Consider the following 57,671-nt stretch of genomic DNA (forward strand, 5'->3'; position numbering starts at 1 on the left):
GACAGCGAGTCCGAAGGACAGGACCGCACCGGTCTCGCGCTGCCCGGCCACCAGGACGACCTGGTGCGGGCGGTGGCGGCGGCCAACCCGCGCACCGTGGTCGTCGTCAACGCCGGCGGCCCGGTGGAGATGGGATGGCGGGAGGAGGTCGCGGCGGTGCTCCTGACGTGGTTCCCCGGGCAGGAAGGAGGAACGGGCATCGCGGACGTGCTGCTCGGGCGCGCCGAGCCCGGCGGGCGGCTGCCGACCACCTGGGGCGCGGTGCTCGACGACGCACCCGTCACCGGGACACGGCCCGAGAACGGCGTGCTCGGCTACACCGAGGGGCTCCACATCGGCTACCGCGCCTGGCTGCGCGAGGGGCGCGAGCCCGCGTACTGGTTCGGGCACGGCCTGGGCTACACGACCTGGGCGTACGAGGAGATGGCCGTCTCCGGCGCAGTGTCCGGCGAGGTCTCCGGCGCGGCGTCCGGCGAGGTCTCCGGCGCGGCGTCCGGCGACGGGTCCGACGGCTCCTTCACGGTCGTCGTCCGGGTCCGCAACACGGGAGGGCGGCGCGGCCGCGAGGTGGTCCAGGTGTATCTCGCGCGGCCCGGCTCGTCGGTGGAGCGTCCGCACCGGTGGCTCGCCGGGTACGCCGCGGTCGAAGCGGGCCCGGGGGAGCCGGTCACCGCGCGGGTACGGGTGCCGGCGCGGGCGCTGCGGCACTGGTCCGCCGCGGACCGCGGCTGGCGGGTGGAGCCGGGGGCGTACCGGGTGCTGGTGGGACCGTCGGCGGGAGAACTGCCGCTGGCCGGCACCGTCGAGGCCCGGCGGCCCCGTACCGTACGCCCCTGACCTGGGAGACCGGCGTCGGAGAGCGCTCCCGCGGGGACACGGCCCGGCGGTAGGGTGCGGGCATGACCAGAAAGGCGCCCACTCTTGAGGACGTGGCCCGGGAAGCGGGGGTCTCCCGCGCGACCGTCTCCCGGGTCGTCAACGGCATCCGCAACGTGGACCCCGCCATCCGCGAAGCGGTGCGGGAGGCGATCGCGCGGACCGGGTACGCCCCGAACCGCGCCGCCCGGTCGTTGGTGACCCGGCGCGCGGAGACCATCGCCCTGGTGGTCTCCGGCGCGGGCGACGACTCGGAGAGCGAACAGAACGCGTTCGCGGCCCGGGCGCTCGCGGACCCCTTCTTCGGGCGGGTGGTCAGCGGCGTCGTCGGTTTCCTGCGTCCGCGCTCCATGTACCCGGTGCTGATGTTCGCCGAGACCGAGGCGGCCAGGCAGCAGGTACTGGCGTACCTGCGGCAGGGCAGCGCGGACGGCGCGCTGGTCTTCTCCACCCACGCCGAGGACCCGCTGCCGGCGCTGCTCGCGGCCGAGAGCCTGCCCTGCGTCCTGTTCGCCCGCCCGGCGCTGCCCGCCCCCCTCACCTACGTCGACGTCGATCACCGGCAGGGCGGACGGCTGGCAGCCGAGCACCTGCTGGCGCGCGGCTGCCGACGGGCCGCCACGGTGACGGGCCCGCTGGACCTGCCCGCGGCCCAGGACCGCCTCTCCGGTTTCCAGGACGCGATGGCCCGCCACGGCCATCCCTACGTCCCGATAGCCGAGGGGGGCTTCACCTTCGACAGCGGGGCGTCGGCCATGACCCGGCTGCTGGCCGAACACCCGGGGATCGACGGGGTGTTCGCGGCCAACGACCTGATGGCGCAGGGCGTCTGCCAGGTGCTGCGCGAAAGCGGGAAACGCGTACCGGAGGACGTGGCGGTGGTCGGCTTCGACGACTCCAGCGCGGCCGTCGCCTGCCGGCCGCCGCTGACCACCGTCCGGCAGCCGATGGAGGAGATGGCGGCCACGATGGCGCGCCTGCTCCAGGAGCAGATCGAGGGAGAGCTGACCGAGCCCACCTCGGTGATCTTCGAGCCGGAGCTCGTGCGCCGCGCGTCGGCGTAGGCACGGGAACCGGAGCGGCACGTGCCCGGCCCCTCCCGCCGGGGAGGGCGGAAGGGGCCGGGCGGTTCGGGCGGGGAAGCCGACGTTCGTACGGGGAAGTCCGGGCGGGAACTTCATGCCGGAAGTCCCTGCGGGAAGGTGCCGGTCAGGGCAGTCGGTGGTCCGCGTTCAGCACGGCACCGCGTTCGGGGCGGTACAGGTCGAAGCCCCGTGTGTCGCACTGCAGGCCGCCGACGATGCAGTGGTCGACCAGAGCCTTGAGGGTGCGCTCCTCCCACGCGTTGAAGAAGTCGTAGTGGAAGGAGTAGCCCCGGCCACTGGCCAGGCGGACCTGGGACATGTCGCCGTTGACCGGCCACGCCATCTTGAACTCGATCATCGGCAGGGCGACGGGGTGGGAGGCCGGGCACATGTTGTCGTTGGTGCCGGGCTTGACGACCGGGTAGGCCATGTGGCTCTTGTGGTCGGGGGTGTCGAGGTACTTCCCGTCCCAGCAACTGGGGGCCTGCATGCGCAGGTTGAGCTGTACGTCGGGCCGGTTCGGACAGCTCGCGGGGATGTCGGTGTTGAAGAAGCTGTCACCGCATTCCCAGCCCTCGACGAAGCCCTTGTGGGCCCGGAACTCCTGGGCGCTCTGCATCGGGTTGCCGACGACGAACCGCAGACCCTTGGGGAAGGGGCGGACGCTGCGGTAGTCGGTGACGCCGGCCTTGTAGTAGATGACTTGCGGGCCGACGGGCAGGATCTTCTGGTCACCCTTGTACAGCGAGGGCATCCAGTACGCGGAGGCGTCCGCCGGCGCCTTGCAGGTGGTGTTTCCTCCGTAGAGCGAGCCGGTGGTGCTGGCGGCGTTGGTGGAGGTGTTGCCCATGAAGGTGTGGTCGTGGGACTTGCCGAACTGGCCCGGGTAGACGATCGGGTCGTCCGGCGCGGTGTGGGTGACGGCGCAGCCGGCCTGGAACTCGTGATGGTAGGCCGGGGGCGGGGTGGCCGTGGACGGTGTCACACCGGTGACCTGGGGGACGGCCGGGATGTAGCCGTCTCCGTCGGCGTCGTCGCCCGAGGCCTGGGTGGACACGGCCATCGTGTGCCCGGCGTGGTTGCCGGCCGGGGAGGTACTTCCGGGATCGGCCGCGGTGGCGACCGTGCCGACGCCGAGGACGGATGCGACGAGAGCGCTGCCGAGAAGGAGCGCGGGGAGTCGTTTCGAACGCCATCTCATGGAGGGCCTCCAGCCCGTGGGGTGGGAGTGGGGACCCGGCAGGGGGCTGAGCACCGCCCCCTGCCGGGGGCGTGGCGCGTCAGCTGTAGACGCCGAACTCGTGGAGCGAGTAGCCCCAGCCCGTCCCGCGGGCCGTCAGGTGGAGACGGACGTGGCGGGCGGTCGCCGCGACATCGATGGTGTCGATGTCGCCGTTGCCGGTGGTGGTGGTATGGACCGTGCGCCAGGTGGTGCCGTCGTCGGACACCTGGACCTCGTAGGACTTGGCGTAGGCCGGGTCCCAGACGAGCTGGAGCTTACGGACGGGGGTGGGGGCGCCGAGGTCGACGCGGATCCACTGCGGGTCGCTCCAGTCGCTGGCCCAGCGGGTGTCGGTCTTCCCGTCGGTGGCGTTCGAGGCGGGGCACGGGCAGTCGCCGTAGGACGCCTGCGCGCTGGACGCGGTGGTCGGCTTGTTCAGCGCCACGTTGGTCCCGGAGACCGGCGGGGCGACGACCTTGACCGACTTGGTCTCGATGCCGGCGTTCCCGCGCCCGTCCTCAGCCTGGATGTAGACCTTCCACACGCCGAGCTTCTCGGGTGCGGTGACCGCGAAGGTGCCCGCGCCGGTCGACCTGAACTGCGCCGGGACGAGCCGCTTGTCGCCGTTGGCGTAGTTGCCGCTGAGGAAGATCTTGTTCGTCACCGCGTCGCCCTCGGGGTCGCGGATGTCGGCGCGGACGGTGAACTCCTGGCCGGCGGGGGCGGACCCGGCAGGCGTGACGGTCATGCCGCTGACCACCGGCGGCAGGTTGTCGCCGGCGTTGGAGCCGGTGAAAGCCTTCTTGACCGAGTAGTACGACAGCCGCTTGAGTCCGTCGGGGATCAGGTTGAACCAGACCCCGCCGAAGTCGTGCTCCAGGCCGTAGTGGAAGAGGGTCGCACCCAACGCCACGCCGCGGTGGCCGGTCGTGCACTCCCAGGCCTTGGTGTAGCCGTCGCGCTTCTGCACGTCGGTGGGCTCGTCCGGGACGCCGTTGGCGTCGTCCGGGACCTCCCACTCGCCGGCCGGTCCGGTCTCGGTGATGATGTAGGGCTTGGTGTAGCCGCCCTCCACCCAGTCCTGCTGGACGCCGCAGATGTCGCCGTAGGCGTTCATCGAGTACAGGTCGAGGTCGGGGGCGTTGCGCTTGTAGTACGGCCAGGCGCCCGTCCAGGCGTCGGTCGAGGTGACGGGGTGATCGGCGTCGATCGAGTGGATCTTCTTCGCGACGTCGTTGACGAAGGTGGTGTACGCGTTGCGCTGGGCCTCCAACTCCGCGCCGCTGTAACAGTTCTGGAGTCCGAGCACCGACTCGTTGCCGACGTTCCACATGAGGGTCGCGGGGTGGCTCTTGTAGGTCTCGACCCATTTGGCGATCTCGGTGAGCATGGTGTTCTTGTACGTGGTGTCGGTGACGTAGTTGGCGCAGCCGCCGCTGCCGGGTCCGCCGCCGGGCTGGAGCCAGAAGCCGTTCATGACGCGCAGGCCGTTCGCGGCGGCCGCGTCGAGGAGGGGTTTGGAGCTCGCGTCCGTGCCCCAGGTGCGGACGGTGTTGACGCCCATCGACTTCAGGTCGGGCATGTACTTCGGGGCGTCCGCCATGGAGGGGCCCCAGGTCAGTCCCTTGACGGTGTAGGGCTGTCCGCCGACGGTGAGCTGCCACGCGCCCTGCGTGCCGGTCACCTTGACCGCGCCGCCGGGCGGGGGCTGCGTCGTGCCGTCGGAGCCGTAGACCTGGAACTCCCACAGGGAGTAGCCGTAGCCGCCGGGGCGGACGGTGCCGAGCATCCGGACGTAGCGGCCGGCGCCGGTGAGGGCGAGGTCGTCGGTGCCGCCGTCGCCGTCGGTCACCTTCTTCAGGGTGGTCCAGTCGGTGCCGTTGTCCGACGCCTGGATCTCGTACCCCTTGCCGTAGGCGCCCTCCCAGGTGAGCACGGCCCGGCTGAGGTTCGCCTTCTTGCCCAGGTCGACCTGGATCCACTGCGGGTCGGACCACTGGCTGGCCCAGCGGGTGCCGGTGAGGTTGCCGTCGAAGGCCTGTCCGGCGGAGAACCCGTCGCCTTCCTTGGAGGAGGCGGTGGCGGGCTTGCCCTGGGAGAGCAGGGTGTCGGCGGCCGCTTCGGCCGCTTCGGCGGCTTCGGCCGCTGCGGCGGCCGGCGCTGTCGCGACCGCGAGCGACGGAGCGAGCAGGGCGCCGAGGGTGAGGAGCAGAGTCGCGGCCCGGGGGCGGCCCGACATGAGGGCGGGGGGTCTGAACACGTGGGCTCCTGGCGGAGTTGGGGGCGAGGTGGCACCGGCATCCCGTGGCCAGTGCCGGGAGAACTGTCTCGGAGAGCGCTCTCCGAGCGTGTCGCGCGAGCGTGTTCCTGTCAACGTTCGCGACACATTCCTTACTGATTAACCGCGTTGTGTTATGTGGCGCACGCGTGATGCCCGCCCGGGACCCGGCCTCCACGAGGGAAGGCCGGGTCCCGGGCGGGTGGGCGGGGCGGGCCGGCCGTCACGCGGGCCGGCCCGTCAGGGTCCGCAAGCGGCCGTCAGGAGCCGCAAGCGGCCGCCGGTCAGGGGAAGGAGACCACCGTGGAGGGGACGGTCGAGCTGCCGGAGGGGGCGGTGGAGGCTCCGGTGTTGTTGATCACGTGGTTGTAGTGCCCCATGCCGCCGAGCGAGACCACCAGCAGGCTGTGGAACTTCACGCCCGGCTTGACCGGTGCCTTGAAGCCGTGGTCCTGGACGATCGACGGATCGACGTTGTAGTTGCAGTAGCTGCCCATCCCCCAGCCCTCGTGGACGTCGACCGAGTCGTCGACCCGGTAGGCCGCGTAGCCCTTGGTGCTGCCGTTCTGGATGGCGGCCTGGTTGGGCGCGTCGTACGCCTTCTCGTTCTGGTAGAAGATGGTCCTGCCGCGCTCGCCGTACCACTCCACGTCGTACTTGTTGAAGTGCTCGACGAAGAGTCCGGTGGCCAGCACGTCGTCGCCGTTGACGCGGACGCCGTAGTCGGCCCGGTTGGTCTCCCAGCCCACGCCGTCGCCGTGGTCGGCGCGCCAGACCCAGGTGTGGTCGATGATCGCGTCGTCACTGTTGACCACCATGCTGGTGGTGGCCTTGCCGGGGCCGGCTCCGCCGATCCGGATGTAGACGTCCTGGACCGTCGTCGGGTTGGCGGAGTGGTCGGCGGACGAGCCCTGCGGGCCGATCTCCAGCAGCGTCGGGGAGTTGACGGGCCCGGCGTCGATGAGGAACCCGGCGAGCTTCACGCCGTCGACGTCGGCGACCTTCATCGCGGTCACGCCGTTGTCGGGAATGATCGTGGCGAGCCCGAGGCCCAGCACGACCGTGTCCGCCCGGTTCACGTTGATGGTCTGGTCGACGTGGTAGATGCCCGGCGTGAAGAGCAGGTGCAGGCCCTGGGCGAGGGCGGCGTTGATGGTGGCGGCGGTGGCGCCCGGCTTGACGACGTAGAACTTGCTCAGCGCCAGCGAGCTGCCCTGCGGGGTGCCGTTCGCCCAGGTGGTGCCGCGCGCGTTGGTGCGCTTGGCGGGGACGAACACCTTGTACTCACTGCCGTCGAGGTAGAGGAACGGCTTCTCGCGGGAGATCGGGGTGGTGTTCAGAGTGGTGTAGCGGGGCTCGGGGAAGCTGTTCGCCGGGGCGCCCTCGACACCGGAGAAGGTCTGGTTCCACACGGAGTTGGACCAGCCGCCGATCGAGCTGTCCCGGGTGTACCACTGCTGCTGCGAGTAGTTGCCGATCTGGCCGTCGACCTTGGTGTCGGCGATGTAGCCGCCGCTGGCCCAGCCGTACCCGTTCGGCGCGAGATTCAGTCCGCCCTTGACGTGCATGCGGCGGAAGGAGGCTGCCTGGGAGACCGCCCAGCGGTTGGTGCCGTTGGCCGGGTTCAGCGCCAGGTTCTCGGCCGAGCGCCAGAAGTTCTGCGTCGCGTTGCCGTTGAACCAGCCGGCGTCCACGGTCACGTCGCCGTTGAAGGTCGTGTCGTCGGGCGACAGGCCCAGGCCCGCGATCGAGGTGTAGAAGCCGATCTGCGCGTTGATGTTGTTGTACGTGCCGGGCTTGAACAGGAAGGCGTGGCGGTCGGTGCCGAACTGCGCCGACTCCTGCTTCTTGAACACCTCGTCCAGCTTGCCCTGGATGTTGGGCGTCGACGGGTCGAAGACGTGCACGTTGGGGCCGAGGTCGCCGCCGCCGGGAAGCTGCGGGCCGTCCCCGCCGCTACCGGCGGTGCCGTACACCTGGAACTCCCAGAGCGAGTAGCCGTAGCCGGTGGCGCGGGCCGTGCCGTACATGCGGACGTAGCGGGCGGTGCCGGAGACGCTCAGCGTCTCGGTGCCGCCGGGGCCCGTGGTGGTCGAGTGCGCCGTGGACCAGTTCTTGGCGTCGGCGGAGAACTCGATGCGGTACGCCTTCGCGTACGCGGCCTCCCAGCGCAGGACGATCTGGCTCACGCTCGCCGGCGCGCCCAGGTCGACCTGGATCCACTGGGGGTCGGCGGCGGCGCTCGACCAGCGGGTGCCGTTGTCGCCGTCGACCGCCGCGCTCGCCGGCGTGCCGTAGTGCTCCTGGCTGGAAGCCGTCACCGGCTTGCCCTGCGAGAGCAGCGCGGGCGCGGCCTGGGCGGTGGTCTGGGGGACGAACAGCAGGAGGGTGGCGACGAGCGCGGTGACCACGGCGCCGGCGACGCCCTGGCGTGCGGAAACAGGGGGTCTGAGGGGCGGCGGGGCCGCGTGGGCAGGGACAGGACGCATGAGCTGTGCTCCTCGGTCGAGGGGGGAAGTCTCTTGGAGAGCGCTCTCCAAGCAGGAGATGCTTGTCCGCTCACGCTGCTGTGGTCAAGGGGTGTGCACCGGTTATTTCCGTACCGGCTCCTTCGACGCGGCGGCCAGTGTGCGCGTCTCCATCGTGGCCCGCCAGCCCGCCCGTTCGACGGGGGCCTCACCTTCCGCCGCCTGCTCGTGCAGGCGGCCGCCGCGTGCGAAGAAGTCCGCGAGCGGCAGCGTCGCCGCGCCGACGGTGACGGCGTCGGGTCCGAGCCGCCCCAGTTCGATGGTGACCCGCTCGGCCGGGTGGCGCAGTGCGTACGCCTTCGCGTGACGGCGTACGTCGTCCAGGATGTACGGCGCCAGCTGGAGCCCCGCCCAGCCGCAGAGGAGCACGCGCTCGGGGCCGTAGAGGTTGATCAGGTCGGAGATTCCGGCGCCCAGGTACTCCGCCGTCTCGTCCAGCACGTTCAGGGCCACCGGGTCGGCCGGGCCCTCCTCGGGGTGGGCGGCGGCGAGCAGGGCGGTGACCGCCGTCTCCTCGTCGGTGTCGGCGGGCAGCGTCGCGCCCGCCTCCTGCCAGCGCTGCACCAGCGCCTCGGCGCCGGCGTACGCCTCCAGGCAGCCGAGCGCGCCGCAGCGGCACTGCCGGCCGCGTACGCGCAGGGTGGTGTGACCCCATTCGGCGGCGCTGCCGCGCGCTCCGCCGAAGACGGCGCCGTCGGTGACGAGGCACGCGCCGACACCGGAGCCGAACAGCACGATCGCCGCGTCCCGTACGCCCCGGCCGCCGCCGAACCACATCTCGGCCTGGCCGAGGGTCTTGGCGCCGTTCTCGATGAAGAACCGCGTACCGGGCGGCAGGACGGCGCAGTCGCGCAGCAGGGACTCCAGTGGTACCGCGTCCCAGCCGATGGTCTGGCCGTACACCACGGCGCCGGTGCCGGCGTCGTCGGACCCGCGGTCGACGATGCCGGGGATGCCGACACCGACGCCGAGCAGCAGGTCCGCGGTGATGCCCGCCTCGTTCATCACTTCCCGGACGCCTTCGCTGATGTGCCGGACGACCGACGTGACGTCGTAGCCGTTGCGCCGCAACGGCCGGTCGCAGCGGGCCAGTTCGGCCAGGGCCAGGTCGAACAGCTCGACGCGCACCCGGGTCTCGCCCACGTCGACACCGATCAGGCAGGCGCCGGAGGGCGCCACCCGCAGCAGGGTGCGCGGGCGCCCCCCGTCGGAGTCGACCGTACCGGCCTCCTCGACGAGTCCCTCGGCGACCAGCTCCGCGACGATGGTGCTGATGGAGCCCGAACTGAGTGAGGTGGCGCCGCCGAGGGCCTGCCGGCTCATCGGGCCGTCGAAATACAGTCGTTGCAATACCGCCTTCCGGCTACTTCGACGCAGGTCACGGACGGTTCGTCTGCTCGGCATGGCCATATGGCTCCCTTCCTCCGTGCAACATACCGTCGCTTCAAGTCTTGACGCGACCCTCTCTCGGGACTTAACTCACGTTCTAAATTAAGCCGTGAGGTTGTTCAGGGGCTGAACACCACCCAGGCCACACCCATCTCCGAAGGGCCGTCTCCGCCATGCGCAGAATCCGAGCCGCGGCAGCCATAGCCATCGTCACCTCCCTCGCGACCGCCGCCACCGGGTGCGGGGGAGGGGAGGGCGGGACAGGCAGCGACGCCTCGCCCAAGACGCTGACCTACTGGGCGACGAACCAGGGCGCCAACATCGAGGCCGACAAGAAGATCCTCACTCCCGAGCTGAAGAAGTTCGAGAAGGAGACCGGCATCAAGGTCAAGCTGGAGGTGGTCCCTTGGGCCAACCTGCTCGACCGCATCCTGGCCGCCACCACCTCGGGTCAGGGCCCGGACGTGCTGAACATCGGCAACACCTGGTCCGCCTCCCTCCAGGCCACCGGCGCGCTGATGCCGTGGGACGAGGCCGCCTTCGAGAAGATCGGCGGACGGGACCGCTTCGCCGAGGCCGCGGTCGCCTCCGCGGGCGCCGAGGGCCAGGACCCGGCGGCCGTGCCGCTGTACTCGATGTCGTACGCCCTCTACTACAACAAGAAGATGTTCGAGGAAGCCGGCGTCGAGAAGCCGCCGGCCACCTGGGACGAGATGGTCGAGACGGGCAAGAAGCTGTCCAAGGACGGCAAGTGGGCGCTCGGCGCCGAGGGCTCGAACCTGTCCAGCAACATCCACCAGGTCTTCGCGCTCAGCCAGCAGCACGGCGGGAACTTCTTCGACGCCTCCGGCAAGCCGGACTTCACCTCGGACGCCAACGTCGCGGCCGTGAAGCAGTACGTCGACCTCATGGGCAAGAACAAGATCATCGCCCCGGGCAACGCCGAGTACGCCCAGAACCAGTCCCTCCAGGACTTCGCCAGGGGCAAGACGGCCATGGTGCTGTGGCAGTCCGCCGCCAGCACGTTCAAGGCCCACGGCATGAAGGACGAGGACTGGGGCGTCGCCCCGGCGCCGGTCCAGTCCGGCACCCCGGGCCAGGGCCGCCAGGTCAACTCCATGGTCTCCGGCATCAACATCGCCGTCTTCAAGAACACCAAGAACCTCGACGGCGCCACGGAGTTCGTGAAGTTCATGACCAGCCACGAGGAGCAGAAGATCCTCAACGGGACGTACGGGTCCATCCCGTCGGTCAAGTCCGCCCAGCAGGACGGCGCCTTCGACACCCCCGACGGCACCGTGCTGCGCGAGACGCTCACCAAGAGCGCCGCTCCGCTGCCGCAGGTCGCCAACGAGTCCCAGTTCGAGACCGCGGTCGGCACGGCCGTCAAGGGCCTCTTCGCCGACGCCGCCAACGGGCGCCCGGTGACCACCGAATCCGTCAAGGCCGCCCTGTCCAAGGCCCAGCAGCAGATGCCGAAGTAGGTGCCACTGTGACACCCGCCGCCACCGCCGCCCACCGGCAGGCACAGGCGCCGGCGGGCCGCTCGACCGAGCGGCCCGCCACCGGGAAGGACCGGCCGCGCCGGCCGCGCCTCCCCGGACGGCTCCGCCGCGCCGGCCTGCCCTACCTGCTCCTCCTGCCCGCCGTGCTCGTGGAACTCCTCGTCCACCTGGTGCCCATGGTCATGGGCATCATGATGAGCTTCAAGGAACTCACCCAGTTCACCATCCGGGACTGGTCCGTCGCGCCGTGGAACGGGCTCGCCAACTTCTCCGCGACCGTCGACTTCGACGCACCCGTGGGCGAGGCCCTGCTCGACTCGTTCCTGGTGACCTGTGCGTTCACCGTGCTCTCCGTCGGCCTGTGCTGGCTGATCGGCACCGCCGCCGCGATCTTCCTCCAGGACACCTTCCGCGGCCGCGGCCTGCTGCGCACCCTCTTCCTGGTGCCGTACGCGCTGCCGGCCTACGCCGCCGTCATCACCTGGGCGTTCATGTTCCAGCGGGACAACGGTCTGGTGAACCACGTCCTGCACGACCAGCTCGGCATCACCGACGGCTCCTCCTTCTGGCTGATCGGCGACAACAGCTTCATCGCGCTGCTCGTCGTCTCCGTCTGGAAGGGCTGGCCGTTCGCCTTCCTGATCATCATGGCCGGCCTGCAGAACATCCCCAGGGAGCTGTACGAGGCCGCCGCCCTGGACGGCGCGGGCGTCTGGCAGCAGATCCGCAAGATCACGCTGCCCTCGCTGCGGCCGGTCAACCAGGTCCTCGTGCTCGTCCTGTTCCTGTGGACGTTCAACGACTTCAACACGCCGTTCGTGCTGTTCGGCAAGTCGGCCCCCGAAGCCGCCAACCTCATCTCCATCCACATCTACCAGTCGTCGTTCGTCACCTGGAACTTCGGCACCGGATCGGCCATGTCCGCCCTGCTGCTGCTGTTCCTGCTGGCGGTGACCGGCGCCTACCTCCTGGTCACCTCGCGCGGAAGGAAGCAGGCCGATGTCTAGCGCGACGGCGGGGGCCCCCGCCGCGGCGGCGCCCCGCCGCTCACCGACCGCGCCCCCGCGGTCCTTCCTGTGGACCCGCAGGATCTTCCTCACCGTGCTGACCACCTTCGTGGCGGTGCCCGTCTACGTCATGATCAGCAGCTCGCTGAAGCCGCTCCAGGACGTCGCGGGCGAGTTCCGCTGGTTCCCCAGCGAGCTCACCATCCGCCCGTACATCGACATCTGGTCCACCGTCCCGCTGGCGGACTACTTCGTGAACTCGCTGATCGTGGCCAGTGCGGCGACCGTCTGCTCGGTGATCATCGCGATCTTCGCGGCGTACGCCGTCAGCCGCTACCGCTTCCGCGGCAAGCGGCTGTTCACCGTCACGGTGCTCTCGACGCAGATGCTCCCCGGCATCCTCTTCCTGCTGCCGCTGTTCCTCATCTACGTCAACATCGGCAACGCCACCGGGATCGCCCTCTTCGGCTCGCGCGGCGGCCTCATCCTCACCTACCTCACCTTCTCCCTGCCGTTCTCCATCTGGATGCTGATCGGCTACCTGGACTCGGTCCCCCGCGACCTCGACGAGGCCGCGATGGTCGACGGCTGCGGTCCCCTCGGCGCGCTGTTCCGGGTGATCGTGCCCGCGGCCGTCCCGGGCATCATCGCCGTGGCGGTCTACTCCTTCATGACCGCCTGGAGCGAGGTGCTGTTCGCCTCCGTCATGACCAACGAGACGACCCGCACCCTCTCCATCGGCCTCCAGGGCTACGCCACCCAGAACGACGTCTACTGGAACCAGGTCATGGCGGCCTCCCTCGTCGTCAGCGCCCCCGTCGTCGTCGGCTTCCTCTTCCTCCAGCGCTACCTGGTCTCCGGGCTCACCGCCGGAGCCGTCAAGTGATCCGCCCCGAAAGGACTTCCGTGACCCAGCTCAACGACCCCGCGACCCTCGCCGCCCTCCCCGGGGACTTCGCGTGGGGGGTGGCCACCTCGGCGTACCAGATCGAAGGAGCCGTGGCGGAGGGAGGCCGCGCCCCGTCGATCTGGGACACCTTCTCGCACACCCCGGGCAAGATCGACAACAACGACCACGGTGACGTCGCCTGCGACCACTACCACCGCTGGCGCGAGGACGTCGCGCTCATGAAGGAACTGGGTGTCGACTCCTACCGGCTCTCGGTCGCCTGGCCGCGGATCGTGCCCGGCGGCGACGGGGCGGTCAACCAGGAGGGCCTCGACTTCTACTCCCGGCTCGTCGACGCCCTGCTGGAAGCGGGCATCACCCCGAACGTCACGCTCTACCACTGGGATCTGCCGCAGGCCCTCCAGGACCGCGGCGGCTGGCCCGAGCGCCGGACCGCCGAGCACTTCGCCGCGTACGCCTCCGTGGTCGCGGGCGCCCTCGGTGACCGCGTGAAGCTGTGGGCCACCCTCAACGAGCCGCTCTGCTCGGCCTGGATCGGCCACCTCGAAGGCAAGATGGCGCCGGGAGCCACCGACATCACCGCCGCCGTCCGCGCCTCGTACCACCTGCTGCTGGGCCACGGTCTCGCCACCCAGGCGGTACGCGCCGCCGTGCCCGGCGCCGAGATCGGCATCGTCAACAACCTCTCCACCGTCGAACCCGCCTCGCGGTCCGAGGCCGACGTCGCCGCCGCCCGCCGCATGGACGGCCACACCAACCGCTGGTGGCTCGACCCGGTCCACGGCCGGGGCTTCCCCGCCGACATGACCGAGGTGTACGGCGTGGACCTCCCCGAACGCGCCGGCGACCTCGCCACCATCGCGCAGCCGCTGGACTGGCTGGGCCTGAACTACTACTTCCCGGCCGTGGTGACCGACGACCCGCACGGCCCGTACCCCTTCGCACGCCAGATCCGCCGCCCCGGCGTACCGCGCACGGGCATGGACTGGGAGATCGACGCGGGCGGCATCGAGACCCTGCTGATGCGTCTCACCGACGACTACGGCGCACGCAAGCTCTACGTCACGGAGAACGGCTCCGCCTACCCCGACGCGGTCCTCGCCGACGGCACGGTCGACGACCGCGAGCGCACCCAGTACCTCCAGGAGCACCTGGCCGCCTGCGCTCGCGCCGCGCGGCGGGGCGCGCCGCTGGCCGGCTACTACGCCTGGTCGCTGCTGGACAACTTCGAGTGGGCGTACGGCTACGACAAGCGCTTCGGCCTGGTCCACGTCGACTACAAGACCCAGCGCCGCACCATCAAGGGCAGCGGTCACCACTACGCCGGCATCATCCGCGAGCACCGCGCGCGCGGCGCCCGCGCGGCCTGACGGACCGGGACCGGGAACCGCCCGGGGCGGGGGCCGAGGCCCCCGCCCCGGGCGGTCGTGAACCGAACCGCTCCCGGTCAGCGCCGAGCGCCCCGGGCGGACCACCCGGAGCCCACACCGGCCACATGCAGGGCGAGGAGGGCGAGTCCGAGGAGCATGAGACTCGTCGGGCCGAAGACCGCGGCTGTCGACGCCTCGGTCGCGTGAATGATGAGGGCGATGACGAACACCACCGCCGCCGCGAATGCCAGCATGTTCTTCTCCCACCACTGGACGGCGAACCACGCGTCATCCCGGTGACTGCGCCGTTGTCAGCCCTATTCCCTGCCCTGCGCCGGTCATTCCTCGCCGGCGCCGCAGCGGGCGCGGCGCAACGGCCCCGGCGACGGTCGCCGCCGCTCCGGCCGGCGCCGCCACGGCGGCGACGAGCACGGTGCTCGCGAAGCCGAAGGCCCCGGAGAGGGCGCCGAAGGCGAACGGGGCGACGGTGGCGCCCGTGCAGAGGCCGACCCGGACGGTGTGCCCCGCGTTCTCGGCCCGGCCGGGGACCAGCCGCAAGGTGGTGGCCAGCAGCAGCCCCGTCCAGCCCCAGCCCGCGGAGAACGCCAGGGCCGCGCCGACCACGGGCCTGACGCGCGAGGAGCAGACCACCCTGCACGACCTGCTCCGCAGAGCCGTCGTTCCCCGCTGACCCCGTCGTTCCCCGTCGCCCCCGCCGACCCCGCCGACCCCGCCGTCTCCGCCGAGCGATGCGCCGGCCGCGCCGCCGGCCGGCGCTCACCTCACCTCGCCGGATTCAGATGCGGCAGCACCTTGTCCGGCGTCAGGGGCAGCTCCCGCAGCCGCGCCCCCGTGGCGTGGTGGACGGCGTTGGCGACGGCCGCCGCCGTGCCGACCACACCGATCTCGCCGATGCCCTTGCCGCCCACCGGGTTGAGGTGCGGATCGTCCTCGTCGATCCAGTGCGCCTCGATCGCCGGCACGTCCGCGCAGGCGGGCACGTGGTACGAGGCCAGGTCCTTCTCCGTGTACTCCCCGAAGGCGGCGTCCATGGTGCTTCCCTCCGTCAGCGCCATGCCCAGGCCCATGGTCATGCCCCCGATGAACTGGGAGCGCGCGGTACGGGGGTTGAGGATGCGGCCGGCGGCGTAGACGCCGAGGAGGCGGCGTACGCGGATCTCTCCCGTCACGGTGTCGACCTGCACCTCGGCGAAGTGGGCGCCGAACGCGTGCCGCGCGTACGGCGATTCCCTCCCCACCTCCTCCTCGGTGTCCGCGGCGGTGCTCACGCCCTCGGCCGGCAGACCGCCGGAGTGGTCACCGAGGCGCTCGGCCAGAGCCGTGCATGCCTTGTGCACGGACCAGCCCCACGACGCCGTGCCCGACGAGCCTCCCGCGAGCGGCGCCGCCGGCAGATCGCTGCTGCCGATGTCGACGCGCACCGACTCCAGGGGCGCGGCCAGCACATCGGCGGCGATCTGCGCGAGCACGGTGCGGGCCCCGGTGCCGATGTCGGTGGCGTTGACCCGGATCAGATAGGTGCCGTCGGGGGCGGCGTGCGCGGTGGCGGAGGACGGACTGACCATGACCGGATAGGTGCTCGCGGCCACCCCGGTGCCCAGGAGCAGGTCCCCTTCGCGGCGGACGCCCGGACGCGGGTCGCGCCGCTCCCAGCCGAAGCGCCGGGCCCCCTCCCGCAGGCACTCGGCCAGGTGCCGGCTGCTGAAGGGCCTGCCGCTGTCGGGTTCGGTGTCCGGCTCGTTGCGCAGCCGCAGTTCCACCGGGTCCACCCCGGCGGCGACGGCGAGCTCGTCCATCGCCGACTCCAGGGCGTACATCCCGGAGGCCTCGCCCGGAGCGCGCATCCACGAGGGGGTCGGCACGTCCAGCTCGACGACCCGGTGGCCGGTGCGACTGTGGGGCGAGGTGTACATGGTGCGGGCCGGAACGGCCGCCTGCTCCACGAACTCGTTGACCGTGGAGGTGTGCGTGACCACCTCGTGGGCCAGCGCGGTGATCACGCCGTCGGCCCGGGCGCCCAGCCGGACGCGCTGCACGGTCGGCGCGCGGTGGCCGACGACCGCGGCGAGCTGGCGCCGGGGGAGCGCCAGCTTGACGGGGCGCCCGGTGTGGAGCGCGGCCATGGCGGCCAGCACCGGCTGGGGGCGGGGGGTGCCCTTGGAACCGAACCCGCCGCCCACGTGCTCGGAAACGACCGTGACGTCGTTCTTCTCCAGCCCGAAGAGCCGGGCCAGAGCGTCCTGGACCGCTCTGGAGCCCTGGGCCGAGTCGTGCACGGTCAGATGCCCGTCGTCCCACCGGGCGGTGGCCGCGTGCGGCTCCATGGGGTGGTTGTGCAGCGCGGTCAGGGTGTAGGTGGCGTCGGTCCGCACCGCCGCGGCGGCGAACGCCGTGTCGAAGTCGCCGCGTTCCCGGACGGCGGGGTGACCGCCGTTCGCCTGCTCCGGTGTGTAGAGGCCAGGGTGGTCCGCGGTCAGCCGTACGTCGTGCTCCTCGCGCGCGTACTCGATGCGCAGCGCGTCGGCGGCGGCCCTGGCGTTCTCCGGGGTGTCGGCGACCACCAGGGCGACGTACCAGCCGCGGTGCGGGACGCGGGTGTTCTGCAGGAGCGCGAGGGTGGGGTCGTCCGGTTCTCCGAGGCGGGGCGCGTTCTCGTGGGTGAGGACGGCGAGCACCCCGGGCAGGGCCAGCGCCTCGTCGGCGTGCACGGCGGTGACCCGGCCGCGGGCGACGGTGGCGGGCACCGGCCAGGCGTGGGCGCAGCCCGGCGGGGTGTGCTCGGCCGCGTAGCGGGCGGCGCCGGTGACCTTGTCCCGGGCCTCCCGGCGGACGGCGGGGGTGCCCAGGGGGGACGGTGCGTGCGTCATGACGGGACCTCACGTCCTCGGGTACGGGGAGGCGAGCCCGGCCAGCACGCTGATGGTGAGGTTGCGGGCGAGCGGCACCTTGAAGCCGTTGTCGCGCAGCGGTTCGGCCGCGGCGAGTTCGGCGTCGGCCGCCCGGGCGTACGTGTCCTCGGTGGCGGGCGCTCCCCGCAGCACCTCTTCGGCCGCGCGGGCCCGCCAGGGCCGGTGGGCGAGCCCGCCGAAGGCCAGGGCGGCGTCGCGGACGACGCCGCCCTCGACCCGCAGCACGGCGGCGACGGAGGCCAGGGCGAAGGCGAAGGAGGCGCGGTCGCGGGCCTTGCGGTAGCCGCAGCGGGACCCGGGCAGGGCCGGCGGCAGGGTCACGCCGGTGATCAGTTCGCCCGTACGGATGACGGTGTCCTGATCGGGGCGGTCGCCCGGCAGGCGGTGGAGGTCGACGACGGCCAGGGTGCGGGCGCCCCGCGGGCCGCGCAGATGGACGGTGGCGTCGAGGGCGGCCAGCGCGACCGCCATGTCCGAGGGGTGCGTGGCGATGCAGTGCGCGGAGTGGCCGAGGACCGCGAGGTCGCGGTGGAGCCCTTCGCGGGCCGGGCACCCGGTGCCCGGGACGCGCTTGTTGCAGGGGGTCGAGGTGTCCTGGAAGTACGGGCAGCGGGTGCGCTGGAGCAGGTTTCCGCCGGTGGTCGCGGTGTTGCGCAGCTGCCCCGAGGCACCGGAGAGCAGGGCCTGCGACAGGGCGGGGTAGCGCGTACGCACGGTGGGGTGGGCGGCCAGATCGCTGTTGCGTACGGTCGCGCCGATGTGCAGGGAACCGTCGGGCGTCTCGTCGATCCCGTCCAGTGGCAGACGGCTGACGTCGATGAGGAGGTCCGGGGCCGCGACCCCGAGTTTCATCAGGTCGACGAGGTTGGTGCCGCCGCCGAGGTACTGCGCCTCCGGATGGGCGGCGAAGGCGTCGACCGCGTCGTCGGCGGTCTCGGCGCGGAAGTACGCGAACGGCTTCACGGCGCCACCTCCGCGATCGCGTCCACGATGTTCGGGTAGGCGCCGCACCGGCAGATGTTGCCGCTCATGCGTTCCCGGATCTCGTGCGGGGTGAGGGCGGCGGGGCCGTCCGGGGCGTGTCCGGGGGGCGTGGCGTACGAGGGGTGCCCCTCGGCGGCTTCGGCCAGGACCCCGACGGCCGAACAGATCTGGCCCGGGGTGCAGTAGCCGCACTGCAGGGCGTCCCGCGCGACGAACGCCTCCTGGACTCCTGGACCGGATGGAGCCGGTCGCCGTCGGCGAGTCCTTCCACGGTGGTGAGGTGCGCGCCGTTGTGGGCGGCGGCGAGCAGCAGGCAGCTGTTGGCGCGCCGGCCGTCGACGAGCACGGTGCACGCACCGCACTGGCCGTGGTCGCAGCCTTTCTTCGCCCCGGTGAGGTCCAGATGCTCGCGAAGGGCGTCCAGGACGGTGGTCCTGTGGTCGAGCGACAGGGTGTGCGGGGTCCCGTTGACGTGCAGGGTGAGGACAGAGCTGTGCGCGTTCTCCTGCTGACTGGTGGGCTCCACTCCGTCGCGCCTCTCAGGTCCGAAGGTGTCACTTCTCCCCTTCCTACCAAAAGATGGCGGTTTGTGCGGTCCGGTTCAGCCGTCCCGGGGCGGGTACCGGGGTGGGACGCGAACCCGAGCAAGGAGGCCGGTGTGGCCATTGCGAAATACTCTCTCGTGGCCGTGGACTGTCCCGATCCCGAGGCGCTGGCAGGCTTCTACGCCGCGGTGCTCGGTGGTGACGTGAAGCGGGACGACGAGGACTGGTACGTCCTGCACGTGCCCGGCGGAAGCCGTATCGCCTTCCAGCGCGCGTCGGATTTCCGGCCGCCGAACTGGCCGCGTGGGGACGACAACTCGCAGCAGATGCACTTCGACTTCGACGTGCCGGACATCGAGGCGGCGCAGGAACAGGTGCTCGCTCTCGGTGCCGCCCCGCTCGACCTGGACGACGACGGCGGGCGGCGGGGCTTTCGGGTGTACGCCGATCCGGCGGGTCACCCGTTCTGCCTCTGCCGCGCGTGAGGCACCCGGCGGCCGCGACGCCGCCCGACGTGAGGAGGATCCATGAGTGACCGGCGGACGCAGGACCAGGAAGAGGCCGGTACGGCCGTGCCGAGAGATCTGCCCGATCAGCAGGCGCAAGACGGCGAGGACCCGGTGGACGAAGCCGGCGACGGCGCGCAGGAGGAGCGCGCCCCCGACGCCGGACAGGATTCCGCCCCGGACGAGCCGACCGGCTGAACGGGCGCGAGCGAGTGGGTGTACCGGGACATTGCGGGTCATCCCGGATTGCGGGTACGGGATGACCGGCGCAAGGTGGGAGCCAGTTCGGTCACCTCTGACCTCTGTGGAAGGAACACTGTCGTGAGCAAGGCGAAGGCGAAGGCGAAGCAGCTCAAGGGCAAGATGAAGGAAACCGTCGGCAAGACCTCCGACGACCGGAGCATGGAGGCGGAAGGCCGCGGCGGGCAGGTGAGCGGCAAGGCCCAGGAAACGGTCGAGAAGGCCGGCGAGCGGGTCAAGAGGTCGGGCCACAAGTAATCCGGGTGCCGGAAACGGGCCGCGCGGTCTCGGCCGCGCGGCCCGTCGGTCTGTTCCGGGGAGTCCGGAGAGGCTCCGGGAAGCCGGGGGACGTATCGGAGAAGGAGGAACGGCGACGTGGAGTGCGCGGCCGTCTTCGACGTCGACGGGACGCTCGTCGACACCAACCATCTGCATGTGACGTCCTGGTGGGAGGCGTTCCGCCAGGCCGGGCACGACGTCGTGATGCACGACGTCCACCGGGCCGTCGGCCTGGCGGGCCACGACCTCGTCGCCCGTCTGCTCGGAGACGGACGCGACACCGGCCAGGACGCGGCCATCAGCGCCGCCCACAAGACGCTGTACGGGACGTACGCCGACCGGCTGCCCGCCCTGCCGCAGGCCGGCCGGCTGCTGCGGACCCTCGCCGGGCAGGGCTGGAGCGTCGTCCTCGCCACGTCGGCGGGGGGCGCGGAACTCGACGCCCTGCGCCGTGCCATCGACGCCGACGACGCCATCACCGCCACCGCGAGCGCCGACGACGTCGACGCGGGCAAGCCGGCCCCCGACCCGGTCGAGCGGGCCCTGGAACTGGCCGGGGTGCCCGCGGACCGTGCGGTCTTCGTCGGCGACACGGTGTGGGACATGGAGGCCGCCACCCGGGCGGGCGTGCTCGCCGTGGGGCTGCGGTGCGGGGGCATCCCGCAGGCGGACCTCGAGGAGGCCGGCGCCGCGGCCGTCTACCAGGACCCCGCGGACCTGCTGGCCCGCCTCGGCGAGAGCCCCGTCGGCCGGCTGAAGGAGCGGTTCGGTGACGCTCGTCCGGGAAGGCGTGCCGTGACGTAGACGCGGATCCCGGAGGTGGCAGTGGCAGAGAGTGATCACCGATCGCATACCGGTGGTGTCGCGCTCGGCCGTACGTGGCGGTGGCTGTTCCGGGAGGCGTCGGCGGTCTGGCGTTCGGCCCGCCGGGCCTGTGCGGGTCCCGGCCCGGAGCGCGACGTGGTCGTCCAGTCCCTGAAGGCCGCGGGCGCCGCGGCCCTGGCGTGGGCACTGACCGGCTGGTGGTGGAACGCGCCGATGGCGCTGATGGCGCCGTGGACGGCGGTCGTACTGGTGCAGAGCACCGTCTACCGTTCCCTGCGCTCCGGAGTGCAGCAGCTCGTCGTGATCGCCCTGGGCACCGTGCTGGCGGCGGGAGCCGCCAACCTGACGGGGGACACCATGACCGCCATGGTCCTGGTCCTGCCGGTCGCGGTGCTGCTCGGCAACTACGGGCGCTTCGGCGAGCAGGGCCTGTACGCACCGACGACGGCGGTGTTCGTACTGGCCTACGGGTCCTACTCCGGCCTCGACATCCTGCACCGGCTCCTCGAGTCGGCCGTCGGCGCGGCCATCGGCATCGCGGTGAACGCGCTGATCCTTCCCCCCGTACACCTGCGCAGCGTCCGGGACTCCCTGCGCAGGCTCCCTTCGGAGAGCTCCGAGCTGCTGCACACCGTCGCCGACGGCCTGCGGGAGGGATACGGCCGTCAGGAGGCCGAGTCCTGGCACGACCGCGCGCGCCGCGTGACCGCGATCCTGGCGGAGCTGCACGACGCGCGTCTGTGGACCCGCGAGAGCTACCGCCTCAACCCGGGCAGCCGGCTGCGGCGCACCGGCCCGGCCCTGCCCCCGCCCGAGTGGGACTACGCCTGGGAACGGATCGCCGACCCGCTGGTGGCGCTCACGCGCAGCCTCGTCAGTACGGTCAGCGACGAGCCCATGCTGAGGCCGCCGCCCGATTCCGTCCTGGCGCACCTGTCGGATCTCCTGCGGGCGGCGGGCGACGTGTGCGCGGCCGACCGGGACGCGTTCGAAGGGCGGGGCCGGGACGCGGGGGAGGAACGCGCGCTCGCGCTCGAATCGGCCTGGGCCGCGCACGGGCGGCTGAAGCAGCAGCTGCTGGACCAGGACAGCGAGACGGCCACGTCGGTCGGGGGCCTGGTCGCGGAGTCCCAGCAACTTCTCTACGAACTCGCTCCACTGGAGCGGAACGCGCGCGCACGGTCTGCGCGGAGCGGCCGGGGCAAAGGATGAAACGCGGAGGGTAAAACGGCGCGTTCCGGGCACCCGATGGCCAAAGCCCTCATCCCAAGCCCTCAACCCAGACCAGGGGGTGCGTCGTGGTACTGAGTGACGTCCTCCAGTCGCGGGGGCAGACCCGTCGGCTGACCCTGTGCGGCGCCGAGGACATCGTGGGTCGCTGCCGCGACTTCAGCCGGGAGGCCCTGTCCGACTGGCAGTGGATTCCCGCCGGGGACGAAGAGGAGCAGGCGGTCGTCGACGACGTCCTTCTGCTCGTGTCCGAGGTGGTCACCAACGCCTGCCTGCACGCCGGCGGGCCCAGGGAGTTCGTACTGCACTGCACGGCCGACCGGCTGCGCATCGAGGTCACCGACGGCAGCCCCGTCCATCCGAGGCCCCGGCCGCCGGGCGTGTCCGCGCCCGGCGGGCACGGTCTGACCGTGCTGCGGCGTCTCGCCCGGAGCTGGGGCTCTCTCCCCCGGGGAAGCGGCAAGACGGTGTGGGCGGAGGTGGCGGCGCCGGGCGGCGCCCGGCGGCCGGGGCCTTAGCGGGCCGCCCGTCCGGGGCCTTGGCGGGCCGCCCGTCGTCCTCCGCGAGGAGGGCCTCGCGCAGGGTGCTCAGGATGCGTGTCAGCAGCCGGGACACCTGCATCTGGGAGATGCCCATCCGCTCGCCGATCTCCCGCTGTGTCAGTTCCTCGACGAACCGCATGGTGAGGATCGTCCGGTCCCGCTCGGCGAGGGTGGCCACCAGTGGTTTCAGGGCCACCATGCACTCGACGGTGTCGTACGCCCGGACTTCCTCGCCCAGGCAGCACTGCGCGAAACTCGTGGGCGTCTCGTCGTCGAACGCCACGTCGAGGGAACGGGCGTTGTAGCCGTTCGCCGCCCGTCGGCCCTCCTGCACCTGCTCCTGGCTCACGCCCAGGTGGACGGCGAGCTCGGCGGCTGTGGGCTCGCGGCCCAGGTCCTGCTCCAGGATGTCGCAGGCCCGGGCGATGTCGATGCGGAGCTCCTGCAGCCGGCGCGGCACCCGGACGTCCCAGCTGTTGTCCCGGAAGAAACGCTTGATCTCGCCCTCGATCGTCGGCAGCGCGAAAGAGGGGAACTCCACCTCGCGCCCGACGTCGAAACGGTTGATGGCCTTGATCAGACCGATGGTGCCCACCTGGACGACGTCCTCCATGGGCTGGTTCCGGTTGCGAAACCGCGACGCGGCGTACCTCACCAGGCTGAGGTTGATCTCGACCAGGGTGTTGCGGACGTACGCGTACTCCGGTGTCCCCTCCTTCAGCGACGCCAGCCGCTCGAACAGGGAGTCGGACAGGGTGCGCGCGTCCGGTGTGCGGAGGGTGCGCGGATCCGGGATGTCGGGGAAGTCGGCCAGTCCCGGTGGACGGGACCCGGGCGCGGCGGGGGCGGTGTCTCGAGTGCGCAGGCGACTGGACATGAGGCTCCTTCGACGCGCTGGGGGAACCGTCGTACGAGCTTCCTGCCCGATATCTTACCCAAGAGGGCGTTTTGTCGCCTTGTTGCATGAATCATCGGTAACGGTGGCCGTACCGGTACCGACGTCGTGGGGCTAGCTCGCCTTGCCGCCCGCGAGCGGCGGTGTCCGCTCGCCGCTCCCCTTGCGTACGCCGTCCAGGAACTCCCGGATCGCGTCGATGGACGTCCGCGACGGCTGCCAGCCGAGTTCCCGGTGAGCCCGGGACGCGTCGAGCACCGGCAGTCGGAGCACCGCGTCGAACAGGTGTGGTGACGCCGGGGCGAGGTGCGCGCTCCAGGCCGCCGCGAGCGCGGTGCGCACCACGCGTACGGGCACCCGGACCACGCGCGCCCCCAGCAGTTCGCCCAGCACCCGCGCGTCGATGACCGGGTCGGCGGCCAGATTGAACGCCCCGTCCACTTCGCGCACCACGGCCTGCCGGTACGCCTGTGCGGCGTCGTCGGTGTGCAGGGTCTGCAGGACGAGTCCTTCCAGATCGGGGACCCAGGGGAGCAGGTCCGGCCGTACCAGGGGACCGGGCAGGAAGCGGCCCGCGAAGATGCGCCGCTGTTCGCTCGCCGACGCCTCCTTGAACAGGAACGCGGGACGCATGCGTACGACGCGGACGTGCGGGTGCTCGTGCTCGAAGGTGTCCAGCACCCGTTCGAGGTAGGACTTCTCGCGGCAGTAGGCGGCATCCGGCCAGCCGTGGGTCGGCCAGGACTCGTCGACTCCCGGGGCCTCCTTCGGGCCGGGCGCGTACGCGCCGACCGACGAGGCGTGCACGAGCGCGGGCACTCCGGCGGTCACCACCGCGTCGAAGACCCTGAGTGAGCCGAGGACGTTGGTCTGCCAGGTGAGCACCGGGTCGTGGGTGGGCTGGAAGCGCCAGGCGAGGTGGACGACGGCGTCGGCACCGGCGAAGTGCCCGACGAGCCGGTCACCGGCCTCTTTCTGCCCCAGGTCCACGGCGGCCCATTCCGTGCGGGGGACCGTCAGCTCGGGAACCCTGCGGGCGAGGCCCAGGACGGAGGCGACCTGCGGATCCTCCGCGAGGGCCCGCACCACACTGGTGCCGACATTGCCGGTGGCGCCCGTGACGACCACCCGTAGCCCTGTTCTCACAGTCATGAGGCACTCCGTGACTTCACTCGTCGTGTTGCTCCACCACCGGGCAGACGCCCTTCGGGTCCCCAGAACGGAACAGGTGAAACGGGCGCCGCGCGGCCGGGAGCGGGGTCGTCGGACAGGGGCCGTCGGGCGCGGTGTCGCCGGACGGGTGACGCCGGGGGAGTGCCGCCGGCGGCTGTCACCGGACGAGGAAGGTGACCGCGGCACACGCCCCGCTCGCCGCGCCGGCGGCCAGGACGGCCGCTGCCGCACAACGCGTCCTGAGCCGGCGGTAGCGCTCGGTGTACTCGCCGCGCAGCGCGGTGGCCCGGTCCGCGATCCGCACCAGCATGGCCCGGGAGGCGGCCAGCCGCTCGGCCGTGTAGACGCGTTCCACGTCCTCGCGCTGTGCGGTGGTCAGCCACGGCAGCTGCTCGGTGAAGAGGCCCGCCTGGCGGCGCGCTTCCGTCACCTCGGCGCTCCACAGGAGGTAGCCCTCCAGCTGGGCCAGACCGCGGTCGCTGTCCCCCTCGGGTTCCATGGGCCCCTCCTTCCTTCTCGGTCTTCGTGCTCCCGGGCGGCGGGCTCACCCCCGCTGGACTCCCGGCGGCTCCGGCTCCGGCACCGGAGCTCCGGCCTGCGGCGGCCCGCCGTACGCCTGCCCGGCAGCAAACCAGTGGCCCTGCGCGCGGGGCGAGCCAGGAGGCGGGTACGCCCTCGAATTCACTCGGTAGGCCCCTCGGCGGCCGGCGTGCCGGAACCCGCCGAGGGCGGCGCGGTCTCCTCGTCGCCGTCGCCCGTGTCGCCCGCTTCACGGCGGAACCAGCCCTCGCTCTCCGGGTCGAACATGACGAACGCGTCCACCGGCCGGGCCGCGGGCCTCACCGTCACCACGTTCGCGGGCCGGAACCCGGGCCACGGGTTCCCCCTCCGCTCGACGGCGCCCTCCAGGGCGACCGGCGGGAGCAGCGGGTTGCCGCACGCGCAGCGCACCCGCGGCACGCCGCGGTCGTCGACGAGGACGGCCGTGCCGGCCTGCAGTACGGCCTGGTACCTGGTGGAAGCGCCGCTGCGGTAGCCGTGGTCGGTGACCCGGGTGTCCACCCGCAGCCGTACGGGCGTCAGCGACCGCAGATACGCCGGTACGCCGGTGCGTCCGATGCCCAGGACGGTGGCGAACACCTTGTTCTTGTTCTGTTCGGCCGTGAGCGTGGTGATCTGCTTCTCCACGTCGCAACTGGAGACCTTCCGGGCCCCGCCGTACAGGCCGGGGTCCGACCCCTCCCTGGCGGGGGTGGCGTCGGAGTGGGGCGCCGCCACGAGCGCCGCCACGCCCGGTGACATCGCCCCGGGATCCCCGCGTGCCGCCGACTCGGTGTACGGATCCGGCCCGGGTGAGTCCGCGCTCTCCAGGAAGACCTCGCCGCCCGTGACCGGTCCGCCGTCCGGGCGGGCGAGGGCGACGGTCACCACCACCGCGGCCACCAGGACGGTGGCGAGGGCCGAGACCCGGGGCACGGACCGCCACCAGGGACGCCGGGGTTCACGGGGCCCGTCCGCACCGGCCCCGCCCCGGGAGCCGGAGGGAGGTCCTGCGGGGCGGCCTGACGGCGGTGGTTGAGCATTCACGGGCTGCTCTTCCCAACGTAGGGATCAGTCCAGGTTCCTGGCGTTCTTGGCGCTCTTTCTTTCTTGCGCTTTTCTTTCGCTTTGCGTGCTTATTGTGTGCCCCGTGTCCGTACGGCCCGCAAGCTGACGCGGTCGGCCCTCTCCGGCGGCGGACCGCCGGACCCGTGGATAGCGTGACAGCGTGAGCCAGCAGGAGTTCAGCGACCGGGGCCGCGCGCCGCGCGCCGCACGCATCTGGGGTGACGCCCTCGTGGCGGTGCTCGCCGGCCTGGCGGCCATGGCCGCCACGGCGGCTCTCGGACTGTGGGCCGCGGGGGCGGCCGACCTGCCCGGAGGCGCGTTCCCGCGCGTCGTCGCGGCCGTCGTGGTGATGGCGGCCGGCGGCTCCGTCGGGATCTCCGGAGGCGCGGGCGCGATCGCCGAGACGAGGGCGGGCCTGTCGGTGCTGCCCCTTTCGGTGACCCTCGCCGGGGCGCTGGTGATCGCCGTCGGCTTCCTGCGGCCGCTGCGGCACCGGGCCGTCGCCGGTGTCCGCGAACTCGCCGGGCGGGCCGCCTGTCTGGCGGTCCTGTGGGCGCTTGTGCTCATCGTCCTCTCGCTCCTCGCGCGGCACACGTTCCGCATCCCGCTGGAGGACCCGACGGGCGGCCTCTTCGACGGCCTGCTGGAAGAGGCGTCGCCCGAGGTCGGGTTCCGGGCCGACCTTCCCGTCACCCTTCTCTTCGGACTGCTGTGGCTGGCGGGTCTCCTCGCCGTGGCTCTCCTGGTGTCCCGCGGGGCTCCGCTCCCCGCCCGCCTGGTGCGGTTCCAGGAACCGGTGCGCCCGGCGGCCTTCGCCATGGTGGCGCTGCTGCTCTCCTGCGCCGTGCTGGGGCTGGTCGTCGCACTCGTCGTCGCGGTGACGCGCGATCACCCCGCGGAGACGTTCGCCGTGATCCTGCTCGGGCTGCCGAACCTCGCCTGGATCGCCTTCACGGTGGGACTCGGCGCGTCCTGGGAGGGGAAGGTGGACGGCCCCTTCGGGCTGCCGATGCCGCAGGTGCTGGACCAGGTGCTCCGTACGCCGGACCTCTCCACCCTCGATCTCCGTGCGCTCACCGAGCAGGGCGGGCGGGCCTGGTGGCTGCTGGTCGTCGTCGCCGTGGTTGTGGTGGTGGCCGCCGCGTTCCTCATGGCGGTCCGCTCACCCGCCCGGACGCGGCTGTGGCAGCACGCCGTCCACATGGCCGTCGCGCTCACCCTCACCGTGCTGGCGGTCTGCCTGACCGCCGGGATCTCCGCCCATTACGGCCTGTCGCTGCTGGGAATCGGAGACCTCTTCCCGGAGATCGGCGGCGGCCTCGGCCTCGACGGAGAGGTCTCGCTGCGGCCGCGGCTGTGGACGGCACTCGGCCTCGCCGTGCTCTGGGGGCTGGCGGCGGGTTTCCTCGGCGGTCTGCTCGCCGCGCGGGTGCACCGGCGGGGCGAGGTGCCGCCACCGGCCTCCTGAGACCCGTCACCGGCCGGTGGGCGTGCCCCAGGACTGCCCCCTGGCCGGGCATGCTTTCGTCCGGGCACCCTTGGCCCCCGGCCGTGCACGGCCGGGGGCCAAGGACGGGGCCGCGCAGTGCCGGCCCGTCGTGCCGGCGCCGGGGCTCAGTGCCCGCGGCCGCGGGCGCGGCCGGTCGAGCCGCGGTGCATGGCCGCCATGGCCAGGCCGAGCAGCAGTGCCACGCAGCCGACGATCACGTTGTTGACGACGCTGCGCGTGGTGTCGACGTTGCCTGACACGACCCATGGAGAGACGATCGTCCATACGCCGATGGCACAGGCGGCCCAGGCCATGGCGTGGGTCCGCTCGTACGCCGAGCCGAACCCGCCCAGACATACGGCGTAGGCGATACCGGTGATCAGGTTGCACACGGCCAGGGTGGTGAGGCCGTTGAATCCGGCTATCCACGGCGAGGCGGCGAGGTACAGACCCGTGAGCAGGGCCAGCGTCTCCATCGCCTGGGCGCGGGGGGTGGTGGTGGCGCGCTCGAACCGGGAGCGCATTTCGGCCAGGTCGGGGTGTTGTTCGATGCTGGTGTGAGTGGTCATGACAGGCTGCCTCCCGCAGAAGCCTTATCTGCCCTTTACGTTACATATAACGCCGAATAGCTCATTCTGGTCAACGGGTCGGCGGAACGGGAATCGCGCCGACGGGAGCCCCGACTGGCGGCTGGTGGTGGCCCGCAAGGGATGAGGGCGAAGGGGCGGTGGTGAGGGAGGCCGGGCGCGGGAGGCCGGTTCGGTAACCCCTGGGCGGCCGGCCGGGATCCGCCTGCTGGACCCGTTCGGCGAAGCCGGACCCGGACCGGTCAACGCCGTACCTGGCGCGCACGTGGTTGATGGTGGCGCACATGCGGGCCACCACATCGTAGGGGGTCGTGGCGATGCCCTCCTGGTGGTACGCCGCGAAGGCCGGGGGGATGCACCGGGTGGCGCCGCGTGAGCAGTTCCGCGGGTGCCCGTCGGCCATGACCGGGCCGTGCGCGTTGGAGTCGGTGGTGTTCACCCGCCGGCGCGGGTGGTCGCAGGCGGACTCGCGCAGCGCGATCGTGACCAGGGCGGGCACGCCGTACTCCGGGCCCATGCCGGTCGGTTCGCAGGCCCGCCGGGCGTACGCGCGCATGGCGCATTCGCCGGAGTCGTCGCCGGGGTCCTGGTGGGTGACCTCGGGCAGGGGCAGCCCGCCCGCGTCCGTCTCCGCGCCGCAGGCCGGTTCCATGTGCGCCCCCTTCCGCCGCCGTTCGCGGCGGACATCGGCTCTTGCGCCGTTTTCCTGCCCATGCCACCGATGACCCGGACGGCCCCTTCCGGCGGGAAACTGCTCGCTTTCCTTCCGGGTGCCGGAGTGACGTTCCGTAATTGCCCTGTCACACCGGTGAATCTGCACATCGAATGCGCAGTCGGCACACGGTCTCCCAACGGCTTCCCCTGTTGTGACCTGCGGGTAATCCCCTCTGGGAGTGAATGTCCAATTGAGCTTGGCAGGAACACCCCGCGCCCGGGATTCGTGTCGGGTGATTCCGTGAAGGAGATGTCACCAAGTGATGAACGGACGTGCACGTCGCGGTAATTGTGCGCGGGGATGTGCTCGGTCCGGCAATCGTTCGATTGGCTGCCCGTCACGCATACGTGCTTTGATCCTCCGCACCGGGGCCCGCTCGTCAGGGCCGGTCACGGTATTTCGAAATATTCACGCGAAGGGAAACTCGCATCATGAACTTCTCCCAGGTTGCGACCCAGGAAATCTCCGACAACGACCTGGACAACGTGTCCGGCGGCCTCCTCGGCACCCCCGTGCTCGCCAACGCCACGGGCCTCGTCGACTCCGTCTTCCCGGTCTCGGCCACCGTGGGCTCGGCCGTCGGCACGGTCGAGGGCGTCACCGGCCTCAACACCGCTCCGGCCACGGGCATCGCCACCGCCACGATCGCCGGCGTCTGATCCTGCCGCGTGCCGCTGGGCGGCGTGGCCGCGAGCGGTGAGCACGGCCCGTCGGCGCCCCCTCCTTGCCGACAGGCCGGGCCGTACGCCCCGGACCCACCCAGGGTCCGGGGCGTACGGCCGCCTTTCCGGGCCCGTCCCGCTTTCACCGCGCGAGCGGCCCCGAATACCCGAAAGACCATTGCAGTCGAGGGAAGAGTGTCGTGCAGTTTCGCCAACAGGCGCTTTCCAAGCTGCAATCGCCCGAAGAAATTGATCTGCCGGTGCGATTCGCCCGTCCCCAGGGCCGGCTTGTTCTGATCGTCACGGTCGTCGTCATGATCGCCGCTTCCGTCTGGGCGGTGAACGGCACCGTCTCCTCCACACTCGGTGCCCCCGGAATCCTCACCCACGCCCAGGGCAGTTACGTCCTGCAGAGCCCCGTCGCCGGCCAGGTGACCGGCGTACTCGCCGAAGAGGGCGAGCGGGTCTCCGCCGACGCCCCGCTGCTGAAGGTCCGTACCGCGCGGGGCGACACCGTCGTGCGCACCATCGCCGCGGGCCGGCTGACGACGCTCGTCACCGCGATCGGCTCCGTGGTCACCACCGGGGCGGACGTGGCGGCGGTGGAACGGGTGAAGAACGCGGACGACCCGCTCATGGCCGTGCTCTACGTACCGGCCGACAGCGGACCCACCGTGCCCGTCGGCGCCTCCGTGGACCTGACCGTCCAGTCGGTCCCGGCCCAGCAGTACGGCGTACTGCGCGGCAGGGTCGCCTCGGTCGGCAGGACCGCCCAGAGCCGCCAGCGGATCACCGGCTTCCTCGGCAGCGGCCAGCTGGGCGAGGAGTTCTCGGAGCACGGTCGGCCCGTGTCCGTGCTGGTCCGGTTGGACCGGTCGGCCGCCTCCGCGTCCGGCTACTCCTGGTCGGCCTCGCAAGGGCCGCCGTACGCCGTCGAATCCATGACCCTCGCCACCGGCGCCATCCACCTCGCCGAGCAGCATCCGATCGATTGGCTGCTTCCGTGACCGCACCGAACCCCTCCGCGCCGCCGCAGCAGTTGCCACCTCCGGGCCGCGGCCGGCACCGCCCGGAGGCGGCGACCGGCGGCCGCCGCCGTGCGCGGCCCGCCCGGACCGGTAAGCGCAAGGCCGTCCGCACGCCCACCGTCCTCCAGATGGAGGCGGTGGAGTGCGGCGCCGCCGCGCTGGCCATGGTGCTCGCCCACTACGGGCGGCACGTTCCGCTCGAAGAGCTCCGCATCGCGTGCGGCGTCTCGCGCGACGGCTCGCGCGCCAGCAACCTGCTGAAGGCCGCGCGCGGTTACGGCTTGCAGGCCAAGGGCATGCAGATGGAGTCGGCGGCGCTCGCCGAGGTGGTCCAGGCACCGGCCGTCCTGTTCTGGGAGTTCAACCACTACGTCGTCTACGAGGGCACGGGGCGCAGGTTCGGCCGCTGGGGCGTCCACATCAACGACCCCGGCAAGGGCCGCCGCTTCGTACCGGCGGAGGACTTCGACACCAGCTTCACCGGGGTCGTCCTCGTCTTCGAGCCCACCGGGTCCTTCCGCCGCGGCGGTCGCAAGCCGGGCGTCATGAGCGCCGTCCCCGCGCGCATGCGCGGGACCACGGGCACCCTGCTGGCCGCGCTCCTCGCCAGCCTGCTGCTCGTCGCCGTCGGCGCGGCGGTGCCCGCGCTGAGCCGCACGTACATCGACATGTTCCTGATCGGCGACCAGACGTCGGTGCTGGGGCCACTCTTCGCGTCGATGGCGACGATGGTGGGGCTCACCGCCGTACTGACCGGCCTGCAACAGGCGAACCTGCTGCGCGGCCGCATCATCTCCTCCACGCTGAGCAGCGCCCGGTTCCTGCGCCACCTGCTGAGGCTGCCCGTCACCTTCTTCGCGCAGCGCAGCCCGGCCGACCTCGTCCAGCGCCTCCAGTCCAACGACGCGGTCGCCGAGACACTGGCGCGCGACCTCGCCGCCGCGGGCGTGGACGGGGTGGTGGTGATCCTCTACGCCTTCCTGATGTGGACCTACGACCCCCAGCTGACGTTCGTCGGCGTGATCGTCGCGCTGCTCAACGTGGTCGCGATGCGGATCGTGATCCGGCTGCGGGCCACGCACACCCAGAAGCTGCGCGCGGACAGCGCCCGGCTGACCAACACCTCGTACACCGGCCTCCAGCTGATCGAGACCATGAAGGCCACCGGCGGCGAGAACGGCTTCTTCCGCCGCTGGGCGGGCCAGCACGCGACCACGCTGGAGGTGCAGCAGCGCCTCGGCGTACCGAGTGCGTACCTGGCCGTCGTCGCGCCCACCCTCGCGACCCTCAACAGCGCGCTGATCCTGTGGATCGGCGGCCTGCGGGCCGTGGAGGGGCACATCTCGATCGGGCTGCTCGTCGCCTTCCAGGCGCTGGTGGCGCGCTTCACCGCGCCGATCAGCCGGCTCAACGGAGTGGCGGGCCGGATCCAGGACTTCGCCGCCGACGTGGCCCGGCTGAAGGACGTCGAGAGCTTCCCGGCCGACGTGCTGTACGCGCGCCGCGAGCCGGACGGGTCCACCCGCAGGCTCAAGGGCCACGTGACGCTCGAAGACATCACCTTCGGCTACAGCCCGCTGGACAAACCGCTGCTCACCGGCTTCTCGCTGGCGGTCGGCCCCGGACAGCAGGTCGCCCTCGTCGGCGGATCGGGCAGCGGCAAGTCGACCGTCTCCCGGCTGATCTCGGGCCTCTACACCCCCTGGGAGGGGACGATCCGGATCGACGGACAGCGCCTGGAGGACATCTCCCGCGGCGCGCTGGCCGCCTCCGTCTCCTTCGTCGACCAGGACATCTTCCTCTTCGAGGGCACGGTCCGGGACAACGTGGCGTTGTGGGACCCCTCGATACCGGACGAGGCCGTCGTCGCCGCCCTCCAGGACGCCGCGCTGCACGACGTCGTCGCGCGGCGACCCGGCGGCATCCACAGCCGGGTCGAGCAGGACGGCCGCAACTTCTCCGGCGGGCAGCGCCAGCGCCTGGAGATCGCCCGCGCGCTGGTCAGGCGGCCGAGCATCCTCGTGCTCGACGAGGTGACGAGCGCCCTCGACGCGGAGACCGAGCGCGTCATCATCGACAACCTGCGGCGGCGCGGCTGCGCGTGCGTCGTGATCGCCCACCGGCTGAGCACGGTGCGCGACAGCGACGAGATCGTCGTACTCGACCACGGCTCGGTCGTCGAACGCGGCCGGCACGAGGACCTGGTCGCAGCCCGGGGGCCGTACGCCGAGCTGGTCAAGGAGCACTGACATGTCGTTCGTACATCCGGCCGCCGTCGAGGGCTCCGCCGGGACCGACGCGGTGACCTACGCGCTCGGCGGCCTCGGCGCGCCCGTCGACTGCTCCGGACTGCGCAGCCTGTCGCTGGAGGGGCCGCAGGTGGTGTGGCTCGTGGTGGGCGGCGCCCTGGACCTGTTCGCGGTCGACGCCGTCCAGCAGGGGCACTGGCACTTCCTCGGCCGCCTCGAAGCGGGGGCGCTGCTGCTCGGCCCGGTCGAAGGTCCCCAGCACACCCTGCTCGGCCGGCCGTCGCAGGACTGCCTGCTGCGCCGCATCCCGCTGCGGGAGCTGTACCGGCCCGAGTACGCCGATCCCCACACCCACGCCGACCCCTACGCTCACACGGCGTACGAAAGCCCGCTCGACCACGCCTTCGCACTCGGCATCGGACGCGGCCTGGGCGTGCTGTTCGAGGCCCCGCTGGACGGCCGCCCGGGCATCGAGGCGGGTGTCGCGGACGCCGACGTCCTGTGGATGCCGGCCGCGCCCGGCAGCGTGCAGTACGGCGCCTCCTACAGCGCGGAGGCCGCGGGCGATCTGCTGATCGACACCGTGATGTGGCAGCAGATGGTGAACCAGCAGTACCGCCTGCTGACCGCCGTGGACCACTGGATCGAGGAACTGGAGCGCGCCCACGAGGACCGCACCGCGGCCGGCGTCAAGGCGGGCGCGGCCGTCCGCGCGCGGGCGGACCAGGCGCTGGTGGCCTCCATCGGCGGCCCCGACCGCTCCGGGCGGTCCGGCCGCTCCGACCGCTCCGGGCGGGGTGCGGCGGGCGCGGACCGCGCCACCGACGACGCGACGTTCGCCGTCTGCCGCCGGGTCGCCGAAGCCGCCGGGATCACGCTCTCGGAGCCTTCCGAGGGCGGCGCGGCCGACGACCGCGTGACCCCCGTCGAGCGCGTCGCGCTGGCCTCCCGCGTCCGTACCCGCACCGTCCGGCTGGACGGAAGCTGGTGGCGGACGGACTCCGGCCCCTTGGTGGGTCACCGGGCCAGGTCCGGCGCCCCCGTCGCGCTGCTGTGGCGCCGCGGCCGGTACGAGGCGGTGAACCCGGCCTCGGGGGTGCGGACGCGCATCGGCAAGGACAACGCGGACGACTTCGAGCCGCGCGCGGTCATGTTCTACCGCCCGCTGCCCGAACGGCCCATGACCCTGTGGCGCCTGCTCCGCTTCAGCCTTCGCGGCACCCGCCCGGACCTGCGGAACCTGCTGCTCAGCGGGCTGGTGACGGTCGGTCTCGGCGGTCTGGTGCCGATCGCGACCGGGCAGGTGCTCGGTGTGTACGTACCGAACGCCCAGAGCGGCCTCATCGCCCAGGTCTCCCTGGCCGTCATGATCACCAGCATCGTCGCCGCGTCCTTCATGCTGCTCCAGAACCTCACCCTCCTCCGGATGGAAGGCCGTGTCGAAGCCACCCTCCAGCCCGCCGTCTGGGACCGGCTGCTGCGGCTGCCGACGAGGTTCTTCGCCGCCCGGTCCACCGGGGAACTGGCCGGCGCGGCCATGGGCATCAGCTCCATCCGCAGGGTGCTGTCCGGGCTCGGCCCGGTGGCCGTGCAGGCGGGCACGGTCGGCGCGATGAACATCGCCCTGCTGTTCTGGTTCAGCGTGCCGCTGGCCCTGGCGGCGCTCGCGATGCTCGTCGTCATCGGCGCCGTGTTCCTCGGCATGGGCCTGTGGCAGGTGCGCTGGCAGCGGCGGCTGGTCGAGCTCGGCAACAAGCTCAACAACCAGGCGTTCCAGACCCTGCGGGGACTGCCCAAGCTGCGGGTCGCGGCGGCCGAGAGCTTCGCGTACGCCGCCTGGGCACGCGAGTTCGCCCGTACCCGCGAAATGCAGCAGCGCGCGGGCCGCATCAAGAACCTGACCACGGTCCTCGACGCGGTCTACCTGCCGCTGTGCTCCCTCATCATGTTCATGCTGCTGGCGGGGCCCGCCCGCGGCAGCATGTCGGCCGGAGCGTTCCTGACCTTCAGCACGGCCGTCACCATGCTGCTGACGTCGGTCACCCAGCTCAGCGGCGCGCTCATCTCGGTCGCCGCCGCACTGCCCCTGTTCGAGCAGATCAAGCCGGTCCTGGACGAGGCGCCGGAGGTACGCGGCGCCGGCACGCAGCCCGGCACCCTGTCCGGCTCCGTGGAGGCCAGGAAACTTTCGTTCCGCTACACCGACGACGGCCCGCTGGTCCTCGACGACGTGTCGTTCCAAGTGCGGCCGGGCGAGTTCGTGGCGGTCGTCGGTCCCAGCGGCTGCGGCAAGTCGACCCTGCTGCGGCTGCTCATCGGATTCGACGAGCCGGCCTCGGGCAGCGTGCTCTACGACGGCCAGGACCTGGCGGCGCTCGACCAGGCGGCCGTACGACGTCAGTGCGGCGTCGTCCTGCAGAACGCACAGCCGCTCACCGGCTCGATCCTGGACTGCATCTGCGGCGCCGAGACCTTCTCCCAGGAGGAGGTGTGGGAGGCCGCCGAGATGGCGGGTCTGGCCGAGGACATCAGGCGCATGCCGATGGGGCTGCACACGATGATCTCCGGCGGCGGCGCGATCTCGGGCGGTCAGCGGCAGCGCCTGATGATCGCTCAGGCACTGGTACGCCGACCGCGCATCCTCTTCTTCGACGAGGCCACCAGCGCGCTGGACAACGAGACCCAGCGCGTCGTCATGGAGAGCACGCGCAGGCTGAACGCCGGCCGCCTCGTGATCGCGCACCGGCTCTCCACGGTCATGGACGCCGACCGCGTGATCGTCATGACGGAGGGCAGGATCGTCGAACAGGGACCGCCCGCCCAGCTGCTGGCCGACGCCGGCGGCCGGCTGCGCGACCTGGTACGGCGCCAGCTGACGTGACCGGCTGCCCCCGGCGCGCCGCGTCTTCGCGTACTGCCTCCAGCGCTTTGCCTCTCAGCGCAGCGCCTCGAGCATCTCCTCCGCCGGGGGACCGGCCGACGCCGGGTTCCGACCGGGGTACAGATTGCGGTCGACGACCGTGTGCGGCGCCCAGGGCCCGCCCTCCTGGAAGTCGGCGCCGAGCTCCACGAGGCGGTCCTGGAGCAGTCACTTCGCCTTGTCCGCGAGTCCCGTCCGAGTCCCCTCGGCGTTGGTGAACCCGGTCAGCGGGCAACCCCGTCCCCGGGGCCCGATATCCGAGGCCCGGCCACCGCGCACACGGCCCTCCACGAGGGGTTCGCGGACCTTCCGATTCGACGACACGCGCGTGTCCGGACCCGTGACCACGGGCGTCCGGGGCGGGGGCGGAGGCGGCGCGGCGGGGACGCCCGGGAATGGATGTGCACATTGCGGTCTTGTTTGAGACACTGATGTCTCAAGCGAGACCGGACGGTGTCACCATGTGCCGTCCGGCACGACCCGAACAGGACCGCAATGCACCCCGCCCCCGTCCGGCCAGACCCCCGGGCCCAGCTCGACCCCCGGCGCTGGGCCGTCCTCACGATCCTCTCCGGCAGCCTGCTGCTGATCGCGATGGACACCACGATCCTCAACGTCGCCTTCCCCTCCCTCGTCGACGACCTCCGGCCCAGCTCCGTGCAGCAGCTGTGGATCATCGACGTGTACGCACTGGCGCTCTCCGGGGTGCTGGTCACCGCGGGCGCGCTCGGTGACCGCTGGGGGCGCAAGCGCCTGCTGCTCATCGGCTTCGGAGTCTTCGCGTTCGCCTCGCTGATCGCCGTGTTCGCCACCGAGCCGTGGCAGGTCATCGCCGCCCGCGCGCTGCTCGGCGTCGGTGGCGCGGCCATCATGCCCTCGACCCTGTCGATCCTGCGGCACGTCTTCACCGAGGCCCGCGAGCGCGCCTTCGCGTACGCCGTCTGGGCGGCGGTCTTCGGCGGCGGCATGGCGCTCGGCCCGGTCGTGGGCGGTCTGCTCGTGGAGAGGAACGGCTGGCAGTCCGCGTTCCTGCTCAACGTGCCGGTCGCGCTGGCCGTCATCGCGTTCGGCCTGTGGCTGCTGCCCGAGTCGCGTCAGCCGCGCGAGGGCCGCTGGGACTGGTGGGGCGTCGGCCAGTCGGTCGTCGGCATGCTCGCCCTCGCGGGCGGCATCAAGCAGCTCGGCAAGGGCGGCCCCGCCGACCCGGTCGCCTGGGCGCTGCTGGCCGTGGCGGCGGTCGCGCTGACCGTGTTCGTACGCCGCCAGCTGAGGCTTCCGCAGCCGCTGTTGCAGGTGCGGCTCTTCGCGAGCCGGTCGTTCGGCATCGCCGCCGCCGCGATCTTCCTCGGGATGATCGCGCTCGGTTCGGCGCTGTTCCTGATCACCCAGTGGTTCCAGTACGGCGAGGGCTACACCCCGCTCCAGGCCGGCATCCGGCTGCTCCCCGCGCCCCTCGGACTGGTCGTCACCTCACTGGTGACACCCGCCCTGATGCACCGCCTCCCGATCCGTCACGTCCTCGGCGGCGGACTGCTGATGATGACGGCCGGCCTCGCGCTGCCCTGGGTCTTCCAGCGGACCGGCACCCTCGGCTACCCGTCCGTCGCCTTCGCGCTGGGCGTGCTCGGCTGCGGCGTCGGCATCGCCACCACGGTCGCCTCCGTCACCCTGATGGCCTCGGCCCCGGCGCGCGACGTCAGCGGCGCCGCCGCCATCGAGGAGACCTGCTACGAGCTCGGCGCCGCGATGGGCGTCGCCATCCTCGGCAGCGTGGCGTCCGCCCTGTACCGGGCGCACCTGCCGGCGCTCGGCCTGGACGGCGCGGCGACGGCGGCCGTACGCGACTCCGTGGGCGAGGCCGCGCACCTGGCCGCGCAGACCGGCGGCCCGGCCGGGACCGCACTGCTCGAAAAGGTCTCCGCGGCCTTCACCGCGGGCATGACCCCGACCTTCCTGCTCGCCGCGGCACTGCCGCTCGCGGCGGCGGTCCTGGCCTGGGCGAAGATCCCCAAGGACCTCCGCCCGACCGAGAACGCGCACTGAGCCGGCCGGACGGTCCGGGCCCCCGCCCGTAGTACTTCCCGTACTTCGGAGCCACCCGCGAGGACGGCCCACTGGCGGGACGCCGGCCACGAGGCGTGATCCCTGCCTTCCGTACCGGAAGCACGACGGGCATCCGGTACGGAAGCGCCCTCCCATGGCGTCCCGCCCGCGCCGCGCCCTGCTCGCCGCACTCGTCACCGCGGCGGTGGCCGTACCGGTCTCGGGCGCGGCCAGCCCCGCGGCCGTCGCCCGGGCCGGGTGCGGGACGCCGGGCACGGTGGGCCCGCAGGCGCTGACGACGCCACGGTCGAGGTCCTCGTCCCTACCACCTTGGACCTCGACGAGTACGGGTACGAGGCGCTGCGCGCGGGCGCCTCCGGGCTCCTCCCGAAGGACGCCTCGGCCGCCGAACTCGCCCAGGCCGTGAGGGCGGTGGCGGCCGGCGACGCCCCGCTCGCCCCGAACATCACCCAGCGTCGGGCGGCCGAGTGCTCCCGGCCGGCCGACGCCTCCCGCGCCCCGGCCAAGGGCCGCGTCGGCGCCCCGACGGAACGCGAGACCGAGGTGCTGTCGCTGATCGCGCGGAGCCTGTCGAACGCGGAGATCCCCGGGCGGCTGGTGCCGGCGGAACAGGCCGTGAAGACCCATGCGCGCCGGATCCTGGTCGAGCCGGGCCTGCGCGAGCGGAGCCAGGCCGCGGTCCTCGCGTACGACACGGGACCGGTGCGCCCGGCCGGATACTGAGCCGCTGAGTTACGAGCCGCTGAGCCGCCGGGTCACTGAGCCGGTCCGGCCGGAATCAGGCGGTGCGCGGCCGACCTCGCCGCCGCCAGCGCCCGACCGCGGTCGCCGGCGCGCTGGCCCAGCACCACCCGGGTGCTCAACCCGTCCAGCAGTGCCAGCAGTTCGGACGCGTGCGCCTCCACGTCCATCGGCGCGAAGCGCCGCCGCGTCACGCCCTTGGTGAGCAACGCCTCCAGGTCCTCCTGCCAGGCCCGGTCCATGGCCTCCTGGGCCTGGCGCAGGTCCTCGTTCGCCGGCGTACGGGCCCACAGCTCGATCCACAGCATCCAGCGCGGGTCGCGCGGCCCGCGCGGCAGGTACAGCTCCAGGAACTGGTCGAGCTTGCGCTCCGCCGTCGTCGGGCGGCCCAGCAACACCCGGCGCTGCCCCGTGAGTTCGGTCTCGCTCCAGCGCAGCGCCTCCAGCAGCAGCCGGTCCTTGCTGCCGAAGTAGTACAGGATGTGGCCGCCGCTGGTGTCCAGCCGTTCCGCCAGTGCGGACATGGTGAGCGCGGCCAGGCCGTGCTCGGCGATGACCGCCATGGCCTCTTCGAGCATCCGCTCCTGAGCGATGTGCCCGTCGCGCCGTCGCGCCGCTCCTGCCACCGGTTTCGCCTCCGCCGTCCGTACCCGATGGCCACGACCTTAGCCGCGGAGCGCACGGATGTGTGCCGGGGTCTTGACGGACGGGGGAGCGGCACCGCATCTTGAATGCCGTTCTAACTTCTAGAACGGCATTCAAAGTCACAGGGTCCGGGACGGGGAGTGGCATGGCCATACGCGAGGCGGAGCAACAGCGGCAGGGCGGCGACGAGGTGTTCCGGGTCGAGACCCACGGCATCGACCCCATTCCCGACGAGGAGCGGCACGGCAGCGCCAAGGACCTCTTCTGGCTCTGGTTCGGCTCCAACCTGACCTTCACCTACGTCATCAACGGCGCCCTCGCCGTCGCCTTCGGCCTCTCCTTCTGGCAGGCGACCGCCGTCGTCGTCATCGGCGGTCTGTCGTTCTTCGCCATCAGCGCGGCGGGACTGAGCGGCATCCGTACCGGCACGGCCACCCTCGTGATCTCCCGCGCCGCCTTCGGCACGCGCGGCAACTGGCCCGCCGGAGTGCTCAACTGGGTCGTCAGCATCGGCTACACCATCGTCAACACGGTGGTCGGCACCCTCGCCCTGGAAGCCCTCTTCGCCGAACTCGGCTGGAGCGGCGGCGACACCGCCCGCGCCCTCGCCCTCCTGACCACCCTCGCCCTGACCTTCGCGGTCGCCCTGTGGGGCCATGCCACCGTGCAGTTCGCCGAACGCCGGCTGGCGTACGCCCTGGCCGTCGGCTTCGCCGCGCTGCTCGTCTTCGTCCTGCCCGGCGCCGACACCACCGCCCCCGCCGCCGGCCCCGGCGCCGCCGGCTGGAGCCTGGCCTTCGTCGTCATGCTGGCCGGCCCCTTCTCGTACCTGCCGATGCCCGCCGACTACACCCGTTACCTCCCCGCCTCCACCTCGCTGCGCTCCCTCACCTGGAGCGGGGCGCTCGGCGGCTTCGTCTCCTCGGTCGCGCTCGGCGTCGCGGGCGTCGCCGCCGCCACCCAGACCGACATGACCGACGCGGTGGCGGGCGCGGAGAAGCTGCTGCCCGGCTGGTTTCAGCCGGTCTTCCTGGCCCTGGTGCTCCTCGGCTCCGTCACCAACTCGATCATCACGCTCTACTCGTCGAGCCTGAACCTCCAGGTGCTCGGCATCCCCTGGAGCCGGTCGCGGACCATCCTCGTCAGCGCCGCCGTCACCGCCGCCGGCTCGCTCTGGGCCCTCTTCTTCGCCGACTTCACCGAGTCGCTGCTGTCCTTCCTCTCGCTCCTGATCATCGTCTTCGCCCCCTGGGGCGGCGTCTTCCTGGCCGACATGCTGCTGCGTCGCTGCCGTTACGACGCCGAGGCCCTGCACGCCGGAGCGGGCGGCGCGTACTGGTACCGGGCCGGCTACCACCCGGCGGGCATGACCGCCCTCCTCGCCGGCATGGTCTTCGCCGCCCTCACCTGCGACTCCGAACTGTGGACCGGCCCCCTGGTCGCACCGCTCGGCGGCGCCGACCTGACCCTCCTCGGTTCGGCCGTCTCCGCACTCACCTACTGGGCGCTGGCGGTGCGTACGCCCGCCCCGCCCGTCCGCTGAATCACCCGTACTTCCCGTACCAACCCAGGAGTTCACCCCCCATGACCCGCACCACCCCGGCCGACCTGGTCCTCGTCAACGCCCGCATCCACACCGTCGACCCGCGGCTGCCCCGGGCGCGGGCCCTCGCCGTGCGCGACGGGCGCATCGCCTGGCTCGGTGCGGACCCCGAAGCCGCGCAGTGGACCGGACCGGACACCCGGATCGTCGACGCGGGCGGCCGGCTGGTGCTGCCCGGCTTCATCGACGCCCACAACCACGTCCGGCTCGGCTCCGACGACGCCTGCGTCCAGCTCGCCGGAGTCCGTACACTCACCGGCATCCACGAGCGCGTCCGCGCCTGGCACACCCTCCACCCCGACGCGGACTGGATCGAGGCCGAAGCCTTCGACTACTCCGCGATCCCCGGCGGCCGGATGCCGCGCGCCGAAGACCTCGACCCCGCCACCGGCGACACCCCCGCCTTCGTCCTCAGCTACGACGTCCACACCGCCTGGCTGAACACGGCGGCCCTGCGCCGCCTCGGCATCGAGAAGGGCCGTACGAGCCTGCCCTTCGGCGAGGCCGAGACCGATCCCGGGACCGGCGAACCCACCGGATTCATCAAGGACTTCGCCGTCAAGGGCCTCTCCCGCGACGGTCACCGCGCCCTGCGCGCCCTCGGTGTGCCCTGGGCCTCGCCCGACCGGCAGTACGGGCGCCTCGCCCAGAGCCTCGACGACGCGATCGGGTACGGCATCACCACCGTCGTCGAGCCGCAGAACTCCCTCGACGACCTCGCCCTCTACGAGCGGGCCCGCACCGAGGGCCGGCTCCGCTCCCGGATCGTCGCGGCCCTCTTCCACCCGCGCGGCACCACCGACGCCGACCTCGACGACTTCGCCGCCGCCGCCCGCCGCTTCGACGACGACCGGCTGAGCGTCGGCCCGCTCAAGCTCTACATCGACGACGTCGTCGAACCCCGCACCGCCGCCCTCCTCGAGCCCTACACCGGCTGCGGCCACCACCGGGGCGACACCTTCTACCCGCCCGAGGAGTTCGCCGAGCTGCTGACCCGGCTGGACGCGCGCGGCTTCCAGTGCTTCGTCCACGCCACCGGCGACCGCGGCATCCGTACCGTCCTCGACGCCGTCGAGCGCGCCCGCGCCGCCAACGGCCCGCGCGACGCCCGCCACCAGGTCGTCCACGTCGAGTGCCTCGACTCCGAGGACACCCCGCGCTTCGAGGAGCTGGGCGTGGTCGCCTGCATGCAGCCGCGCCACTGCGCCCCGGAGATCGCCGGACCCGGCAAGGACTGGGCCGAGAACGTCGGCGAGGGCCGCTGGCACAAGGCGTGGCCGATGCGCAGCCTCCACCAGGCCGGCGCGGTGCTCGCCTTCTCCAGCGACTGGAACGTCGCCGAGATGGACCCGATGGTGGGCATCTACACCGCCGTGACCCGGCGCCCCCTCGGTGGCGGCGAGCCCTGGATGCCCGGCGAGACGGTCGACGTGGAAACCGCCGTGCACGGCTACACCATGGGTTCGGCGTACGCCAACTTCCTGGAGCACGAGCGGGGTTCGCTGACCGTCGGCAAGCTCGCCGACTTCGTCGTCCTCTCCCGCGACATCCTGGCCGTCGCACCCGAGGACATCCCCGGCACGGTCGCCGAGACCGTCGTCGTGGGCGGCGAAGTGGTGTTCACGGCGTCATAGCCAGCCGTTGCGGCGGAACGCCCGGTGGATCGTGAAGCAGGCGGCGGCCATGACGGCGAGGGCGAGCGGGTAGCCGTACGTCCAGCGCAGTTCGGGCATGTGGTCGAAGTTCATGCCGTAGACACCGCAGATCATGGTCGGTACGGCGACGATAGCCGCCCATGAGGTGATCTTGCGCATGTCCTCGTTCTGAACGATCGTCACCTGCGCCAGATGGGCCTGGAGGATCGAGTCGAGCAGCCCCTCGAAGGCGGTGATCTGCTCGGCGGTCCGGGACAGGTGGCCGGCGACGTCACGGAAGTACGCCCGGATCTCCGGCCCCACGGTCGGCATGGGCTCGGTGGCCAGGAGCTGCAGCGGACGCGCCAGCGGCGCCACGGCCCGTTTCAGCTCCAGGAGTTCGCGCTTGAGCTGGTAGATCCGCCCGGCGTCGCCGCGCCCCGCCGACTCGCTGAACACCGCGCTCTCGACCGCGTCGATGTCGTGCTGCACGGCCCCGGCCACCACGAGGTAGTCGTCCACCACGTGGTCGGCCACCGCGTGCAGCACGGCGGCGGGGCCCATGGCCAGCCGCTCGGGCGCCGACTCCAGCACCTCCCGCAGCGGACCCAGCGAGCCGCGGCCGCCGTGCCGGACGGTGATGACGAAGTCGGGGCCCGTGAACACCATGAGGTCGCCGGTGTCCACGATCTCGCTGGTGGCGGTGAGTTCGGCGTGCTCGACGTAGTGGACGGTCTTGAAGACGGCGAACAGCACGTCGTCGTACCGCTCGACCTTCGGCCGCTGATGCGCCTGCACGGCGTCCTCGACGGCCAGCGGATGGAGCTCGAACAGCTCGGCGAGGCCGGCGAACTCCTCCTCGGACGGTTCGTGCAGCCCGATCCAGACGAACCCCTGGCCGGCCCTGCGGACCCGCCGCAGAGCCTCCTCGGCCGGACAGTCGCCCGGCCGGCGTGCGCCGTCCTCGTAGACCACGCAGTTGACGACCGCGCTGCCGAGCGGGGACCGGGTGGGGTGGCTCAGGTCCACGCCCGGGCGGTAGGCACGGCGAACCGCCAGGCCGAGAGTGCGGATCAACGGCATGGGATGCTCCTTCGGCGAATCGGCGGCCAGTGTGCCACCGGGGCCCCCGGCCCCCTCCACAGGGGTGCTGCGGGCCGGTCCCGGGGCCGTACACTCCTGAGCATGGGTCGCACATGCGGAGTCGAGGAGTGCCTGAGCCGGGCTCCTCATGCCCTGTGCCGGGCCCTGCACGGCCACGGCTAGCGATCCCCCGCCCCGGCGGAGCCCGGGCGCTGCCCGCCGGTCCCTGGTCCGGCCTTTTCCACCACTGCTTCACGCGGTGCGCGCAGCCTTCCCTGCTTTTCCTGCCTCCCCTTTTCCTTTTTTCTTTCCTTCTTCTTACGGCCCGCCGCTGTCACGCCTCCGCGCGCGGGCCGATCGCCGCCGTACCCCCCGAGAGGACCCCTGTGAAGTTGAGCGAGTTGCTGGCCGGCCATGACCACGAGGTCCTCGAAGGGGATCCGGAGACGGTGATCACCGCGGGCACCTGCTTCGACGCTCACCGGGCCACGCCGGGCACCCTGTTCATCGCCGTGCCCGGACACGAGGGCGGCGGCCCCGAGGCGGTCGGCCCCGCGCTCGCGCGCGGCGCGGTGGCGGTGCTCGTCGACGGTACGGACCAGGGTTCCGAGGCATCGGTGGCCGCCGCCGCGGCCGCTGTCGCCGCGGGAGTCTGCGTCGTACGCGTGCCGGACGTCAGGAAGGCCGCCGCGGCCGTCGCCTCCCGCTACTACAGCGAACCCGGACGGGCCATGGACATGGTGGCCGTCACCGGCACCAACGGGAAGACCTCCGTCTCGTACATGGTCGAGTCCCTGCTGCGGATCGCCGAGGGCGCCGAGGTGGGGGTCATCGGGACGGGCGGCAGCCGGATCGGGGACGAGGTGATCCCCATGCCGAGGTCGGTGCTGACCACGCCGGAGTCGCCCGACTTCCAGTACCTGCTGGGGCGCATGCGGGACCGCCGGGTGTCCACCGTGGTCCTGGAGGCGACCTCGATGGGGCTGCTGACGCACCGGGTGGACGACTCGTTCATCGACGTGGGGATCTTCACCAACCTCACCCAGGACCACCTGGACGACCACGGCACCATGGAGAACTACCGGGACGCCAAACTGCGCCTCTTCCAAGGGCTGTGCCGGCGCGCGGTCGTCAACGTCGACGACGCGGTGGGCGCCGGGATCGTGGCGATGATGCCGGGTGCGGTGACGACGTACGCCCTCGACGCGGAGGCCGACTACCGGGCGACCGACCTCATCACGGACGGTCACGGCACGCGGTTCACCCTGCACCACGACGGCCGCGCGTACCCGGCGGCGATCCCCGTCCCCGGCCGGTTCTCGGTCGCCAACGCGCTGGCCACCGTCGCCGCCTGCCATGTGCTGGGGCACGATCTGGCGGGTCTGGTCGCCGCGCTGGACCGGATGCCCACGGCCCCCGGCCGCTTCGAACGCTTCGAGGCACCGGGCGGCACGTCCGTGATCGTGGACTACGCGCACTCCCCGGACTCGCTGGAGAAGGTCCTGACCACCATCCGGGGCTTCGCCAAGGGGCGGGTCGTCACCGTCTTCGGCTGTGGCGGGGACCGCGACACCACCAAGCGCGCCGAGATGGGCGAGATCGCCGGGACCCACTCCGACCTGTGCGTCCTGACCTCGGACAACCCCAGGAACGAGAATCCCGAGGACATCCTGGACCAGATCATCCCCGGTCTGCTGGCGACCGGCACACCGTTCGAACGGTACGCCGACCGCCGCAGCGCCATCGCCCACGCGCTGTCCGTCACCGGACCGGACGACATCGTGCTGATCGCGGGGAAGGGCAGCGAGCCGTACCAGATCGTCGGGGAGCGGCTGATTCCGTTCAGTGACATGGCCACGGTGCGCGAGCTCACCGGGGCGTAACCGGACGCGGGCGGCGCGGCACCGCCCGCGGGCTCAGCCGCCCTCCCGCCCGTCCTCGTACGCGGCGCCCTCGCCCTCGTACGCGTAACCGGCGACCCAGGTGATGTCGAGCTGCGCCGACGAGCCGGGGGCGGCGGGCGGCCCGTACAGCGCGCTCTCGTTCTGCAGGACCCAGGACAGCGGCCCGGACGGCACGCCCCGCGTGCTCGACCCGACGAGCACACCGTCCAGGTAGTAGCGGATCTCGTCCGGCGTCCACTCGACGGACGTCGTGTGCCAGTCCGTCCAGCGGGCTCCGGTGGGGAACATGTCCTGCCGGCCGCCGTCGCACGGGTGCGTGAACGCCGTGATCGTGTCGGTCCAGTTCTGCTCCGGGTAGTCGATCTCGCACCCGTCTCCGTACCAGAGATGCGCCGACTTGTAACCGGGCGCGGCCTTGACCACCCGGAACCGCTCGCTGAACTTCCCGTACGTCTGCTCCATCAGCTTCTTCGGGACGACCGCGGCGGCATGGACGGGCCCGCCGTCCCCGGGCCGCCACATCCGGATGCTCATCCGGCCGTCGCCGTTGTCGGCGGGGCCGACGCTGACGGTGTCCTCCGGGTGGTAGGCGCCGCCCACGGACCGGACGGAGTTGCCGTCGGCGCCGGACGTCGCGGTGTCCTGCCAGCCGCTCGGATACGCCCACCACTCGTCCCGGTAGGTGCCTTCCAGTCCGGCGCAGTACGCGTCCTCCGTGTCCGCGTGGTGGTCGCAGTCGCTGAACGATCCGAGCGGCACCGTGTCCCCGTTGAAGTCCTCGGCGAAGACCTGCCGGAACGGCCCGCAGTCACCGCGCGGCATGCTGTCGCCGACGGTGCGGCAGGCGTCCTGCGAGGACGTGACCGCGTCCGACGCGGGCATCAGCCACGGGAGCAGGAAGGACACCGAGGCCAGCGCCAGTGAGGCGGGCAGGAGACGGCGTCGTGGCCGCCGGTGCGTGGGCACGGTCATGGGCCGGTCCTCCAGACGCGTGTTCTGGACGGTGCGCCCCATACCGTACGGGGGCGGCGCCCCGCCGTACACCGCGCGCACGTATGGCGGGCGCCACCGTGCGGCGAGGGGGCCGGGGGCCGAGGGTGGGAGACATGTCTCATCACCTCAGTGGGCCGAACCTGCGGTCGCCCATGGACGATGCGCGACTGGACCTGACGGATCTGTTCGTGTTCACGGTGCCGGGCGAGCGCACCGTCCTGATCATGAACGTGCATCCGCTGGCCCCGGCCGCGGGCGCGGCGTTCCATCCGGACGCGGTCTACCGCATCAACGTCGACGTGGACGGCGACGACCTGGCCGATGCGGCGTTCAGCTTCGTCTTCTCCCCGCCCCGCGACGGGCAGCAGACCGCGACCGCGTACTGGGCGACGGGGGCGCAGGCCCGCACCCCCGAACCCGGCGGGCAGCAGATCTTCACCGACGTGCCGGTCGCCTCCGGGGCGGAGCCCCGCGTGGCCGAGTCCGGGCCCTACCTGTTCTTCGCCGGTCTGCGCAGCGATCCGTTCTTCGCCGATCTCGACGGCATCCTCAAGGACTTCCAGTGGACCGGGGTGGACTGGGGGGCCGACAAGAACGTCCTCTCCATCGTGCTGGAGGTCCCGAGCGACGAGCTGTGCCCCGACCCCCTCATCGGGGTGTGGGCACGGGTGAGCCTGTGGCAGGACGGTCGGCTCAGGTCCGTCGACCGCGGTGCCCACCCCTCCCTGACGGCGTACTTCAACGCGGACGAGGCGAAGGAGGCGTACAACGAGGGGGAGCCCGTCCACGACTGGGACACCTACCACGACGCGTGGCGGGAGGTGCTCCGGCACACCGGCGGCTACGACGCCCAGGCCGCCGAGGAGGTCCTGCTCACGGTGTTGCCGGACATCCTGCGCTTCGACCGCGACCTCCGCGCCGCCTACCCCAACGGCCGGACGCTCACCGACGACGTCACCTCCGCCCGGCTGGCCATGGTGTCGGGCGGGAGGATCGCCGGTGACCACATCGGCCCGCACACCGACCTGCTCCTCGACTTCCCCTATCTGGGCACGCCGCACCCGGACCCGGCGACGACGCCCGGCTGACCAGGCTTCACTCGGCCGGCCACGGGCCCGGGTGGCCCCGGACAGCCGTCAGGTGTCCGGGGCCGGCACCGGCCCGTCTACCGCTTGACGCGGCCGCGGACGGCGAGGACGGCCAGACCGAGCAGGACCGGCTCGGTGATGCGGGAGGCCATCTCGGCGTAGGTGCCGACGGTGGTGAGGTTCTGGCCGCTGCTGCGGAAGACCACGGAGTTGATCACCACCCGCAGGGACTTCTCGAACCGCTCCGTCGTCACGCGCCCGGCCAGGGGCCCGTCGGGGTTGACCGGCTCGGGCGTGTCCGTCGTCAGTGAGATGCGCGAGCCGGTGACGGTGCCGGTGCTGCCGGGTTTCGGGTCGTCCTTCGGCAGGCCCCACAGCGTCATCACCGCCACGGTGACGACCGTGGCGAGCAGCAGCCAGCCGAGCGTACGGGAGGCCCGCAGCCCGTACCCGGACAGGCCCCAGTACAGGCCGAGCAGAACCCGCTCGCCCCGGGGCCGCTTGCGGTCCTTGCGGCGCATCTCCATCTCGCCGTAGTAGAAATCCGCGGCGTCCGGCTCGTTCTTGCCGTCCTCGAACGCTTTGCGCAACTGCCGGTACACCGGTCCCAGCGCGGCCGGCCCCGGCACGTGCGGCTGCCCGCCCGGTGACGGCGTCCAGCCGCTGTACCCGCCGGCCGCACGCCAGTGGTGCTCCTCCGCCAGGGCGTGACGCGGCGTCCACCGCACCGGCCGCCAGCCGCGCCGCCGGAACCCCGCGGGAGCAGGGGCCATCGGGCATTCGCCTTCCATCCTCAACTGGTCCAGGTGGACGGTTCCGGCGAACAGGCACCGCGTCAGGTCGACATCGGTCAGGACCAGGTGCGCGGCGTCCGTGCCGCGCAGCGTCGCCAGCCGCACGCCGGCCGGCGCCCCGCCCAGGGCGGCTTCGTCCAGCGGCCGGCGGTCGGTCCGGGTGAAGGGGCCGGGCCGGGCGGTGACGCTCAGCGGATACTCGAGCACCGCGTCGCTCAGGTCCACGGTGGCGTAGCGCAGCCGCAGCGCCGCGGTGGAGGCCCACCGGGTCCGCCGGCACAGCAGGCGGGGCGTTGCCGCCTCGACGGTCACCGGGTGGGCGAACACCGCGCCCGACAGTTCCAGGACGCCCCCGCAGACCAGCGGCCCGAGTTCGGAGGCCGTCTCGAACACCGCACCGCGGAACCCGGCGTCACCGGTGAACGTCGTACCGTCGAACCCGGCGTCGCCGGTGAACGTCGCGTCGTCGAACCTGGCGTCGCGGGTGAACGTCGCGTCGTGGTACCAGGCGTGGCCGGCGAACGTCGCGCCGAGGAAGCCCGCGTCGCCGGTGAACGTCGCGCCGTGGTACCAGGTGGTGCCGGTGAACTTCGCACTGTGGAACCAGGCGGTGCCGGTGAACTTCGCGTCGTGGAACCTGGCGTTGCCGGCGAAGTCCGCGTCGTCGAACCTGGCGGTGTCGGCGAAGGCCGCGCTGTCGAACCAGGCATCGCCGGTGAAGGCGGCGCTGCTGAACCAGGCGTTGCCGGTGAAGGCCGTCCGACGGAACCAGGCGTTGCTGGTGAACGTCGCGTCGTCGAACCTGGCGCTGCCGGCGAAGTCCGCGCCGTCGAACCCCGCGTTGCCGGTGAAGCCCGCGCCGTCGAACCTGGCGTCGCCGGTGAAGCCCGCGTCGTCGAATCTGGCGTCGCCGGTGAAGGCGACGCGGCGGAACCCCGCGTTGCCGCCGAAGACCGCGCGGCGGAATCCCGCGTCACCGGTGAACATCGCGTCGCGGAACCCCGCGTCGCCGGCGAAGACCGCGCGGCGGAATCCCGCGTCGCCGGCGAAGACCGCGCGGCGGAATCCCGCGTCACCGGCGAAGGTCACGCCGTCGAATCCCGCGCCGCCGGTGAACGTCGCGTCGTCGAACAGCGCGTTGCCGAGGTGGGGCCGGCCGGTCACCGGGTCCCGGACCGCGCTCAGCAGAGTGCCGAGGAGGTGCTCGGTGAAGGGGGTGCCCCGGTGGTCGATGTCGGCGCCGGGGACCAGACGGGCCAGATAGGCGGTACGGTCGCCGGCCCCCAGATGGGCCGGACACGCCGCGTACGGGTCCACCGCGCGGCCCCGGCAGCCGACCGGGTCGCCGGCGGCCGGTTCGGCGCCGTGTCCGCAGTACGGCCAGGACGGCGGTTCGGGGGAAGGGCCGGCGCCGTCAGGATTCGGATCGGTCATGCCTGGTGAGTCTGCCCGGCCGCGTCACCTCGCGCCCAGGACTTCCCCGTCCCGGGACTCCTTCGTTCCAGGACGCGCCGCCCGGCGGCCGTCCGTGACCCGGCCCCGTGACCCGGCCCCGTGACCCGGCCCCGTGACCCGGCCCCGGAAACCGAGGGCACACGGATCGCCCCGGAGACGTACGCACGGCCGGTGGCGCGGACCCGGTCCGTCGTCACCCCGTCGGTACCGCATGTTCTCCCCGAGCTTCCCGTCAACCCCTGGTACGCCGGTGTGCACGCGGCAATGCTGTGGCGGCAGCGTGCAGTGCCCGTCCAACCGGCTATTCCTCAGGAGGATTTATGGGCCCCGGCACATTCGGCACCTTCGGACGGCCCGTCGTGCTCCTCGCGACGGTGACCGCGCTGACAGCCGGGGCGGTCGCCCCCGCGGCCGCCGACACGACCCCCGACCCCCGGCCCCGCAACTCCGCGGAAGTCCTCCGGCCCGTCGCCCCGCCCCCCGCGAGCACCCCGGCCGGCAGCCCACGTTCCGTCGTCGACGGCGACGGCATCGAGACCGCCCGCAGCGCCCGCCCCATCGCTCCGGGCGTCCGCCTCCACTCGTACGACCGCCTCGAATCCGACAAGTGGCTCCGCGTCGACACGCTCTCCGTCGATCTCGACGGCAGCGGCGTACGCGCCGACTACCTCCACTCCGGCAAGGTCTCCGACCGCCGTCCGGTCTCCGAACTCGCCGCCGCGCACGACCCGGGCGCGGGCCGCCGTACCGTCGCCGCCGTCAACGCGGACTTCTTCGACATCAACCAGACCGGCGCCCCGCAGGGCCCCGGCATCAAGGACGGCGAGACGGTCCACTCCCCGGCCCCGGGCACCAACCGGGCCGTCGGCATCGGCCCCGGGGACGCGGGCCGCGTCCTCCAGCTGTACTTCGAGGGAACCCTCGCCCTGCCCGCCGGGACACACCCCCTGGCGTCGTACAACGCGGCCGACGTGCCGGTCGGGGGAGTGGGGGCGTACACCTCCGGCTGGGGCGCGGCCGACCGCGCCCTGACGGTGGACGCCGCGACCCCCGTCGCCGAAGCGGTCGTACGGGACGGAAAGGTCGTCGAGGTGACGGACCGGCCCGGCACCGGGCCCGTCCCCGAAGGCACCACGGTCCTCGTCGGCCGCGAAACCGGGGCGGCGGTCCTCAAGGCGCTCGCACCGGGCGACCCGGTGCGGACGGAGTACCGGGCGCGCACCGACAGCGGGCCCGTGCCGCGCACCGCCGTCGGCGGCCGCGAACTGCTCGTCGTGGACGGCGTACCGCAGAACCACGACGGCCGGGGCAACAACGCCGCCGCGCCCCGCACCGCCGTCGGATTCTCCAAGGACGGCAGCGAGATGCAGGTGGTCACCGTCGACGGCCGGCAGGCCGACAGCGGCGGCGTCACCCTCACCGAACTCGCCCTGATGATGAGGCGCGCCGGATCGCACAGCGCGCTGAACCTCGACGGCGGCGGATCGTCGACGCTGATCGCGCGCGAACCCGGCAGCGACGCGCTCCAGGTGGAGAACAGCCCGTCCGACGGCAGCGAACGCACCGTACCCAACGGCCTCGCCCTCACCGCCCCCGACGGCAGCGGACACCTGCGCGGCTACTGGGTCGAGACGCGTACGCCGGCCGGCAGCGCACCGACCGCGGACCCCGTCAGCGGCGGCCACCCCGAACGGGTCTTCCCCGGCCTGACGCGCCGGCTCACCGCCGCCGGTTACGACGAGACGTACGGCCCGGCGGCCGGAGAACCGCGCTGGCACAGCACCCGCGCGTCCGTGGGCCAGGTCGACGACGACGGGCTGTTCACGGCGCGCCGCAGCGGCACCGCACAGGTACGCGCGCACCGGGGCCCCGCCGAAGGCGACATGCGGCTGACCGTCCTCGACGACCTCGCCCGCATCGAGCCGACCACACGGCGGCTGGGGCTGGCGGACGCGGAGACGAGCGGCACGTTCGGCATCGTCGGGTACGACGCCCACGGCACCAGCGCCCCGGTGGAACCGCGTGACGTGACACTCGACTACGACCGTTCGCTCTTCGACGTCCGTGACGACGGCCGGGGCAGCTTCACCGTCACGTCGCACACGGGCAGCGGTGCCGCGGGCCGGATCGAGGCCACCGCGGGAGGCGTCGTCACCACACTCGCCGTCAGCGTCGGCCTGGCCGAACAGGTGGTGTCCGCGTTCGACGACGCCGCGTCCTGGACCTTCGGCCAGGCCCGCGCGAGCGGTTCGGTCGCGGCGGCCCCCGAAGGCCACACCGGCACCGGGCTGAAGCTCACGTACGACTTCACGCAGTCGACGGCGACCCGCGCCGCCTACGCCAACCCGCCCCGGCCACCGGTCACCGTGGCCGGTCAGCCCCAGTCCTTCAGAATGTGGATCAAGGGGGACGGCAAGGGGGCCTGGCCGACGCTGCACCTCAAGGACGCGGCGGGCTCCGACCAGTTGCTGCGCGGTCCGTTCCTCACCTGGACCGGCTGGCGGCAGGTGACCTTCGCCGTACCGCCGGGGGCGGCGACGCCGCTGAAGGTGCACCGGTTCTACCTGGCCGAGACGGCGGCCGCCAAGCAGTACACGGGCGAGATCGTCATCGACACGCTGACGGCGCAGGTGCCGCCCACGGTCGACCTGCCCGAGCAGCCCGTCCCGGTCGACCCGCTCATCGACCCCGCGGCCGGGACGGAGGGCAGGGACTGGCAGTTCGCGGTGGTGTCCGACGCCCAGTTCGTCGCCCGCGACCCGGACAGCGCCATCGTGGCGCAGGCGCGCCGTACGCTGCGCGAGATCAAGGCGGCGAAGCCGGACTTCCTGGTCGTCAACGGCGACCTCGTCGACGAGGGATCACCGGCCGACCTCGCCTTCGCCCGCCGCGTCCTGACGGAGGAACTGGGCGACGCCCTGCCCTGGTACTACGTCCCCGGAAACCACGAGGTGATGGGCGGGAAGATCGACAACTTCGTCGCCGAATTCGGCCCGGCCCACCGGACGTTCGACCACGAGGGCACCCGCTTCGTCACCCTCGACACATCGAGCCTGAGCCTGCGGGGCGGCGGCTTCGCACAGATCAAGAACCTGCGCGCGCAACTCGAAGCGGCGGCGAAGGACGAGCGGATCGGCTCGGTCGTCCTGGTGGAACACGTCCCGCCGCGCGACCCGACCGCACAGAAGGGCAGCCAGCTGGGCGACCGCAAGGAGGCGGCGCTGATCGAGGGGTGGCTGTCCGCGTTCCGGCGTACGACCGGGAAGGGCGCGAGCCTCATCGGCAGTCACGTGGGGGTCTTCCACGCCGCGCGCGTGGACGGCGTCCCGTACCTGGTCAACGGCAACTCCGGCAAGGCGCCGGCCGGACCGCCGGACGAGGGCGGCTTCACCGGCTGGTCACTGGTGGGCGTGGACCGGGTCTCACGCGCCGAACAGGCGGCGGCCCGGCAGCGCCCCTGGGCGGGCGGCCCCGACTGGATGTCGGTCCAGACCCGCGCCCACGTGGACGCCCTGGCACTCGACGCGCCCTCCGTACTGGCCCCCGGTCGCAGCGCGGCCGTGACGGCGGCCGTCACCCAGGGCCCGCGCCGGGTCCCGGTCGCCTTCCCGCTGAGCGCGGACTGGACGGGCTCCCCGGACCTCCACATCGGCCCCGCGAAGGACGCCCGCCCCCGCCACCGGGCGGTCTTCGACCCGGCCACGGGAACCCTGACGGCGCTGCGGCCGGGCACGGTCACCCTCGCGGCAACGGTCAACGGCACGACACAGCGCACCGGGATCCGCATCGCGGCGCCGGCCGCGCACAGCGCATGACCCACGCCCCATCCATCACCTACGCCCCATCACCCACGCCCCACCACCCATGATCTGTGACACAGGACGGCAGTTCCGCGCGACCGGCGGTGCCCGGGGCAGGGTTTCCCCGCCTCGGGCACCGCCTCCTCCCTCACATCTTGCGGTAGTCGTACGCCTCCTTGGCCGCGGCCTCCACCGCGTCCAGGTCCGCGCCCGCCGACGCGGTGACCACCGCGGCCACCGCACCCTCCACGAACGGCGCGTCCACCAGCCGTGCCCCGTCCGGCAGTTCGCCGCCCTCGGCCAACAGCGCCTTCACGGTGAGCACCGCACTGCCCAGGTCGACCAGCACGGCGACGCCCGCGCCACCGTCGACCGACCTGACCGCCTCCGCGATCAGCTCCGCGCTGGTGCCGAGCCCCCCGTCGGGCGTACCGCCCGCGGCGGCCACCGGCGCGGTGTCCTTGCCGCCCGCGAGTCCCTTCGCCAGCCCGGCGACGGACGCCGCGACCGACGCGCTGTGCGAGACGAGCACGATCCCGACCGCCCTCTCCCCGCTCACGCGGCCTCCTCCGTGGAACCAACCGTGTCGGCGAGCGCGCCGATCAGCAGCGCCGACGACGTCGCGCCCGGATCCTGGTGCCCGATGCTCCGGTCCCCCAGATAACTCGCCCTGCCCTTGTGCGCCCGCAGCGGTACGGTCGCGAGCGCCCCCTCGTCCGCCGCCGCCCGCGCCGCGCCGAACGACAGCGACTGCCCGAGCGCGCCGACCGCCGGAATCAGCGCGTCCAGCATCGTCTTGTCCCCGGCCTTCGCCCCGCCCAGCTGCGCCACCGCGTCGACCCCCGCCCGCAGCGCCCCGGCGAGCTGCTCGGGCGTCACCTCGCCCCCGTCGCCGAGCGCCTTGCCCGTACGCCGCAGCAGCGTCCCGTACAACGGCCCGGAGGCCCCGCCGACGGTCGAGATCAACTGCCGCCCCGCGAGCGCCAGTACGGCGCCGGGCGTGCCGGGGGGTTCCTCGTCCAACGCGGCGGCGACGGCCGCGAAGCCGCGCTGGAGGTTGCTGCCGTGATCGGCGTCGCCGATGGCCGAGTCCAGTTCGGTGAGGCGGCCGGCCTCGCGGTCCACGGCGGCCGCCGTGGCGGACATCCAGCGACGGAAGAATTCGGTGTCGAGCACCACCACAAGGTCTCCTTCACGCGATCGTTCGACGGTGACGCGTTCGGTGACGCGTTCCATGCGTACGGCTCAACGCCCCCAGCGCAGCGCGGCGGTCTCGACCGGCGCGTCCCACAGGCGCAGCAGTTCCTCGTCGACCTGGCAGAGCGTCACCGAGCAGCCCGCCATGTCCAGCGAGGTGACGTAGTTCCCGACGAGCGTACGGGCCACGGCGACACCCCGCTCGGACAGCACGCGCTGCACCTCGGCGTTGAATCCGTACAGCTCCAGCAGCGGAGTGGCGCCCATCCCGTTGACGAGTACGAGCACGGGCCGCGTCGGCCGCAGATCCTCCAGCACCGTGTCGACCACGAAGTCCGCGATCTCGCCCGAGGTCATCATCGGCCGTCGCTCCCGGCCCGGCTCACCGTGGATACCGATGCCCAACTCGAGTTCGCCGGGCGGCAGATCGAAGGTCGGGGAACCCTTCGCGGGCGTGGTGACGGCGCCGAGCGCGACCCCGAAACTCCGGGAGGACTCGTTGACCCGCCGGGCGACGGCCGCCACCCGGTCCAGCGGTGCGCCCTCCTCGGCCGCGGCGCCCGCGATCTTCTCGACGAAGAGCGTCGCGCCCGTACCGCGCCGGCCCGCCGTGAAGAGACTGTCGGCCACGGCGACGTCGTCATTGACGACGACCTTGGCGACCTGGACGCCCTCGTCCTCCGCCAGCTCGGCGGCCATGTCGAAGTTGAGCACGTCGCCGGTGTAGTTCTTGACGACGAACAGCACCCCCTGCCCGCTGTCGACCGCGGCCGCGGCCCGCACCATCTGGTCGGGAACGGGCGACGTGAACACCTCGCCGGGACAGGCGGCGGACAGCATCCCGGGCCCGACGAACCCTCCGTGCAGCGGTTCGTGCCCACTGCCCCCACCCGACACGAGGCCCACTCTGTCCGCGACGGGTGCGTCGCGCCGTACGACGACACGGTTCTCCACATCGACCGCGAGCTGGGGATGTGCGGCGGCCATTCCGCGCAGCGCGTCCGCGACGACCGTCTCTGCCACGTTGATGAGCATCCTCAACGGTTCCTCCTGGGTAGGTTGCCAGCTAGGCCCTGGTGCGGGGTATTGCCTGGTCAGCAGGTCTGTAGGGGTTCGTGGCATGCAGCGGTCGGTGGCGCCCTCAGGCGGTGTCCGGCGGGGCGGATGCCGACTTTACTGACTCTTCGTCAGGAGCACTCGGCTGTTTTCGGGACGAGGACGTCGTCCAGTATCGAAGAGGCGGACCCTGTCGGGAAGCGACGCGTCGAAGGCTGAGCACAGTCCTGCGGCACAGATGTGATTCGGCCATGGTGAAGGAGGGGAGTCCGTCGTGACTCGCGCGCGGCTTGCGTACTCTTCGCCAGCTGCCTTTGGCTGCGATGCGGGTGCGCAGCAGGGGCGGATGCTGGGGCAAAGGGGGTTCCACGCTTGACGGAGCGCTCGGGAGCCGGGCTGAGCAGTCCGCCAGTCGAACTCGCGAGAGCTGCCAGGACTGATTGGACGTGGCTCCTCAGGCTACGACACCCCCACTTGGTCCGTGGATTCCCAAGGGGCCGGCCGTGACGCCAGCGGAAACGCTCGCAGGAGTCACCGCGCCTCAATGCGTCACGCCCATGAGTGGGCGGTTCGTTTCGAGGGGCATTGAGGTCGGCGATGGGGGCACCTACGTCATGAAGTCCGCTACCGGGTGGCACTGACCTGCATCGATGCGGCTGAGCACGCCCCTGACCTGCGCGGACAAGTCAAAATGACAAGCAACACCGCAGCCGTCCGTACCCTGGAGCATCAACGCTGACTGGAGCATCAACGCTGAAAGGCTCGATGTCAGATCCCGGCGATAATGTCCGTCCGTGAGGTGCCTGGGGCGTGTGATCCTGCGCTGTGTCGGAGGACACATGGCTCTGTTGACTTCCGCACTGCTGGCGAAGGCAGCCATGCCGTGGGCTGGCAAGCTCGCGCTGAGCGGCTTCACGAAGGTCATTCGCAGGCCCAGGGCGGCGCGTGCCGCGGCCAAGCGGACCGCTGAGGTCGGGATTCGAGTGACGGCGAAGTCGCTGCGAATCTGGCTGGCGCGCAAGGACACCGGCGAACAGCTGCGCACATGCAACGAGGCATCGCTCGACCAGGCGGCCGGACGCCTCGCTTGCATGATGCCCGGCACCAGCGCTGAGGAACGCCGCCGCAATGCGCTGCAGGTGCTGTCGATGGTGATGGAGGAGTCGGTACGTGCCGCCGATGCCTCGCAGGCGGCCCTTCTCGTCGGAAGCTGGGGGCTGGTGGTCAGTTCCCCCGTCCCTCCGGGGTCAGTGCCCCCGGAGCGACGGGGAGGCACTTCAGCGTGCGTCAGTTGCCGACCGTGCGCCAGGCAGCGGAAAACCGTCCGTTCTCGCGGAAGGAGGCAATGAAGCGAAGCCGAGCGGTGCCCGGTTCGGCGACTGCCGCCGGGGTGGGTTGCTGGCGCGCTTGCTTGACGAACGTGCCCGCACGACGGCGAAGGTCGCCGAGTTGCAGGCGGCGGGCCAACGCCTCGACGCCTTGATCGCCCTCGCCGCACACCCGGACTCCGACTCGTGTCCGGCCACACTCGACCAGGCGGTCACGAGAAGTCCCGCCCCGTAGACGTCCTTCTTCTGCCGGGAAGCCATGTGGTGGACGGCGCGGGAGCCTCGTGCGTTGCGAGAACCGATCCCGCCACCCGATCAGTGGCCACGCTTGTCCTCGCTGGGCTGATCGGCGTACAACGCCCGCGAAAACGCTCAGTGAGTCCGCCCCGCATACCAGAGGGCGCAGAGGTGATGACCGTCCTTATCGCCCATCCGCCGGGTTCTGCGGGCACTCCTCCGCACCGTCACTCAGGGCCTGCGTTCGACCACGTCCTGGAAGGGGAGATGTGCTTCGAACGGGAAGGCGAACCCGGACGCGTTCTCATGGCCGGGGACACCTTCTGGGAGCCCGGCGGCGACGTCATCCACTACCAGGACGGGAACAACCGCAGTGCTACCTGGTGCCGCTTCCTGGTCACCATGATCTGCGCGCCCGGCCGGCCCATGCTTACCCTGGTCGAACCCGATGAACTGCAACAGCGCAAAGACC

At 72.1% G+C, this 57,671-nt stretch carries 46 protein-coding genes and 4 pseudogenes (2 of these 50 cut by a window edge); 27 read left to right on the top strand and 23 right to left on the bottom strand.

Annotated elements, in window-relative coordinates; genetic code table 11:
• Nucleotides 1–837 carry the 3' portion of a glycoside hydrolase family 3 C-terminal domain-containing protein gene (locus tag ABD374_RS15710; protein ID WP_344495864.1) on the top strand. It extends 1,725 nt beyond the left edge of the window, so the window shows 837 of its 2,562 coding nt (coding positions 1,726–2,562); its start codon lies beyond the left edge, outside the window; its stop codon occupies nucleotides 835–837.
• Nucleotides 838–899: 62 nt separating this feature from the next.
• The gene (locus ABD374_RS15715; protein ID WP_344495583.1) at nucleotides 900–1,940 is read left to right on the top strand and encodes a LacI family DNA-binding transcriptional regulator; all 1,041 of its coding nucleotides are present in this window, start codon (nucleotides 900–902) and stop codon (nucleotides 1,938–1,940) included.
• Nucleotides 1,941–2,085: 145 nt separating this feature from the next.
• Here the strand turns inward: ABD374_RS15715 and ABD374_RS15720 are convergent, their stop codons facing one another.
• The 4 genes from ABD374_RS15720 to ABD374_RS15735 form a co-directional block, all read right to left on the bottom strand.
• On the bottom strand, nucleotides 2,086–3,162 hold the full coding sequence (locus ABD374_RS15720; protein WP_344495585.1) for a DUF1996 domain-containing protein: 1,077 nt from the start codon (nucleotides 3,160–3,162) through the stop codon (nucleotides 2,086–2,088).
• Between the two features lie 79 nt (nucleotides 3,163–3,241).
• On the bottom strand, nucleotides 3,242–5,422 hold the full coding sequence (locus ABD374_RS15725) for a discoidin domain-containing protein (RefSeq protein ID WP_344495866.1): 2,181 nt from the start codon (nucleotides 5,420–5,422) through the stop codon (nucleotides 3,242–3,244).
• Between the two features lie 323 nt (nucleotides 5,423–5,745).
• Nucleotides 5,746–7,950: a discoidin domain-containing protein gene (locus tag ABD374_RS15730; protein WP_344495587.1), complete on the bottom strand. Its 2,205-nt coding sequence runs from the start codon at nucleotides 7,948–7,950 to the stop codon at nucleotides 5,746–5,748.
• A gap of 102 nt (nucleotides 7,951–8,052) precedes the next feature.
• Nucleotides 8,053–9,399, bottom strand: a complete 1,347-nt coding sequence (locus ABD374_RS15735; protein ID WP_344495589.1) for an ROK family transcriptional regulator — start codon at nucleotides 9,397–9,399, stop codon at nucleotides 8,053–8,055.
• Nucleotides 9,400–9,551: 152 nt separating this feature from the next.
• On the opposite strand from ABD374_RS15735, the gene ABD374_RS15740 reads away from it, so the two are divergent.
• From ABD374_RS15740 to ABD374_RS15755, 4 genes are read left to right on the top strand one after another with little or no spacing between them, the layout of a single operon-like run.
• On the top strand, nucleotides 9,552–10,862 hold the full coding sequence (locus tag ABD374_RS15740) for an ABC transporter substrate-binding protein (RefSeq protein ID WP_344495591.1): 1,311 nt from the start codon (nucleotides 9,552–9,554) through the stop codon (nucleotides 10,860–10,862).
• An 8-nt stretch (nucleotides 10,863–10,870) separates the two neighbouring features.
• Nucleotides 10,871–11,890 carry a carbohydrate ABC transporter permease gene (locus tag ABD374_RS15745; RefSeq protein WP_344495593.1) on the top strand — a complete coding sequence of 340 codons (1,020 nt, stop codon included), beginning with the start codon at nucleotides 10,871–10,873 and terminating at the stop codon, nucleotides 11,888–11,890.
• Nucleotides 11,883–12,776, top strand: coding sequence for a carbohydrate ABC transporter permease (locus ABD374_RS15750; RefSeq protein ID WP_344495595.1), 894 nt, complete (start codon nucleotides 11,883–11,885; stop codon nucleotides 12,774–12,776). The genes ABD374_RS15745 and ABD374_RS15750 overlap by 8 nt, the downstream gene beginning before the upstream one ends.
• A 20-nt stretch (nucleotides 12,777–12,796) precedes the next feature.
• A complete protein-coding gene (locus ABD374_RS15755; RefSeq protein WP_344495597.1) occupies nucleotides 12,797–14,170 on the top strand; it encodes a GH1 family beta-glucosidase in 1,374 nt (457 codons plus the stop codon).
• A 77-nt stretch (nucleotides 14,171–14,247) separates the two neighbouring features.
• Here the strand turns inward: ABD374_RS15755 and ABD374_RS15760 are convergent, their stop codons facing one another.
• The 5 genes and pseudogenes from ABD374_RS15760 to ABD374_RS15780 form a co-directional block, all read right to left on the bottom strand.
• Nucleotides 14,248–14,424 (bottom strand): hypothetical protein, encoded by a 177-nt coding sequence (locus tag ABD374_RS15760; RefSeq protein WP_344495599.1) that lies wholly within the window; start codon nucleotides 14,422–14,424, stop codon nucleotides 14,248–14,250.
• Nucleotides 14,425–14,458: 34 nt separating this feature from the next.
• Nucleotides 14,459–14,821 carry a hypothetical protein gene (locus tag ABD374_RS15765; protein WP_344495601.1) on the bottom strand — a complete coding sequence of 121 codons (363 nt, stop codon included), beginning with the start codon at nucleotides 14,819–14,821 and terminating at the stop codon, nucleotides 14,459–14,461.
• A 131-nt stretch (nucleotides 14,822–14,952) separates the two neighbouring features.
• Complete coding sequence (locus tag ABD374_RS15770; protein WP_344495603.1) at nucleotides 14,953–17,058, bottom strand: xanthine dehydrogenase family protein molybdopterin-binding subunit; 2,106 nt, start codon at nucleotides 17,056–17,058, stop codon at nucleotides 14,953–14,955.
• Between the two features lie 9 nt (nucleotides 17,059–17,067).
• Nucleotides 17,068–18,063: an FAD binding domain-containing protein gene (locus ABD374_RS15775; protein WP_344495605.1), complete on the bottom strand. Its 996-nt coding sequence runs from the start codon at nucleotides 18,061–18,063 to the stop codon at nucleotides 17,068–17,070.
• Nucleotides 18,060–18,610: pseudogene (locus ABD374_RS15780) on the bottom strand (2Fe-2S iron-sulfur cluster-binding protein). The gene ABD374_RS15775 and the pseudogene ABD374_RS15780 overlap by 4 nt, the downstream one beginning before the upstream one ends.
• Before the next feature lie 132 nt (nucleotides 18,611–18,742).
• On the opposite strand from ABD374_RS15780, the gene ABD374_RS15785 reads away from it, so the two are divergent.
• From ABD374_RS15785 to ABD374_RS15810, 6 genes are all read left to right on the top strand, one after another.
• On the top strand, nucleotides 18,743–19,114 hold the full coding sequence (locus ABD374_RS15785) for a VOC family protein (RefSeq protein WP_344495607.1): 372 nt from the start codon (nucleotides 18,743–18,745) through the stop codon (nucleotides 19,112–19,114).
• A 42-nt stretch (nucleotides 19,115–19,156) separates the two neighbouring features.
• Nucleotides 19,157–19,333 carry a hypothetical protein gene (locus tag ABD374_RS15790; RefSeq protein ID WP_344495609.1) on the top strand — a complete coding sequence of 59 codons (177 nt, stop codon included), beginning with the start codon at nucleotides 19,157–19,159 and terminating at the stop codon, nucleotides 19,331–19,333.
• Nucleotides 19,334–19,456: 123 nt separating this feature from the next.
• Nucleotides 19,457–19,633: a CsbD family protein gene (locus tag ABD374_RS15795; protein WP_344495611.1), complete on the top strand. Its 177-nt coding sequence runs from the start codon at nucleotides 19,457–19,459 to the stop codon at nucleotides 19,631–19,633.
• A 117-nt stretch (nucleotides 19,634–19,750) separates the two neighbouring features.
• Complete coding sequence (locus ABD374_RS15800; protein WP_344495613.1) at nucleotides 19,751–20,458, top strand: HAD family hydrolase; 708 nt, start codon at nucleotides 19,751–19,753, stop codon at nucleotides 20,456–20,458.
• A 21-nt stretch (nucleotides 20,459–20,479) separates the two neighbouring features.
• Nucleotides 20,480–21,691, top strand: coding sequence for an FUSC family protein (locus tag ABD374_RS15805; RefSeq protein ID WP_344495615.1), 1,212 nt, complete (start codon nucleotides 20,480–20,482; stop codon nucleotides 21,689–21,691).
• A gap of 272 nt (nucleotides 21,692–21,963) precedes the next feature.
• Nucleotides 21,964–22,227 (top strand): ATP-binding protein, encoded by a 264-nt coding sequence (locus ABD374_RS15810; protein ID WP_344495868.1) that lies wholly within the window; start codon nucleotides 21,964–21,966, stop codon nucleotides 22,225–22,227.
• 19 nt (nucleotides 22,228–22,246) lie between these two features.
• Here ABD374_RS15810 and ABD374_RS15815 read toward each other — a convergent pair.
• From ABD374_RS15815 to ABD374_RS15830, 4 genes and pseudogenes are all read right to left on the bottom strand, one after another.
• Nucleotides 22,247–23,128 (bottom strand): annotated as a pseudogene (locus tag ABD374_RS15815) (SigB/SigF/SigG family RNA polymerase sigma factor); the annotation flags it as partial.
• A 132-nt stretch (nucleotides 23,129–23,260) separates the two neighbouring features.
• A complete protein-coding gene (locus tag ABD374_RS15820) occupies nucleotides 23,261–24,298 on the bottom strand; it encodes an NAD-dependent epimerase/dehydratase family protein (RefSeq protein ID WP_344495617.1) in 1,038 nt (345 codons plus the stop codon).
• Between the two features lie 178 nt (nucleotides 24,299–24,476).
• On the bottom strand, nucleotides 24,477–24,818 hold the full coding sequence (locus tag ABD374_RS15825; protein WP_344495619.1) for a hypothetical protein: 342 nt from the start codon (nucleotides 24,816–24,818) through the stop codon (nucleotides 24,477–24,479).
• A 182-nt stretch (nucleotides 24,819–25,000) separates the two neighbouring features.
• The gene (locus tag ABD374_RS15830) at nucleotides 25,001–25,795 is read right to left on the bottom strand and encodes a DUF6777 domain-containing protein (RefSeq protein WP_344495621.1); all 795 of its coding nucleotides are present in this window, start codon (nucleotides 25,793–25,795) and stop codon (nucleotides 25,001–25,003) included.
• Between the two features lie 292 nt (nucleotides 25,796–26,087).
• On the opposite strand from ABD374_RS15830, the gene ABD374_RS15835 reads away from it, so the two are divergent.
• A complete protein-coding gene (locus ABD374_RS15835) occupies nucleotides 26,088–27,395 on the top strand; it encodes a streptophobe family protein (protein WP_344495623.1) in 1,308 nt (435 codons plus the stop codon).
• Between the two features lie 146 nt (nucleotides 27,396–27,541).
• Here ABD374_RS15835 and ABD374_RS15840 read toward each other — a convergent pair whose 3' ends face one another.
• Both ABD374_RS15840 and ABD374_RS15845 read right to left on the bottom strand, forming a co-directional pair.
• Nucleotides 27,542–27,985: an SPW repeat protein gene (locus tag ABD374_RS15840; RefSeq protein ID WP_344495625.1), complete on the bottom strand. Its 444-nt coding sequence runs from the start codon at nucleotides 27,983–27,985 to the stop codon at nucleotides 27,542–27,544.
• A gap of 70 nt (nucleotides 27,986–28,055) precedes the next feature.
• On the bottom strand, nucleotides 28,056–28,655 hold the full coding sequence (locus ABD374_RS15845) for a hypothetical protein (protein WP_344495627.1): 600 nt from the start codon (nucleotides 28,653–28,655) through the stop codon (nucleotides 28,056–28,058).
• A 494-nt stretch (nucleotides 28,656–29,149) separates the two neighbouring features.
• Here ABD374_RS15845 and ABD374_RS15850 point away from each other — a divergent pair, with 494 nt between their 5' ends.
• From ABD374_RS15850 to ABD374_RS15865, 4 genes are all read left to right on the top strand, one after another.
• Entirely contained in the window at nucleotides 29,150–29,377 is a 228-nt protein-coding gene (locus ABD374_RS15850) for a type A2 lantipeptide (protein WP_344495629.1), read from the top strand.
• 203 nt (nucleotides 29,378–29,580) lie between these two features.
• Nucleotides 29,581–30,387, top strand: coding sequence for an HlyD family efflux transporter periplasmic adaptor subunit (locus tag ABD374_RS15855; RefSeq protein WP_344495631.1), 807 nt, complete (start codon nucleotides 29,581–29,583; stop codon nucleotides 30,385–30,387).
• Complete coding sequence (locus tag ABD374_RS15860; protein WP_344495633.1) at nucleotides 30,384–32,657, top strand: NHLP family bacteriocin export ABC transporter peptidase/permease/ATPase subunit; 2,274 nt, start codon at nucleotides 30,384–30,386, stop codon at nucleotides 32,655–32,657. The genes ABD374_RS15855 and ABD374_RS15860 overlap by 4 nt, the downstream gene beginning before the upstream one ends.
• A 1-nt stretch (nucleotide 32,658) precedes the next feature.
• Complete coding sequence (locus ABD374_RS15865; RefSeq protein ID WP_344495635.1) at nucleotides 32,659–35,538, top strand: NHLP bacteriocin export ABC transporter permease/ATPase subunit; 2,880 nt, start codon at nucleotides 32,659–32,661, stop codon at nucleotides 35,536–35,538.
• Between the two features lie 54 nt (nucleotides 35,539–35,592).
• Here ABD374_RS15865 and ABD374_RS15870 read toward each other — a convergent pair.
• A pseudogene (locus ABD374_RS15870) lies at nucleotides 35,593–35,814 on the bottom strand (type 1 glutamine amidotransferase domain-containing protein); the annotation flags it as partial.
• A 258-nt stretch (nucleotides 35,815–36,072) separates the two neighbouring features.
• On the opposite strand from ABD374_RS15870, the gene ABD374_RS15875 reads away from it, so the two are divergent.
• Nucleotides 36,073–37,620 (top strand): MFS transporter, encoded by a 1,548-nt coding sequence (locus ABD374_RS15875; RefSeq protein ID WP_344495637.1) that lies wholly within the window; start codon nucleotides 36,073–36,075, stop codon nucleotides 37,618–37,620.
• A 306-nt stretch (nucleotides 37,621–37,926) separates the two neighbouring features.
• Nucleotides 37,927–38,364, top strand: a pseudogene (locus ABD374_RS15880) (LuxR C-terminal-related transcriptional regulator); the annotation flags it as partial.
• 32 nt (nucleotides 38,365–38,396) lie between these two features.
• Here ABD374_RS15880 and ABD374_RS15885 read toward each other — a convergent pair.
• Complete coding sequence (locus ABD374_RS15885) at nucleotides 38,397–39,008, bottom strand: TetR/AcrR family transcriptional regulator (RefSeq protein WP_344495639.1); 612 nt, start codon at nucleotides 39,006–39,008, stop codon at nucleotides 38,397–38,399.
• 164 nt (nucleotides 39,009–39,172) lie between these two features.
• Here ABD374_RS15885 and ABD374_RS15890 point away from each other — a divergent pair, with 164 nt between their 5' ends.
• Together ABD374_RS15890 and ABD374_RS15895 are read left to right on the top strand one after the other, a co-directional pair.
• Nucleotides 39,173–40,570, top strand: coding sequence for a purine-cytosine permease family protein (locus tag ABD374_RS15890; RefSeq protein WP_344495641.1), 1,398 nt, complete (start codon nucleotides 39,173–39,175; stop codon nucleotides 40,568–40,570).
• A gap of 41 nt (nucleotides 40,571–40,611) precedes the next feature.
• Nucleotides 40,612–42,264: an amidohydrolase gene (locus tag ABD374_RS15895; RefSeq protein ID WP_344495643.1), complete on the top strand. Its 1,653-nt coding sequence runs from the start codon at nucleotides 40,612–40,614 to the stop codon at nucleotides 42,262–42,264.
• Here ABD374_RS15895 and ABD374_RS15900 read toward each other — a convergent pair.
• Nucleotides 42,259–43,347 (bottom strand): magnesium and cobalt transport protein CorA, encoded by a 1,089-nt coding sequence (locus ABD374_RS15900; RefSeq protein ID WP_344495645.1) that lies wholly within the window; start codon nucleotides 43,345–43,347, stop codon nucleotides 42,259–42,261. The genes ABD374_RS15895 and ABD374_RS15900 overlap by 6 nt on opposite strands.
• A gap of 386 nt (nucleotides 43,348–43,733) precedes the next feature.
• Here ABD374_RS15900 and ABD374_RS15905 point away from each other — a divergent pair, with 386 nt between their 5' ends.
• Nucleotides 43,734–45,230 carry a UDP-N-acetylmuramoyl-L-alanyl-D-glutamate--2,6-diaminopimelate ligase gene (locus ABD374_RS15905; protein ID WP_344495647.1) on the top strand — a complete coding sequence of 499 codons (1,497 nt, stop codon included), beginning with the start codon at nucleotides 43,734–43,736 and terminating at the stop codon, nucleotides 45,228–45,230.
• A gap of 33 nt (nucleotides 45,231–45,263) precedes the next feature.
• Here ABD374_RS15905 and ABD374_RS15910 read toward each other — a convergent pair whose 3' ends face one another.
• Nucleotides 45,264–46,223: a glycoside hydrolase family 16 protein gene (locus tag ABD374_RS15910; protein ID WP_344495648.1), complete on the bottom strand. Its 960-nt coding sequence runs from the start codon at nucleotides 46,221–46,223 to the stop codon at nucleotides 45,264–45,266.
• 173 nt (nucleotides 46,224–46,396) lie between these two features.
• On the opposite strand from ABD374_RS15910, the gene ABD374_RS15915 reads away from it, so the two are divergent.
• The gene (locus tag ABD374_RS15915) at nucleotides 46,397–47,332 is read left to right on the top strand and encodes a DUF4331 family protein (protein ID WP_344495650.1); all 936 of its coding nucleotides are present in this window, start codon (nucleotides 46,397–46,399) and stop codon (nucleotides 47,330–47,332) included.
• Between the two features lie 77 nt (nucleotides 47,333–47,409).
• Here the strand turns inward: ABD374_RS15915 and ABD374_RS15920 are convergent, their stop codons facing one another.
• A complete protein-coding gene (locus ABD374_RS15920; RefSeq protein WP_344495652.1) occupies nucleotides 47,410–49,560 on the bottom strand; it encodes a pentapeptide repeat-containing protein in 2,151 nt (716 codons plus the stop codon).
• 341 nt (nucleotides 49,561–49,901) lie between these two features.
• Between ABD374_RS15920 and ABD374_RS15925 the strand changes: the two genes are divergently transcribed.
• Nucleotides 49,902–53,396: a phosphodiester glycosidase family protein gene (locus ABD374_RS15925; RefSeq protein ID WP_344495654.1), complete on the top strand. Its 3,495-nt coding sequence runs from the start codon at nucleotides 49,902–49,904 to the stop codon at nucleotides 53,394–53,396.
• 133 nt (nucleotides 53,397–53,529) lie between these two features.
• Here ABD374_RS15925 and dhaM read toward each other — a convergent pair whose 3' ends face one another.
• From dhaM to dhaK, 3 genes are all read right to left on the bottom strand, one after another.
• Complete coding sequence (gene dhaM / locus ABD374_RS15930) at nucleotides 53,530–53,940, bottom strand: dihydroxyacetone kinase phosphoryl donor subunit DhaM (RefSeq protein WP_344495656.1); 411 nt, start codon at nucleotides 53,938–53,940, stop codon at nucleotides 53,530–53,532.
• A complete protein-coding gene (gene dhaL / locus ABD374_RS15935) occupies nucleotides 53,937–54,557 on the bottom strand; it encodes a dihydroxyacetone kinase subunit DhaL (protein ID WP_344495870.1) in 621 nt (206 codons plus the stop codon). The genes dhaM and dhaL overlap by 4 nt, the downstream gene beginning before the upstream one ends.
• Nucleotides 54,558–54,626: 69 nt before the next feature.
• Nucleotides 54,627–55,619: a dihydroxyacetone kinase subunit DhaK gene (gene dhaK / locus ABD374_RS15940; protein WP_344495658.1), complete on the bottom strand. Its 993-nt coding sequence runs from the start codon at nucleotides 55,617–55,619 to the stop codon at nucleotides 54,627–54,629.
• 854 nt (nucleotides 55,620–56,473) lie between these two features.
• Here dhaK and ABD374_RS15945 point away from each other — a divergent pair.
• The 3 genes from ABD374_RS15945 to ABD374_RS34655 form a co-directional block, all read left to right on the top strand.
• Nucleotides 56,474–56,983: a hypothetical protein gene (locus tag ABD374_RS15945; protein WP_344495660.1), complete on the top strand. Its 510-nt coding sequence runs from the start codon at nucleotides 56,474–56,476 to the stop codon at nucleotides 56,981–56,983.
• Nucleotides 56,984–57,041: 58 nt separating this feature from the next.
• The gene (locus tag ABD374_RS15950; protein WP_344495662.1) at nucleotides 57,042–57,197 is read left to right on the top strand and encodes a hypothetical protein; all 156 of its coding nucleotides are present in this window, start codon (nucleotides 57,042–57,044) and stop codon (nucleotides 57,195–57,197) included.
• 176 nt (nucleotides 57,198–57,373) lie between these two features.
• Nucleotides 57,374–57,671: the 5' portion of a cupin domain-containing protein gene (locus ABD374_RS34655; protein WP_425577252.1), read on the top strand. The gene runs 23 nt beyond the window's last position; 298 of the gene's 321 nt are visible here — the first part of the coding sequence; it begins with the start codon at nucleotides 57,374–57,376; its stop codon lies beyond the right edge, outside the window.

Source organism: Streptomyces enissocaesilis (assembly GCF_039533765.1).
GTDB lineage: Bacteria > Actinomycetota > Actinomycetes > Streptomycetales > Streptomycetaceae > Streptomyces > Streptomyces enissocaesilis.

Coding starts and splice junctions, on each gene's coding strand:
- ABD374_RS15895 (WP_344495643.1), top strand. CDS start 40,612: ATGACCCGCACCACCCCGGCCGACCTGGTCCTCGTCAACGCCCGCATC.
- ABD374_RS15760 (WP_344495599.1), bottom strand. CDS start 14,424: ATGCTGGCATTCGCGGCGGCGGTGGTGTTCGTCATCGCCCTCATCATT.
- ABD374_RS15740 (WP_344495591.1), top strand. CDS start 9,552: ATGCGCAGAATCCGAGCCGCGGCAGCCATAGCCATCGTCACCTCCCTC.
- ABD374_RS15915 (WP_344495650.1), top strand. CDS start 46,397: ATGGACGATGCGCGACTGGACCTGACGGATCTGTTCGTGTTCACGGTG.
- ABD374_RS15845 (WP_344495627.1), bottom strand. CDS start 28,655: ATGGAACCGGCCTGCGGCGCGGAGACGGACGCGGGCGGGCTGCCCCTG.
- ABD374_RS15840 (WP_344495625.1), bottom strand. CDS start 27,985: ATGACCACTCACACCAGCATCGAACAACACCCCGACCTGGCCGAAATG.
- ABD374_RS15875 (WP_344495637.1), top strand. CDS start 36,073: ATGCACCCCGCCCCCGTCCGGCCAGACCCCCGGGCCCAGCTCGACCCC.
- ABD374_RS15735 (WP_344495589.1), bottom strand. CDS start 9,399: ATGGCCATGCCGAGCAGACGAACCGTCCGTGACCTGCGTCGAAGTAGC.
- ABD374_RS15920 (WP_344495652.1), bottom strand. CDS start 49,560: ATGACCGATCCGAATCCTGACGGCGCCGGCCCTTCCCCCGAACCGCCG.
- ABD374_RS15750 (WP_344495595.1), top strand. CDS start 11,883: ATGTCTAGCGCGACGGCGGGGGCCCCCGCCGCGGCGGCGCCCCGCCGC.
- ABD374_RS15770 (WP_344495603.1), bottom strand. CDS start 17,058: ATGACGCACGCACCGTCCCCCCTGGGCACCCCCGCCGTCCGCCGGGAG.
- ABD374_RS15945 (WP_344495660.1), top strand. CDS start 56,474: ATGGCTCTGTTGACTTCCGCACTGCTGGCGAAGGCAGCCATGCCGTGG.
- ABD374_RS15865 (WP_344495635.1), top strand. CDS start 32,659: ATGTCGTTCGTACATCCGGCCGCCGTCGAGGGCTCCGCCGGGACCGAC.
- ABD374_RS15715 (WP_344495583.1), top strand. CDS start 900: ATGACCAGAAAGGCGCCCACTCTTGAGGACGTGGCCCGGGAAGCGGGG.
- ABD374_RS15820 (WP_344495617.1), bottom strand. CDS start 24,298: ATGACTGTGAGAACAGGGCTACGGGTGGTCGTCACGGGCGCCACCGGC.
- ABD374_RS15725 (WP_344495866.1), bottom strand. CDS start 5,422: ATGTCGGGCCGCCCCCGGGCCGCGACTCTGCTCCTCACCCTCGGCGCC.
- ABD374_RS15850 (WP_344495629.1), top strand. CDS start 29,150: ATGAACTTCTCCCAGGTTGCGACCCAGGAAATCTCCGACAACGACCTG.
- ABD374_RS15925 (WP_344495654.1), top strand. CDS start 49,902: ATGGGCCCCGGCACATTCGGCACCTTCGGACGGCCCGTCGTGCTCCTC.
- ABD374_RS15900 (WP_344495645.1), bottom strand. CDS start 43,347: ATGCCGTTGATCCGCACTCTCGGCCTGGCGGTTCGCCGTGCCTACCGC.
- ABD374_RS15790 (WP_344495609.1), top strand. CDS start 19,157: ATGAGTGACCGGCGGACGCAGGACCAGGAAGAGGCCGGTACGGCCGTG.
- ABD374_RS15720 (WP_344495585.1), bottom strand. CDS start 3,162: ATGAGATGGCGTTCGAAACGACTCCCCGCGCTCCTTCTCGGCAGCGCT.
- ABD374_RS15730 (WP_344495587.1), bottom strand. CDS start 7,950: ATGCGTCCTGTCCCTGCCCACGCGGCCCCGCCGCCCCTCAGACCCCCT.
- ABD374_RS15825 (WP_344495619.1), bottom strand. CDS start 24,818: ATGGAACCCGAGGGGGACAGCGACCGCGGTCTGGCCCAGCTGGAGGGC.
- ABD374_RS15890 (WP_344495641.1), top strand. CDS start 39,173: ATGGCCATACGCGAGGCGGAGCAACAGCGGCAGGGCGGCGACGAGGTG.
- ABD374_RS15910 (WP_344495648.1), bottom strand. CDS start 46,223: ATGACCGTGCCCACGCACCGGCGGCCACGACGCCGTCTCCTGCCCGCC.